This is a genomic window from Mucilaginibacter sp. (genome assembly GCF_964263795.1).
In the GTDB taxonomy this organism is placed as follows: domain Bacteria; phylum Bacteroidota; class Bacteroidia; order Sphingobacteriales; family Sphingobacteriaceae; genus Mucilaginibacter.
The window spans coordinates 1-53761 of the sequence record NZ_CAXVWK010000057.1 but is presented as its reverse complement, the minus strand read 5'-3'; the positions used below and the strand labels follow the sequence as shown (position 1 = coordinate 53761).

General features: G+C 42.8%; 72 protein-coding genes, 1 tRNA gene and 1 pseudogene (1 of these 74 cut by a window edge). 21 read left to right on the top strand and 53 right to left on the bottom strand.

The features are described 5' to 3' along the window. From ACE5CV_RS10055 to ACE5CV_RS10030, 6 genes are all read right to left on the bottom strand, one after another. On the bottom strand, positions 1-159 hold the 5' portion of the coding sequence (locus ACE5CV_RS10055) for an SH3 domain-containing protein (protein ID WP_374950031.1). The gene continues 258 nt to the left of window position 1, outside the view; the window shows 159 of its 417 coding nt (coding positions 1-159); the start codon lies at positions 157-159; the stop codon falls past the left edge of the window. Positions 160-162: 3 nt separating this feature from the next. Further along, on the bottom strand, positions 163-504 hold the full coding sequence (locus ACE5CV_RS10050) for a hypothetical protein (protein WP_374950030.1): 342 nt from the start codon (positions 502-504) through the stop codon (positions 163-165). 62 nt (positions 505-566) lie between these two features. Then, a complete protein-coding gene (locus ACE5CV_RS10045) occupies positions 567-1232 on the bottom strand; it encodes a hypothetical protein (protein WP_374950029.1) in 666 nt (221 codons plus the stop codon). A gap of 79 nt (positions 1233-1311) precedes the next feature. After that, on the bottom strand, positions 1312-1527 hold the full coding sequence (locus ACE5CV_RS10040; RefSeq protein WP_374950028.1) for a hypothetical protein: 216 nt from the start codon (positions 1525-1527) through the stop codon (positions 1312-1314). A 440-nt stretch (positions 1528-1967) separates the two neighbouring features. Next, complete coding sequence (locus ACE5CV_RS10035; RefSeq protein ID WP_374950027.1) at positions 1968-2084, bottom strand: DUF1810 family protein; 117 nt, start codon at positions 2082-2084, stop codon at positions 1968-1970. A 62-nt stretch (positions 2085-2146) separates the two neighbouring features. After that, positions 2147-2242 carry a DUF1810 family protein gene (locus tag ACE5CV_RS10030; protein WP_374950026.1) on the bottom strand — a complete coding sequence of 32 codons (96 nt, stop codon included), beginning with the start codon at positions 2240-2242 and terminating at the stop codon, positions 2147-2149. 94 nt (positions 2243-2336) lie between these two features. Here ACE5CV_RS10030 and ACE5CV_RS10025 point away from each other — a divergent pair, with 94 nt between their 5' ends. Beyond that, on the top strand, positions 2337-2726 hold the full coding sequence (locus ACE5CV_RS10025) for a TraR/DksA family transcriptional regulator (protein WP_374950025.1): 390 nt from the start codon (positions 2337-2339) through the stop codon (positions 2724-2726). Positions 2727-2835: 109 nt separating this feature from the next. Here ACE5CV_RS10025 and ACE5CV_RS10020 read toward each other — a convergent pair whose 3' ends face one another. Further along, complete coding sequence (locus ACE5CV_RS10020) at positions 2836-3522, bottom strand: response regulator transcription factor (RefSeq protein WP_374950024.1); 687 nt, start codon at positions 3520-3522, stop codon at positions 2836-2838. Continuing rightward, on the bottom strand, positions 3519-4988 hold the full coding sequence (locus ACE5CV_RS10015) for a sensor histidine kinase (RefSeq protein WP_374950023.1): 1470 nt from the start codon (positions 4986-4988) through the stop codon (positions 3519-3521). Before ACE5CV_RS10015 ends, ACE5CV_RS10020 begins: the two co-directional genes overlap by 4 nt. A 120-nt stretch (positions 4989-5108) precedes the next feature. On the opposite strand from ACE5CV_RS10015, the gene ACE5CV_RS10010 reads away from it, so the two are divergent. Further along, positions 5109-6302 carry a TlpA family protein disulfide reductase gene (locus ACE5CV_RS10010; protein ID WP_374950022.1) on the top strand — a complete coding sequence of 398 codons (1194 nt, stop codon included), beginning with the start codon at positions 5109-5111 and terminating at the stop codon, positions 6300-6302. A 223-nt stretch (positions 6303-6525) separates the two neighbouring features. After that, a complete protein-coding gene (locus ACE5CV_RS10005; protein ID WP_374950021.1) occupies positions 6526-6765 on the top strand; it encodes a YtxH domain-containing protein in 240 nt (79 codons plus the stop codon). Between the two features lie 667 nt (positions 6766-7432). Here the strand turns inward: ACE5CV_RS10005 and ACE5CV_RS10000 are convergent. The 6 genes from ACE5CV_RS10000 to ACE5CV_RS09975 form a co-directional block, all read right to left on the bottom strand. Further along, on the bottom strand, positions 7433-8095 hold the full coding sequence (locus tag ACE5CV_RS10000; RefSeq protein WP_374950020.1) for a hypothetical protein: 663 nt from the start codon (positions 8093-8095) through the stop codon (positions 7433-7435). A gap of 57 nt (positions 8096-8152) precedes the next feature. Next, on the bottom strand, positions 8153-8800 hold the full coding sequence (locus ACE5CV_RS09995; RefSeq protein ID WP_374950019.1) for a hypothetical protein: 648 nt from the start codon (positions 8798-8800) through the stop codon (positions 8153-8155). An 888-nt stretch (positions 8801-9688) separates the two neighbouring features. Continuing rightward, positions 9689-9874 carry a hypothetical protein gene (locus ACE5CV_RS09990; RefSeq protein ID WP_374950018.1) on the bottom strand — a complete coding sequence of 62 codons (186 nt, stop codon included), beginning with the start codon at positions 9872-9874 and terminating at the stop codon, positions 9689-9691. Then, positions 9875-10300 carry a DUF4304 domain-containing protein gene (locus tag ACE5CV_RS09985; protein WP_374950017.1) on the bottom strand — a complete coding sequence of 142 codons (426 nt, stop codon included), beginning with the start codon at positions 10298-10300 and terminating at the stop codon, positions 9875-9877. It lies immediately after the preceding gene. 356 nt (positions 10301-10656) lie between these two features. Further along, positions 10657-11094: a hypothetical protein gene (locus tag ACE5CV_RS09980; RefSeq protein WP_374950016.1), complete on the bottom strand. Its 438-nt coding sequence runs from the start codon at positions 11092-11094 to the stop codon at positions 10657-10659. Further along, the gene (locus ACE5CV_RS09975; RefSeq protein WP_374950015.1) at positions 11094-11492 is read right to left on the bottom strand and encodes a hypothetical protein; all 399 of its coding nucleotides are present in this window, start codon (positions 11490-11492) and stop codon (positions 11094-11096) included. The genes ACE5CV_RS09980 and ACE5CV_RS09975 overlap by 1 nt, the downstream gene beginning before the upstream one ends. Here ACE5CV_RS09975 and ACE5CV_RS09970 point away from each other — a divergent pair. From ACE5CV_RS09970 to ACE5CV_RS09960, 3 genes and pseudogenes are all read left to right on the top strand, one after another. Next, a pseudogene (locus tag ACE5CV_RS09970) lies at positions 11478-12038 on the top strand (serine hydrolase domain-containing protein). The gene ACE5CV_RS09975 and the pseudogene ACE5CV_RS09970 overlap by 15 nt on opposite strands. Before the next feature lie 87 nt (positions 12039-12125). After that, entirely contained in the window at positions 12126-12419 is a 294-nt protein-coding gene (locus ACE5CV_RS09965; protein WP_374950014.1) for a hypothetical protein, read from the top strand. Positions 12420-12704: 285 nt separating this feature from the next. Further along, the gene (locus ACE5CV_RS09960) at positions 12705-13082 is read left to right on the top strand and encodes a hypothetical protein (RefSeq protein ID WP_374950013.1); all 378 of its coding nucleotides are present in this window, start codon (positions 12705-12707) and stop codon (positions 13080-13082) included. Here ACE5CV_RS09960 and ACE5CV_RS09955 read toward each other — a convergent pair. Then, positions 13058-13435, bottom strand: a complete 378-nt coding sequence (locus ACE5CV_RS09955) for a hypothetical protein (protein WP_374950012.1) — start codon at positions 13433-13435, stop codon at positions 13058-13060. The two genes, ACE5CV_RS09960 and ACE5CV_RS09955, sit on opposite strands and share 25 nt — an antisense overlap. Positions 13436-13456: 21 nt before the next feature. On the opposite strand from ACE5CV_RS09955, the gene ACE5CV_RS09950 reads away from it, so the two are divergent. Then, on the top strand, positions 13457-13654 hold the full coding sequence (locus ACE5CV_RS09950) for a hypothetical protein (protein ID WP_374950011.1): 198 nt from the start codon (positions 13457-13459) through the stop codon (positions 13652-13654). A 40-nt stretch (positions 13655-13694) separates the two neighbouring features. Here ACE5CV_RS09950 and ACE5CV_RS09945 read toward each other — a convergent pair whose 3' ends face one another. Next, on the bottom strand, positions 13695-14468 hold the full coding sequence (locus ACE5CV_RS09945) for a DNA-formamidopyrimidine glycosylase family protein (RefSeq protein WP_374950010.1): 774 nt from the start codon (positions 14466-14468) through the stop codon (positions 13695-13697). Positions 14469-14571: 103 nt separating this feature from the next. Here ACE5CV_RS09945 and ACE5CV_RS09940 point away from each other — a divergent pair, with 103 nt between their 5' ends. Next, positions 14572-14937, top strand: a complete 366-nt coding sequence (locus ACE5CV_RS09940; RefSeq protein WP_374950009.1) for a PleD family two-component system response regulator — start codon at positions 14572-14574, stop codon at positions 14935-14937. 32 nt (positions 14938-14969) lie between these two features. After that, positions 14970-15407 carry a hypothetical protein gene (locus tag ACE5CV_RS09935; protein ID WP_374950008.1) on the top strand — a complete coding sequence of 146 codons (438 nt, stop codon included), beginning with the start codon at positions 14970-14972 and terminating at the stop codon, positions 15405-15407. 18 nt (positions 15408-15425) lie between these two features. Here the strand turns inward: ACE5CV_RS09935 and ACE5CV_RS09930 are convergent, their stop codons facing one another. Beyond that, positions 15426-15779, bottom strand: coding sequence for a response regulator transcription factor (locus tag ACE5CV_RS09930; RefSeq protein WP_374950007.1), 354 nt, complete (start codon positions 15777-15779; stop codon positions 15426-15428). 534 nt (positions 15780-16313) lie between these two features. Continuing rightward, positions 16314-16387: transfer RNA gene (locus tag ACE5CV_RS09925), tRNA-Asn, on the bottom strand. Between the two features lie 86 nt (positions 16388-16473). Here ACE5CV_RS09925 and ACE5CV_RS09920 point away from each other — a divergent pair. Next, entirely contained in the window at positions 16474-17388 is a 915-nt protein-coding gene (locus ACE5CV_RS09920; RefSeq protein ID WP_374950006.1) for a PfkB family carbohydrate kinase, read from the top strand. Positions 17389-17522: 134 nt separating this feature from the next. Here ACE5CV_RS09920 and ACE5CV_RS09915 read toward each other — a convergent pair whose 3' ends face one another. The 4 genes from ACE5CV_RS09915 to ACE5CV_RS09900 all read right to left on the bottom strand — a co-directional run bounded on the left by ACE5CV_RS09915 (position 17523) and on the right by ACE5CV_RS09900 (position 20826). Next, a complete protein-coding gene (locus ACE5CV_RS09915; protein ID WP_374950005.1) occupies positions 17523-18521 on the bottom strand; it encodes an ABC transporter ATP-binding protein in 999 nt (332 codons plus the stop codon). Between the two features lie 133 nt (positions 18522-18654). Next, the gene (locus ACE5CV_RS09910; RefSeq protein WP_374950004.1) at positions 18655-19473 is read right to left on the bottom strand and encodes an outer membrane beta-barrel protein; all 819 of its coding nucleotides are present in this window, start codon (positions 19471-19473) and stop codon (positions 18655-18657) included. Between the two features lie 32 nt (positions 19474-19505). Further along, positions 19506-20273 (bottom strand): hypothetical protein, encoded by a 768-nt coding sequence (locus ACE5CV_RS09905; RefSeq protein WP_374950003.1) that lies wholly within the window; start codon positions 20271-20273, stop codon positions 19506-19508. After that, positions 20257-20826 (bottom strand): RNA polymerase sigma factor, encoded by a 570-nt coding sequence (locus ACE5CV_RS09900; protein ID WP_374950177.1) that lies wholly within the window; start codon positions 20824-20826, stop codon positions 20257-20259. Before ACE5CV_RS09900 ends, ACE5CV_RS09905 begins: the two co-directional genes overlap by 17 nt. A gap of 110 nt (positions 20827-20936) precedes the next feature. Between ACE5CV_RS09900 and ACE5CV_RS09895 the strand changes: the two genes are divergently transcribed. Genes ACE5CV_RS09895 through ACE5CV_RS09885 form a run of 3 tightly spaced genes read left to right on the top strand, consistent with a single transcriptional unit; the run spans position 20937 to position 22828 of the window. Further along, positions 20937-22214 (top strand): amidohydrolase family protein, encoded by a 1278-nt coding sequence (locus tag ACE5CV_RS09895; protein ID WP_374950002.1) that lies wholly within the window; start codon positions 20937-20939, stop codon positions 22212-22214. 33 nt (positions 22215-22247) lie between these two features. Continuing rightward, a complete protein-coding gene (locus ACE5CV_RS09890) occupies positions 22248-22427 on the top strand; it encodes a type II toxin-antitoxin system VapB family antitoxin (RefSeq protein ID WP_374950001.1) in 180 nt (59 codons plus the stop codon). Then, positions 22427-22828 (top strand): PIN domain-containing protein, encoded by a 402-nt coding sequence (locus ACE5CV_RS09885; RefSeq protein ID WP_374950000.1) that lies wholly within the window; start codon positions 22427-22429, stop codon positions 22826-22828. Before ACE5CV_RS09890 ends, ACE5CV_RS09885 begins: the two co-directional genes overlap by 1 nt. Positions 22829-22832: 4 nt before the next feature. On the opposite strand, the gene ACE5CV_RS09880 is transcribed toward ACE5CV_RS09885, so the two are convergent. From ACE5CV_RS09880 to hemC, 8 genes are all read right to left on the bottom strand, one after another. Next, entirely contained in the window at positions 22833-23369 is a 537-nt protein-coding gene (locus tag ACE5CV_RS09880; RefSeq protein WP_374949999.1) for a CopD family protein, read from the bottom strand. Positions 23370-23417: 48 nt separating this feature from the next. Continuing rightward, positions 23418-24443: a uroporphyrinogen decarboxylase gene (gene hemE / locus ACE5CV_RS09875; protein WP_374949998.1), complete on the bottom strand. Its 1026-nt coding sequence runs from the start codon at positions 24441-24443 to the stop codon at positions 23418-23420. A gap of 80 nt (positions 24444-24523) precedes the next feature. Continuing rightward, positions 24524-25045 (bottom strand): tol-pal system YbgF family protein, encoded by a 522-nt coding sequence (locus ACE5CV_RS09870; protein WP_374949997.1) that lies wholly within the window; start codon positions 25043-25045, stop codon positions 24524-24526. Between the two features lie 3 nt (positions 25046-25048). Continuing rightward, positions 25049-25756, bottom strand: coding sequence for a response regulator transcription factor (locus ACE5CV_RS09865; protein ID WP_374949996.1), 708 nt, complete (start codon positions 25754-25756; stop codon positions 25049-25051). Between the two features lie 16 nt (positions 25757-25772). Then, positions 25773-26651 carry a sensor histidine kinase gene (locus ACE5CV_RS09860; protein ID WP_374949995.1) on the bottom strand — a complete coding sequence of 293 codons (879 nt, stop codon included), beginning with the start codon at positions 26649-26651 and terminating at the stop codon, positions 25773-25775. A 10-nt stretch (positions 26652-26661) separates the two neighbouring features. Then, a complete protein-coding gene (hemL, locus tag ACE5CV_RS09855; RefSeq protein WP_374949994.1) occupies positions 26662-27984 on the bottom strand; it encodes a glutamate-1-semialdehyde 2,1-aminomutase in 1323 nt (440 codons plus the stop codon). A gap of 110 nt (positions 27985-28094) precedes the next feature. After that, positions 28095-29066 (bottom strand): porphobilinogen synthase, encoded by a 972-nt coding sequence (gene hemB / locus ACE5CV_RS09850; RefSeq protein ID WP_374949993.1) that lies wholly within the window; start codon positions 29064-29066, stop codon positions 28095-28097. Positions 29067-29149: 83 nt separating this feature from the next. Next, positions 29150-30724, bottom strand: a complete 1575-nt coding sequence (hemC, locus tag ACE5CV_RS09845; protein ID WP_374949992.1) for a hydroxymethylbilane synthase — start codon at positions 30722-30724, stop codon at positions 29150-29152. 306 nt (positions 30725-31030) lie between these two features. Here hemC and ACE5CV_RS09840 point away from each other — a divergent pair, with 306 nt between their 5' ends. Together ACE5CV_RS09840 and ACE5CV_RS09835 are read left to right on the top strand one after the other, a co-directional pair. Continuing rightward, positions 31031-31852 carry a hypothetical protein gene (locus tag ACE5CV_RS09840; RefSeq protein ID WP_374949991.1) on the top strand — a complete coding sequence of 274 codons (822 nt, stop codon included), beginning with the start codon at positions 31031-31033 and terminating at the stop codon, positions 31850-31852. Between the two features lie 260 nt (positions 31853-32112). Continuing rightward, positions 32113-32919: a hypothetical protein gene (locus ACE5CV_RS09835; RefSeq protein WP_374949990.1), complete on the top strand. Its 807-nt coding sequence runs from the start codon at positions 32113-32115 to the stop codon at positions 32917-32919. 139 nt (positions 32920-33058) lie between these two features. On the opposite strand, the gene hemA is transcribed toward ACE5CV_RS09835, so the two are convergent. Continuing rightward, positions 33059-34285: a glutamyl-tRNA reductase gene (gene hemA / locus ACE5CV_RS09830; protein WP_374949989.1), complete on the bottom strand. Its 1227-nt coding sequence runs from the start codon at positions 34283-34285 to the stop codon at positions 33059-33061. A 167-nt stretch (positions 34286-34452) separates the two neighbouring features. Here hemA and ACE5CV_RS09825 point away from each other — a divergent pair, with 167 nt between their 5' ends. From ACE5CV_RS09825 to trxA, 6 genes are all read left to right on the top strand, one after another. Continuing rightward, positions 34453-34830, top strand: a complete 378-nt coding sequence (locus tag ACE5CV_RS09825; RefSeq protein ID WP_374949988.1) for a DoxX family protein — start codon at positions 34453-34455, stop codon at positions 34828-34830. A gap of 124 nt (positions 34831-34954) precedes the next feature. Continuing rightward, entirely contained in the window at positions 34955-36481 is a 1527-nt protein-coding gene (locus tag ACE5CV_RS09820) for a GNAT family N-acetyltransferase (protein ID WP_374949987.1), read from the top strand. Positions 36482-36516: 35 nt separating this feature from the next. After that, positions 36517-37347 carry an alpha/beta hydrolase gene (locus ACE5CV_RS09815; protein ID WP_374949986.1) on the top strand — a complete coding sequence of 277 codons (831 nt, stop codon included), beginning with the start codon at positions 36517-36519 and terminating at the stop codon, positions 37345-37347. 67 nt (positions 37348-37414) lie between these two features. Then, complete coding sequence (locus tag ACE5CV_RS09810; protein WP_374949985.1) at positions 37415-38410, top strand: MBL fold metallo-hydrolase; 996 nt, start codon at positions 37415-37417, stop codon at positions 38408-38410. 22 nt (positions 38411-38432) lie between these two features. Continuing rightward, positions 38433-39311, top strand: a complete 879-nt coding sequence (locus tag ACE5CV_RS09805; RefSeq protein WP_374949984.1) for an alpha/beta hydrolase — start codon at positions 38433-38435, stop codon at positions 39309-39311. A gap of 98 nt (positions 39312-39409) precedes the next feature. Further along, on the top strand, positions 39410-39706 hold the full coding sequence (gene trxA / locus ACE5CV_RS09800; RefSeq protein WP_374949983.1) for a thioredoxin: 297 nt from the start codon (positions 39410-39412) through the stop codon (positions 39704-39706). Positions 39707-39708: 2 nt separating this feature from the next. Here the strand turns inward: trxA and ACE5CV_RS09795 are convergent, their stop codons facing one another. The 22 genes from ACE5CV_RS09795 to rplN all read right to left on the bottom strand — a co-directional run bounded on the left by ACE5CV_RS09795 (position 39709) and on the right by rplN (position 53755). Next, a complete protein-coding gene (locus ACE5CV_RS09795) occupies positions 39709-40899 on the bottom strand; it encodes a DUF1624 domain-containing protein (protein ID WP_374949982.1) in 1191 nt (396 codons plus the stop codon). A 54-nt stretch (positions 40900-40953) separates the two neighbouring features. After that, positions 40954-41619 (bottom strand): phosphatase PAP2 family protein, encoded by a 666-nt coding sequence (locus tag ACE5CV_RS09790; protein ID WP_374949981.1) that lies wholly within the window; start codon positions 41617-41619, stop codon positions 40954-40956. A gap of 4 nt (positions 41620-41623) precedes the next feature. Continuing rightward, positions 41624-43360, bottom strand: coding sequence for a thiamine pyrophosphate-dependent enzyme (locus ACE5CV_RS09785; protein ID WP_374949980.1), 1737 nt, complete (start codon positions 43358-43360; stop codon positions 41624-41626). A gap of 165 nt (positions 43361-43525) precedes the next feature. After that, the gene (rplQ, locus tag ACE5CV_RS09780) at positions 43526-44104 is read right to left on the bottom strand and encodes a 50S ribosomal protein L17 (protein ID WP_374949979.1); all 579 of its coding nucleotides are present in this window, start codon (positions 44102-44104) and stop codon (positions 43526-43528) included. A gap of 163 nt (positions 44105-44267) precedes the next feature. Further along, positions 44268-45260: a DNA-directed RNA polymerase subunit alpha gene (locus ACE5CV_RS09775; protein WP_374949978.1), complete on the bottom strand. Its 993-nt coding sequence runs from the start codon at positions 45258-45260 to the stop codon at positions 44268-44270. 96 nt (positions 45261-45356) lie between these two features. Further along, entirely contained in the window at positions 45357-45965 is a 609-nt protein-coding gene (gene rpsD, locus ACE5CV_RS09770) for a 30S ribosomal protein S4 (protein WP_374949977.1), read from the bottom strand. Between the two features lie 67 nt (positions 45966-46032). Next, positions 46033-46422, bottom strand: coding sequence for a 30S ribosomal protein S11 (gene rpsK / locus ACE5CV_RS09765; protein WP_374949976.1), 390 nt, complete (start codon positions 46420-46422; stop codon positions 46033-46035). Between the two features lie 138 nt (positions 46423-46560). Next, positions 46561-46938 carry a 30S ribosomal protein S13 gene (gene rpsM / locus ACE5CV_RS09760; RefSeq protein WP_121245926.1) on the bottom strand — a complete coding sequence of 126 codons (378 nt, stop codon included), beginning with the start codon at positions 46936-46938 and terminating at the stop codon, positions 46561-46563. Positions 46939-47008: 70 nt separating this feature from the next. Then, positions 47009-47125: a 50S ribosomal protein L36 gene (gene rpmJ, locus ACE5CV_RS09755; protein ID WP_082855993.1), complete on the bottom strand. Its 117-nt coding sequence runs from the start codon at positions 47123-47125 to the stop codon at positions 47009-47011. A gap of 8 nt (positions 47126-47133) precedes the next feature. Further along, positions 47134-47352, bottom strand: coding sequence for a translation initiation factor IF-1 (gene infA / locus ACE5CV_RS09750; RefSeq protein ID WP_022833270.1), 219 nt, complete (start codon positions 47350-47352; stop codon positions 47134-47136). 63 nt (positions 47353-47415) lie between these two features. Further along, positions 47416-48207 carry a type I methionyl aminopeptidase gene (gene map / locus ACE5CV_RS09745; RefSeq protein ID WP_374949975.1) on the bottom strand — a complete coding sequence of 264 codons (792 nt, stop codon included), beginning with the start codon at positions 48205-48207 and terminating at the stop codon, positions 47416-47418. Positions 48208-48215: 8 nt separating this feature from the next. Continuing rightward, positions 48216-49559 carry a preprotein translocase subunit SecY gene (secY, locus tag ACE5CV_RS09740; RefSeq protein WP_374949974.1) on the bottom strand — a complete coding sequence of 448 codons (1344 nt, stop codon included), beginning with the start codon at positions 49557-49559 and terminating at the stop codon, positions 48216-48218. 5 nt (positions 49560-49564) lie between these two features. Further along, entirely contained in the window at positions 49565-50011 is a 447-nt protein-coding gene (gene rplO, locus ACE5CV_RS09735; RefSeq protein WP_374949973.1) for a 50S ribosomal protein L15, read from the bottom strand. A 4-nt stretch (positions 50012-50015) separates the two neighbouring features. Beyond that, positions 50016-50195: a 50S ribosomal protein L30 gene (rpmD, locus tag ACE5CV_RS09730; RefSeq protein WP_067059736.1), complete on the bottom strand. Its 180-nt coding sequence runs from the start codon at positions 50193-50195 to the stop codon at positions 50016-50018. 6 nt (positions 50196-50201) lie between these two features. Next, entirely contained in the window at positions 50202-50720 is a 519-nt protein-coding gene (gene rpsE, locus ACE5CV_RS09725) for a 30S ribosomal protein S5 (RefSeq protein ID WP_134335652.1), read from the bottom strand. Positions 50721-50732: 12 nt separating this feature from the next. Further along, entirely contained in the window at positions 50733-51086 is a 354-nt protein-coding gene (gene rplR, locus ACE5CV_RS09720; RefSeq protein WP_374950176.1) for a 50S ribosomal protein L18, read from the bottom strand. Then, the gene (gene rplF / locus ACE5CV_RS09715) at positions 51086-51643 is read right to left on the bottom strand and encodes a 50S ribosomal protein L6 (RefSeq protein WP_374949972.1); all 558 of its coding nucleotides are present in this window, start codon (positions 51641-51643) and stop codon (positions 51086-51088) included. Before rplF ends, rplR begins: the two co-directional genes overlap by 1 nt. Positions 51644-51660: 17 nt before the next feature. Then, entirely contained in the window at positions 51661-52062 is a 402-nt protein-coding gene (rpsH, locus tag ACE5CV_RS09710) for a 30S ribosomal protein S8 (RefSeq protein WP_374950175.1), read from the bottom strand. Between the two features lie 147 nt (positions 52063-52209). Continuing rightward, positions 52210-52479: a 30S ribosomal protein S14 gene (gene rpsN, locus ACE5CV_RS09705; protein ID WP_374949971.1), complete on the bottom strand. Its 270-nt coding sequence runs from the start codon at positions 52477-52479 to the stop codon at positions 52210-52212. Beyond that, positions 52472-53041 carry a 50S ribosomal protein L5 gene (gene rplE, locus ACE5CV_RS09700; protein WP_374949970.1) on the bottom strand — a complete coding sequence of 190 codons (570 nt, stop codon included), beginning with the start codon at positions 53039-53041 and terminating at the stop codon, positions 52472-52474. Before rplE ends, rpsN begins: the two co-directional genes overlap by 8 nt. Beyond that, positions 53041-53385 carry a 50S ribosomal protein L24 gene (gene rplX, locus ACE5CV_RS09695; protein ID WP_374949969.1) on the bottom strand — a complete coding sequence of 115 codons (345 nt, stop codon included), beginning with the start codon at positions 53383-53385 and terminating at the stop codon, positions 53041-53043. The genes rplE and rplX overlap by 1 nt, the downstream gene beginning before the upstream one ends. A gap of 1 nt (position 53386) precedes the next feature. Next, complete coding sequence (gene rplN, locus ACE5CV_RS09690) at positions 53387-53755, bottom strand: 50S ribosomal protein L14 (protein WP_073405786.1); 369 nt, start codon at positions 53753-53755, stop codon at positions 53387-53389. Positions 53756-53761: the final 6 nt, after the last annotated feature.

Sequence of the window (53761 nt, the reverse complement as noted above, 5' to 3'; positions counted from 1 at the left end):
GATCTTATTATAAATATCCCAAAGACTATCTTTTAACGCTCCGCTGCTGGTGGCTCCGTCTATGTATAGCACGTTATCTTGTTCTCTCACCTGCAGGTTGCTTACACCGCCTGTTTTTGCCGCATTGATCAATTCTGCATATTTTTCCTGTAATGCCATGGCTTATTTATTAATGGTTAACTGATTGTTGATTTTTTTAGGGTGCAAAGCATTTAGTGACATCATCAGCTTTTGTAAGCGTTCGCGTGTGATATTTCCGGTGAGCGTGATCTCGCCGTCTTTAACGGCTGCCGTCACACCTGAAAAATCCTTGGTCGCATCTTTTGTGTTTTTGGTTAATTCATCATCTGATGAGATAACGACCGGGGCGGGTTTGGCTACAGTGTCGGTAATGACTGTGTCTGTGGCTTGTGTGTCTTTCGGTTTGCTTTTGCACGCCGGGAATTGAGCTGATGCCAGCAGTAATCCTGCCAGCAGTAGTGGTTTAAAAAATTGTTTTTTCATAATGAGTTTCAAAAGGTGGTATGTCTAAAAGAAAGCCAGACATTTGCCTGGCCTCTACATAATTACTGTGGTTTATTTTCTTTGTATCGTTTATCCGCCGTGCCGTCTTTGTTCAGGTGACGGGACCGGTTTTCCTTGTAACGCATATCCGGCGTACCGTCTTTTTTCAGATGAACAGCAGATGAAGAGTTAGTTGGCGTAGCCGGCACAGGTTTGGTCGGCAAAGGACTGTTTTGTACAGGTACTGTAAGATCCTGTGAGGGGGCGCTTACCGGTGTGTTTGCGTTATTATCTTTATACCTCAAATCAGGCGTACCATCTTTTTTAGTATGGGTACCTGCCGTAATTGCAGATGTTACTACGGGCGCATTGGAAGACTTGTTTTGCTTAAACCGTTTATCAGGCGTTCCGTCAGCCTTAGTAGGCGTAGAAGCAGGGGCCTGTGTTGCGACTGTCGTCGGCTGTTGGGATTTATTGGCTTTATAACGTTTATCTAAGGTGCCGTCACTTTTAACAGGCCCGGCAGGCTTGGTCGTGATTGTTTTATTAGCTTTATAGCGCTTGTCCGGCGTACCATCTTTTTTTGTTTGAACGGGAGGAGCAACTGTTTGTGTTTGATTTGCTTTATAGCGTTTATCCGGCGTGCCGTCCTTTTTTGTTTGCGCGCTTGCTGGTATTGCTGACAGAAACAGCAGGCAGATGGTTATTAGCCGTAGTATTGCTTTCATATTAATGAGTTTAAAATATTGTTTCTGTCAGTTATTGACCGGATAAAACAAAGACAGCGTCCCTTTAAATACATATAAGCTATGATTTTTTTGGTTTGGCTTTTGCAGCCGCGGCGTGCTTGCTGGATTTGTAGCGCATATCCATTGTGCCATCTTTCTTCAAATGTTTGTTGGCATTATAGCGCTTGTCAAGTTTACCGCTTTTGGTGCGATGAGTGGTATCCTGGGCGAAACTGTGTGTGAGGGTTGCCAAACCGAACATCAAAACGGCTAGCAGGGTAAATATTTTTTTCATTATGTTAATATTTGATGAAGTAACACTAAATCTGACAGTTATGTTTCATGAAGCCAGTATTATTTAATAGAATATATTTCTTTAATTGGCCCGAGGATATATTGATCTTTATCCAGGCAGGTCGTAGTATCGGCTATTTAACATCTTAATTACGTGAACAATTATTGCTTATAAACGAGATGTATTAATGTTGTCGTTTCACATGCAGAAGAGGGGGTTTTAATTTTGGAACGATTAATACACTACATCTATTAAACACCCTCATTAAAATACCATGGAAACATCAGACCAATCAACATCAGTTCTGAATACCTTAATTGAAATTAATAATGACCGGGTAGCTGGTTTTGAGAAAGCTATTGCCGGCATTAAGATGAAAATTTCGGCCTAAAGGAGTTATTCCAGGGTTATGCTGCTTAAAGCCGCAAAATGGCCAGAAATTAGATCCGTGTGGTATGATTATCCTCCAATTCTAATAGTGCCTGAGTAATTTCATGCACGCGGTGCCCCAGAACCGGATGCCCGAGATACGCTTCCGCTTCCTTGCAATAGCGCATCTCATAGAATTTGCGATTTCACTAGAGCCGAGGCCAGTGATCTGCGGAAAAATATACCACATCTAATGGCTGCGTTTGCGGCCACCCCTACTTTCTGTCAGTGCAGTTTCAAAGCTCTTTTCCTGTGCCGATACAAATCTTGTGAGATCTTTGTTCATATTTCAAATTAAATCATCTTCAGGTAAAAGTCAAAGGTGCTTTAAGACAAGCGTATTGATCAAACACAGTTGTCATTTTTATGTTCTACACTGCATGGAAACGGATATACAATGGGTAAATCGCTATTCTGAAAGTGATCTGTCAGAATTCAAAAACCTAATCAACCATAAAATTGTAATTGCTAAAGAAGAATTGGAATCGCTTTCCGCTTCTTTGCAAAGTACCAATCCGAATGGTACGGATGACACCGGTGGCACTTATAAAAATCTGGAGGACGGAGCAGCGACGCTGGAGAAAGAATCCATACACCAACTGGCTGGACGTCAAAAGAAATTCATTGAGCAACTAGAGGCTGCATTGATCCGTATTGCCAATAAAACCTATGGTATTTGCCGTTCGACAGGCCAACTTATCCCCAAGGAACGATTGATGGCTGTACCACATACTACTCAGTCCATAGAGGCCAAGCTGAGACAGAATTAGATTTATTATGCCGCCGCCGGCAGGCGAGGCGATAGCGGATGATCCCCATCATGAATTATACGGAGGTCGTCAAAATGATCAGCATGGTTTTAAGCAGATTTATGGGTCGTTAGCAAATCAGCTTATAGCCAATTCCCCGGACATTAATAATTTCAACAAGCGGATCATCTTGCAAATGCTTGCGGAGCTTGGTAATGAACACATCCATCGTTCGGGTATGGAAAAAGCTGTCATCGCCCCAAAGCGTAATCAGCGCCTGCTTCCTTTCCAATAATGCGTTACGATGGTCATATAGCAGTTTTAGCAGCTGGGTTTCGCGGTGAGATATCTTGATATCCTGATCCCCTAATTTGAGCACCTGCTTATAGGGGTTAAACGCATATCTTCCGATAGTTAATTGTGTTTCAGGCTTTATAGGTTCAGGCTTGTTCCTTTTTAACAGTTCACTGATTCTAAGATACAATTCTTCGAGGCTGAACGGCTTCTTCAGGTAATCATTGCCGCCGCTCACGTAGCCCTCAATGACGTCTTTAGTTGCCGTACGGGAGGTAAGAAACAATATCGGCACCTGAGACCCGGACGACCGGATCTGTTTAACCAGCGTAAAACCGTCGGTATGCGGCAGCATGACATCTACTATGCACACGTCATAAAGCTGGTTTTGAAAAAGGCTGAATCCTTTTCTTCCGTCCGGCGCATATATGACGCTGTAACCGAGCTGCTCCAGGCTCTCCTTAACCACCCTGGCCAGAAACGGCTCGTCCTCTACCAGCAAAATCTCCAATTTTTCCTTCATCTTAAAGGTAACCTAATGGTAAAGACAGCACCTGAGGGATCGTTATCCCTAACGGCTACTTCGCCTTGGTGCTGTCGGATCACCGCTTTTACATAACTTAACCCGAGTCCGAAACCCTTCACATCATGTAAATTCCCCTGCGGGACACGGAAGAACCGTTCAAACACCTGGCCATGAAACCCGATGGGAATGCCGATACCGTTATCTGAGACATTTATGACGGCATATTTTGATGAAACCTTGACTTCAATCGCAATTGCCGGCCGGCCTGTAGCATATTTCAAAGCATTATCGATCAGGTTCACGACTACATTGCGCAGGCTGATGATGTCGCCGTAAATGCTTGGTACGGCATTAGAAGGCTTGTAATTGATTGTGGCCCCGGTGCTTTCTGCTTGCGGTTTCAAGTCATTGATAGCTACCGCTACCAGTTCATTCAGGTTCACCTCCGTCCATCGGTCAATGCTATTCTTGTTAAGTCGGCCTGTATTCAGTATCTGGCCGGTTAAATCCTGGAGCTTATCGGATTGGTAACTGATCATATCAAGGTATTCGCTTTGCGTCTGCAGGCTATGATTAAGAGTTTTCAGCGCTTCAGCCGTAATCTTGATGGAGGCTATCGGCGTGTTAAGCTCATGTGTCATGTTATTAATAAAAGCATCTTTCAACTCCGCCAGCTTGTGCTGCGATAACAAGGTTCTTACCGTATAGGTGAAACAACCTACGGTGATGATCACTAAAAGCAGTGATGTAACAATGGCCCACTTCATTTCTTTGAAAAAGTACGTGCCCGGATTTTCTATACCGGCGTAAACAAAATCATTTTTGTAAGGCTTGCGGAAGTTGGTGTTAACTTTTTTGGTTAGGTACACGCCAGCGGTGTTCTGCGGATCAAGCGAAAAAGCCTCATAGATATTTCTTGCGGCCAGCTCCTGCCTGAATAATTTGTCCAGGGCACACGGGTTCATTTTACTGGCATTAAATACTTTTTCCAGGCTGTCCCCCAGCATTTGCGTGTAATGATAAACGACACCTTCCTTCAGGTCGCGCTTCAATATTCGGTCCCCGAAATGATTGATCATAAAGGACTTTGCCCGGGGAGTGATGTGATCCAACTTTTCTTTAAAGTCAGTTAACCCGAACTGAGACCGCCTCTTTTTGTCCTCTTTAAACTTAGGATGCGCATCCTGCGTGTAAAATACAGTCGCGCTGTCGCGGTTGTTATGATCCGCCGTAATGATGATCAGGGAGGTATCTGCGAGCCAGCCCTTGAAACGGGTAACGATCTGCTCCCGGCGCTGGTCGGTTTCCCTGACTACCGCATTGTTCAAGGCTTCATTGATATCATGATCGAATGTCCTTGTCGTTGTCCGGTAATTCTGATAATTCCAAAATAGCTGTAATCCCACGATCCCCGTTACGCACAACGACATTAAAACCAGGATGAGCAGGATATGCTTTTTCATAAAGTAAAATTAAGATAAGCGCTTGAAGAAAAGCCGGCGTTAACACTAATTAACTTTAGTTAACCTCCGTTAAGGTCAGGTCGTTACGAACGATCCTACTTTTGTTAAAAAAAAGAAACTATGAAAAAAGTCCTGATCATCTTATTGCTATGCACAACCCAAGCTTCTTTCGGCCAACTCAAAAATGGTAACGCTGTTCCTGATATCAGCTTTGCCAACCTGCTTAATTCACCGGTTAAGTCCTACCGCCTGAACCAGCTTAAAGGCAAGATCGTGCTGGTAGAATTTTGGGCCACCTGGTGCGGCTCCTGCCTGGTAGCCATGCCGCATCTGAAAGCGTTGCAAGCCAAGTATCCTAAAACTTTGCAAGTGATCGCAATAACTGATGAAACCGAGAGGCGAGCAAGTTTATATTTAAAGACAAAACCGGCTAATTTCTGGATCGCCGTTGACACAGGACGGACGATCACGCAGGTGTTTCCTCACCAATTGATTCCGCATTCTGTGCTGATCGGCCCGGACGGCAAACTGATAGCTGTTACCAGTCCTGAAGCTATCACTGGAAAGGTGATCGATAGTTTGCTTAACAAACAGCAGGTGCACTTACCGGAAAAGCGGGACAACCTGGTCAGCCACGAAGACCTGATCAAACAAAATTTCTTCGCTGCAGATACCGTGCAATACCGTTTCATGATGCAGGCAGAAATTAAGGGCGGGCCGGGGCTGAGCACGACTTGGCTGGATAACAAAGCATTCAGCGGCCGCAGGCTCACCTGTATCAATCTGCCTTTAACGACCTTGTATATGCTGGCTAACGGCAACTACCCTTACAGCCGCACCATCAATGAAACGAAATCCGGTAAGAACGCGCCTGTATACTGCCTGGATCTGATCGTGAAAAACCATACTGACCTGTTGCCTGCGTTACAAAAGGAGCTGTCTAAGCGCTTTGACCTGCAGGCTAAGATCAAACCTGTCCTTAAAGAAGTTCAGGTTCTGCGGATCACCGATCCGGCAAAATTCGGATCCATCAAAAGAAACGCCTCCGGTAATCGTACCTATTATTCCCGGCATGGCGAGATCGACCAGGAGATGATCACTATGCCTGAATTTGCTCAGTTTCTGGAAGATTACGGCATCAATAAATTAGTTGTTGACGAAACCGCCAACAAGGAAAAATTGGATATCAAATTCTCTTTTCAACCGGAAAACCCGCAAAGCCTGCTCGATATTTTAGCTGGTATGGGTTTAGGTCTTACTAAAGAGCAGCGAGAAATCAGTATGCTGGTTTTGTACAAGCAACAGGCGTTCTAGCAACTTATTGCTGTTAATAATCTTAACCGCTTCATGATGAACAAGGAGTTCTGCACAACTATTGTAAAGGTATAACGAGTTCTTTTGATGCTAAGGACAAACCTGATCTTGTTGAGATTGGCAGAAATGGATATAAAGATAATCAGATAAACAATCGGGCTGCTAAATAGTTGTCACTAAACAAGGGGCTTAACATAACAAAGCTTGCAGTTAATTACACAATATGAAAAATCCATTTGAAAAAGAAGATCACATCGGCCTGATCGTCGGTATCGCAGTAGGTATAGCAGCGGGAATTGGCATAGGTTACCTGTTTCTTACTGATAAAGGTGCAGAATACCGGGAACGAATTACCACGCGATTTAAAGAAGGGATCAGTGACAAGGTAGCAGAATTCATTGATCAAAAAACTTTTGTCCCCAAAGAAGCGGCTAAAGTCGCTACAGATGCCGTGATCAAATAATATAAAATTAAAAACAAACAAATGCCGGCACCAACCTTGCCGGTATTGTTTTATCCTGCTAATATTAACGAAGCTTCTATTATAGAATTTCCAGTGCAAGGCTACCGGCGTAGCCAGTGTATTTACCCTATTACTGAATCTTAAGATCAGCTGTTAAAATTTGTCTTTATGACCCTTTCTGTACCATTAGTGAAGTCCTCAACTTCCTGTGCAAGAGGCACCTGTTTTTTGTTTTGCAAAACAGATAATGGATTCCTCCAAGGTACTGAACCAACCGAAAATCCGAAAAACCATAGATTTCACTTTTCTTAAACAGTTCATTGTAATCTTAATTGTTGGGATTCTTTTAACTAACTTCAAATCATATTTTCGCCGGAGTTGTTCGAATGCCTTTCCAGCACAACTCCACCAATTGCACCGGCAGATTTTAAAAAATGACCTCTGGCAAGTTCACGGGTTGTTATATGGTTTTCGTTACCCCATAAGTAACGAATCATCTACAAAATAAAAGTTACTTACATTTCATATCCTTTCTGTTACTCGCTAACTGACGAAAACAAGATCTCGAATACCTAAATTTCAATGAATACCTAAGTACTGGGTGACGAAATATTTCGTAAGAATGCGATTCATAATGCGCAAGTTATGATAACAGCCCTGGGGCACATTATCTAGGATAAATGTCATTAGCGGTTTGATAAGCTTCAAAAAGAATACTCCCCTGACGATTACTTTCATAAATATCTTCGTATAAATATGAAAAGAATTCAATTGGCTTTTTCGGAGTGTATAAATATGGATGCCAGGTTTGCTTATCATCGCTAAGGATCATTCGCCATTTTATGTTATGCTCTTTGCAAATAACCTCTCCAACTACTGCAACGAGGTTAATAAAAAACTTCTTTTTAAAAATCGACGGATTAGGCAAATCGCTTATTTTTGAGTCAATGTCTTTTAATAGCTGTGCGTTCACGGGCTCTCCTTCAGGCATCTGAAGAGAATCGGTAAGCTGTCGAATCAATTGAAACGTATGGTTAGGAAATAGTTCACCAAAAGGATTTTTGTTATGAAGTATCGAGGTGACAATTTGGTCTTCGTTGGTATCATCAAGTACCGATTTAAGATCGTCAAGCGAATTAAATTGTACGTAAATGCCATCTTTGCTTGCAATTACCGAACCGTCAGGAAATTGGTAAACTTCCGCTTGATACTTTATTTTAAACGACTCAATTGCACCTTGGACAACATTGGATTTCAGTTTTACAAATTGCGTTTCCGTAAGATATGTACATTCTACAAGTGTCCCATCATTTAGTTCAATAGAGTCCATAGGTTCTTTTATTTCAAGCCGCAGCTAGGAGCTTGGTTAAAATTCTAATAAAGCAGATTACCTTAATTTGTCTTTTAATTTCTTTAATGTGTTCTTAGCGGTAGAACCCACTTCCTGATCATTAAGCAAGTTATTTAAAACATCAATGGCTTCTTGTGATTTCACCGTCCCTAACGCCTTGACCAGTTGCTCGCGACTACCCCCATTTGTTTTATCTGTTACTGTTGAAATTAACCAATCAATATCTTGAGATGTCATAACCGTAGCTATTGCATTGCCAATTATCCAGCGTAACATATCTTTGTTTTTAGACGTACTATCGTACTCTTTAATTAAGACTGAAGATGCTTTACCTTTTGCTTCTTTGACAGTCAGCGCTCTAACAATTCCTTCTTTATTTTTTTCATGTGTCGCCAAAGGCAGATACTTTAATAAAACATCAATAGCCTCCGGATATTTTTTTCTTTCATTTACCAAGTCCCAAACAGATGTAATAAATATTCCAACTGTTTCAAGTTCGTTAATAAGGCCAGTAATCTCTTTTTCAGTTTCTATTGTAAGCTGTTCAGCCAAGAATGACATTTGCTCTTGCTCTTTTTTTGATCGTGGTTTAGCAAGTAATTCTCGCCATTGGCTTTCCAGTTGTTGCAGCCTATCCATCATTGATAACTTATAAACCAAATAATTTGTGGGTATAGATCCCATTATCCATTAATGCCTGTATGCACCTTAAAATTACAAAATCATAGAACTTGACGCAATTGTCGTATTAGTTAATGTAGTTTTTTAAGTTGTTTTCAGAGTTTCGGTTCACGCTTTTAGGAATTATAAAGGACATTCGCTAGGTAAAGATAAACGTTAGTTTTGTTTTTGCAAGCCCGTGGGAAGGTTGGTTTTTTGGCAGGTTGGTAGTTATTAACCTCGTTAAGTTGACCATCTGTTAACCGCAACGGTAGACACCAAGGCGGGTGCTGTGAAGGGACTTTCGTGGCATAATTCACCAGCCTTCCACGCCTATTGCCATTTACTCCACATCCCTTGACAACCCAGTATTCTTCCCCTTTTGATTGCTAACAAACGATCATTTGACTGCAAAAGCAACTTGCCTCCGAGGTGAACATACCCATTCCAGTTATAACAAGGTTGAGTACAACACCCGTGATATTGCTATTAATATATTAGAACGCCTTGCCGGATATTCGGAATAGCTATTGTTTTTTAAGATCACTAATGCCATAGTTATCAAAAGAAAGTTCAAAGACTTCTTTCAGAATAACATAGCTGCATTATAAAACGATAAAAGCTTTAGTTAAGTAGCTTTGTTATATATTGATTTAACATTGTCAAAATAAAGTTCCAGTTTACCATTCGGAAGTAATTTAAATTCGGCCTTTCCTCCCTAGGTGATGATGATTGGTTTGTTAATATTAGATTTGTTCGACTTTATAACTCATAAAGTTTTTTGGATCTTTATCATTTAGATGTATTGTGTAAATCAAATCATCAGATTCCGTAAATTCAATTGAGATATCACTTTAAATTTGGCGGGATTTAATATCTGTTGGATCTAATGTCCATTTACCTACAATTTCCTTACACATAAGTAATTCCTAACTTTAAAAGATTTTCTTTAACATTATTATAAAACGGTTTTCCCTTTGATTTTTCCTTAAGTTCAGTAATTTTCAGCTGTAAAGCAGAACTGTTATGTCTTTTTAAAAGAGCTATTAAATAGATATACATCTGCGGCTCTGTTAGCCCTTCAGAATCACCGCTCATTCAACTTTTTTCTAAGCTTTCATTAGAAATAAATTTTTCAACTTCCGGAATAGCACGTTCTTTCAATACATCTAAGATTTCAGCAGCGAGTTTTGTTGAAGAAATTGTATCATCTATTTCCCACCAAAAGTCTTGCCTATCTGGCATTAAACAACCTATACGTTTTCGCCAATGACAATCTGATAAGGTCGGTTTAGATTTTACTTCGAAAGAGTCAAACATCTTTAGAGCAGATGAATAAACCCCTAAATTTATTGTAAAAAGGATAGAACTAGAATTGCTGTTTTTGCTCCTTTGAAAGTTTACAAGTCCTATATTACCTTCTTTATCAAGAAAAAAGCTCTCTCCGCTTTTTCGATACCCAACCATCTTTAAAAAGGGTACTAACTCTGCAATTAATAATTTATAGTTGTCTATAAAACTCATTTCTATAATGGTGGCTTTCGTACTAAGTGTTTAAATCTAACCAAATATCTTTAAGAAGCTGAAGGTGTATAGCGAGAAGTGCCAACTTTAGTTTCAATGCCACCAAGGCCTTTCCTTTCTTGGCTTACCTCTATATCTAGTCCCAAAAGGTGTTCTTTATAGTTAGTAACGTCCGATTGTCTATTCTCTCTCCACATCCAACCCGTAAAATAGTGTAAGCCTGGATGCAGTGGCAAAAACGATTTGGCAAACCGCCCAGGTAATGAATTCAAAATATAAGGAAACTTCAGTTGGGGGACTGGCTATAAATATCCCGATCAGTTTGCCGGAGTGTTAGTTGCTTGTCTTTCTTGACACTATTTTCTTACCATCGTCTCCAGCACTACATACCTTAAGCCGGAAATGTCGGATGTTTCAAACCGAAGGTTAAACGAATTTTTACTATTCATCTTTATTTCTGCTTTGCCTTCATCCAACGCTCCGAAGCGGCCCTGCGTACCTACAGTATAATAGTATTTACCCGATTGGTAAGTGATGCTATAGTGCCCTGTAGACGTTATATCTTTTTCGTAGTAGTTTAAAGTGCCGTCGGGTTTAAACTCGAAATCGTAGGCGTAAGCCTCAAGCCTTGATTCTCTATCCACTTTGCCGTCCCGGTAGCTTTGATATACGATGCTGGAAACGGTCCATCTGCCGGTTATGGTTTTAGCAGTGATGTCCGTACCGGGCTGGGCCGCTTTTTTGCAGCCGGTTATCATAATAACAGCCAGCAAAGCCACTAATATTTGTTTCATCAGAATATAATTGGTAAACTAAGATAATAAATTTTTGCTTTTGAACTGTGGTATTTATTAATTTTTTTTATATCATCATCGGCAAATCCCACGGGCCGAAATTTATTCAGTTCTTGTACCCAGGTATTGTAGTCGGTGTAAAAATTGATTAACGCTTGTTGAGCTTGGCTGTAATTCTTTACCTTTCTATCTTTCAACACATCAAGGTCGCTAAGCATTTTTGCTTTTTCGTTATCAAATTCTTTCTTAGCAGTTTCCACCAAACGTGTGAGTTCTCGAATATCTTCTTTGTCGGCTTGATTTTGACCTTTTTTGCTAAAATAGCCCAACCGATATGCCAAATAAATTTGACCTATTGCAAATATTGAGGGGAGGGCTGGTCCATGACCAAGGCCCATGAATCAGGACTCTTTAACGGCAATATTCTGGTCATTGAAGGCGGTAAAGTAATTTATAAAGCCGCCATCGGGTACCGGGACGCTTCGAAGCGGGTTGCGCTGACTACCGCAGATCGTTTTCATATCGGCTCTATTGCGAAAGAGTTTGACGCCGTTGGCTTGATGATGCTTAAAGAGCAGGGCAAACTGTCTTTGGACGATAAGCTAAATAAATATTCCCCCGAATTACCGGCCTGGGCAGCCACGATATCCGTTAAAAACCTGTTACAATATACCAGCGGCCTGCCAGAGATTAAATATAAAACGGTAAGAGGCGATGCGGACAATTAGAAAGACCTGCTGAAAATACAAAAACTCGATTTTGAACCGGGAAGCGATTATGCCTACAATAACAACAATACCTTTCTTCGCCGCAAGATCATAGAAAAGGTCAGTGGCCTGAACATAAAAGAATTCATTGAGCAAAAAATGCTTAAGCCTTGTGGTATCAAAAACGGCAATAGTCGACTCGGCGGGAAACGAGCCCCTACTAGCGCAGTCGTTTAACGATAACCTAAAACAGGATACGTTTGATTACCCCATTACCGGCTGGACCTGTTTGAACCTTGAAGATTTAAACTATGGGCTTCAAGCTTGGACAAGTTCAGATTGAGCAGCTCCAGCTCCACTTTAGAAATTATCACACAATTCGGCGCTGAAAATCAAACCGGGCTGGGATCAGGTACGATGAAAAATAACCGATTACTTACGCATGTTCACGATGGGATCGCTATGCGTTATCAGGCTTTAGAGCTGACCGGCGCTTCTAAAAGCAGGATGATCATCATCCTAACCAACCAACGCCATGATAATGTTTACAAGATTCGTGATGCAATTGAGGCGATATTGGATGGAAGAACATACCAGCCGCTTGCTAAGAATGAGTAATAAGACGTGAGATGTTAGATTTTGTATTTAAGGGAGAGAATAAACTCAACTTGCATTTCAGCTTAGCGTCTCTAACAGCCATTACCGGGAAGCGCACATCCTCTCTCTTGTTTATCGAAACCAAATAATGTGGTGGTTTGGTTGTTAAAGAGAAGAGCCTAAATCCATTAAATTATACTGGCAGCGTACATTCAAATTGCTTTATTCCCTAACGAATAAATCCTGCTCAACAAATTTCTTGTCTTTTGTAAACATACTTCGGCAGCGGTACAAAAGGGACTTATCTTGTCTGACTATTTCGCAGTATGGACTGCGCAGGTCCGTATTATCTGCGGGCATAACCAGAATGCCTTTTTCTATAAAAGCTTTGTAAGCGTCAATGCTGCCATTCGGATGCTCCCGGTTGCCTACCCAATCATTAACAGTCGCAAAGTCCTCTGTATCGAAGGAGATAATCAAATGGCGTTTGCTTTTTTTATTAACCCAATTACCCCGAATATTTTCTTCGCAGCTTTTAGTTCTGCTTTCGTTTGCGCCTTTGCAGCCAGGCTGGGCAAAATAGCGCAGATAGCAATCAAACAAATTATGGCGAGTGATCTTGTTTTTTTCATCATTGCAGGGGTTCGCTTTTTTTATCTTTATACCAATCTAATGATAGGGTAGAAACCAGTCTTGCCAAATTGTGTAGACCTTTTTATAACAATAAGGCGGGCAACTATCTTTTTTTCCTCACCATCCTCCGATAGGAAGTATGACAATCCCGTATGCTTATTCTCCCAGACACGGAAAGTTTTAAGTTCTCTGTTTTGGGTTTTAACCTCATTGCCGTTTTCATCAATTTCGATAGCGCCGTCTACCGATTTAGTACGTTTAAATACCATTGTGCCAGTTTTGCCAAGAAGGCTGATCAGCGTGTCCGTTTGAACCTGATCATAAAGCAGTAATTCATAACCGGCCAAAGTCTTGTTTTCTTCGCCGCAATGAAATAAAACGTGGTTTATGAAAAAACTTTTCACACTGCTAACCGCATGCCTATTATGCGCAGCAACACTCGGACAGGCCAGCGGCGCAATTGTATTGCAGGAACTACTCACAAAACGGAAAGCGGCAAACTGGATAAACGCTATAATGCCAACAAACACTTAAAGAAGGATGGCACTATGGATATGCGTTACAAATCAAGTAAAAGCGCTGCCGGAAAAATGAAAAAAGACAGAACTAAGAAGCGTCCTTAAACCCCAATGCCAGGCAAAAAGCCTGGCATTGAATATAAAGCTAGTTAAACAACTCCTGGGAATCTGTATAGTAAGTCGTGCGGCCGCCGATTTTTTCCGTTTTGATGGTTTCGCCCTTAGCGGTGGTTTTAAGTTTGGGACTATGGATTTTCATAAAATCCTTTAATTCGCCTTTGAGTTCGTAGCCGTTCGCTTCGGCAATGTCTTTTATTGCTTTTTCAAGTACCGTGCGGATGCTTTTAAAGAGCTTGCTGACCTGTTTATCGGGGATCGTATTTGCGATGGAAAAAGGTGAAATGCCAGCATGATAAAGGATTTCATCCGCATAGGAATTACCAATGCCCCGCAATAAATGCTGATCCATCAGCAAGGTCTTAACCACCATGCGTTTTTTCGCCAGCAATGCGGTGAAATATTCTTCGTTCAGGCCAAGCGCATCCGGTGTCTCGAGAGGTTTGGGCTGCAATGTGGGCGTCGCCTGTTTTTGCAGATCGATGACCGCGAAGCCGGTTCCGTTCTTAAAACGGAAAGCCATAATCTGAAAACGTGGCGTGTCATCATTTTCGAGTTCAAGGAGTTCTCCCCTTAACATTAAATGCAGCCCCAGGATCTGGCCGCTGGAAAAGTGGAAATGCAGCGTCTTTCCTTCCCGCTTCACATCGGTCAATTCGTGACCCTCCAAAGCCGCGCTTAGCTGCGCTGCGCTTACGTTTAATTTTTTTGCTACGGTCACATCGACCTTGTCCAGTACTTTGCCTTTAAAGTTCCTATATAGGATTTGAGCGAAAACGGTAAGATCGGGAAGTTCAGCCATGATGCAGATGTTTATCATAATACATCAAAATGGTGTTTTGTGTTATAATGAAATAAGAATAAGTTATTGGCTGGCTTTTTGCCTTACAGACGCAAGAAGGAATATGAAGCAGAAAATATTGATACTGGACGATGACGAAGGCATATTGGATGTCATTTCGTATATTTTAATAGATAAAGGTTACGAGGTCGAGACACTTTCTGGGGGTGAGGAGATTTTTCAGGCCATCGGTAATTTCCATCCGGACCTGGTGCTGATGGACGTGATGCTGGGCAATATGGATGGCCGGATAATTTGTAAGGAGCTTAAACATCAAAGCGAAACCCGTACGCTGCCGGTCATCTTGATATCCGCGTCACACGATCTGGCGCAATCGCTGCGTCAGGAGGGCGCGCCTAATGATTTTATTGCCAAACCCTTCGATATCGATAACCTGGTCAGAAAGGTCGAACAACAACTGGCCGCTTAAAAATAATGCAATGAGATTGATCAAAAATATCATTGGCGGATGCCATTGCGCTTAACATCCTCCACGAAACGGTTAAACATTTCGATAAGGACGCGCCGAGGGTGGATCTGGTTGGCGAGGAAGCGATCACTAAAGGCTTGCAGGCCGTCGGGGCAGTTCCGCCTACAGGTCAAAACCTGTATTTAAGCACGCTCGCCGCAGATCTGCTCAGCAATGCCTTTTATTACAGCCTGATCGGTGGCGGCAAGCGAAAGAACCTGCTTATTCGCGGGATCGGTTACGGTGCAGTTGCCGGTTACGGCGCATTGAAGTTGACCAAACCATTGGGCCTTAATGATAGCACGGTTACACGTACCGATAAGACTAAAGCTTTAACTGTGGCTTATTATACCTTGGGCGGCCTTGTTGCAGCGATTACGATAAAAGCGTTGCGACAGAAGTCTAAATTTGTAACGGACAGCCTTACCTAATTTATTAGTGCTCACTGATCAGGCGAATTTACGGACAAGCAGTACCAGTTCATCGACATCGAAAGGTTTATTTAGATAAGCATCCGCGTTGCTGTCTTCGGCTACCTGGGCCAGCTGATTAACGGCTGAGACCAGCACCACAGGAAAATGGCGGGTAGCCGGATCATTTTTTAGTTTAAGGCATAGGTCGCGGCCAAAGCCATCGGCCAGCCGGATATCCAGCAGGATCAGTGCCGGGTTGATCTCCTGCACATAAGCAACCGAAACCGTTCCCATCGACGTTATTACATGGAAGCCTTCGCCCTGAACGATATAGGTCATCATATCCAGGATGTCAGGGTCGTCTTCAATAATTAATATTTTTTTGGCCATCCAATAGAGGTATAGATATTCGCAGCATAAAGACAGGATTAGTAAGTATGAGGGTAAACTGCGCCCCTAAGATACTTAATATTTGGCCCGCTGATAAAATTTCCCGTAAGCCTCCAAGATTTTATTTATGGACTACGCGCTGCATGTTACGTGCCTTCTTCTGTATAAAAATTACAGAGTCATACTTCCTTATATCGCTTCAACCAAAAAGCCTGCCGCTATAGAAAAAGTGATATTGATGTAAACGCATGGTAAGAACGAAAGGTAAAACCTGCATTCAGGCCGGAACGGCAATATGTTGGTCAAATTTGCCGACGGCATCAGTAATGAATATAAAAGAATGGAAATAGTTAAATGCCAACGATAAAATAGGGAAGGTTTTGTAGCGTAGGTAACGCAAATTGTGCTTTTAAGAGTGATTTAGCAAAATCATCAATTTCTATCAAACTATACAGTAATTGAAAAAGTATGCAAATTTTATGCAAATAAAAAAACCCCACTCGCCAGAGTGGGGTTAAATCATTGATTTTGAGGCTCCTGAGCCTGGACTCGAACCAGGGACCCTCTGATTAACAGTCAGATGCTCTAACCAGCTGAGCTACTCAGGAGTGTTTTCCGGTTTGGAGTGGTGCAAAAGTATGATTTCTGAGGTAATTTCACAATATTTGTAAAAAAAAATTTAAAAAAAATTCACATGAGTTTGTTAGTGATTGGTACTGTGGCGTTTGACGCAATTGAAACGCCTTTTGGTAAAACAGATAAAATTGTTGGCGGCGCTGCCACCTATGCAAGTTTGGCTGCATCTTATTTTTATGATAAAGTTAAGATTGTTGCCGTTGTTGGCGACGACTTTCCGAAAGAGGAAATTGCTGCCTTAAACAACCGCCATATCGATACCGAAGGACTACAGGTTAAGGAAGGCGAAAAATCGTTTTTCTGGAGCGGCAAATACCACAACGACATGAATAGCCGTGATACCCTGATCACAGACCTTAATGTCCTGGCAGATTTTGACCCCATCATTCCTGAGGCTTACCAGGATTGTGAATACCTGATGCTGGGCAACCTTACCCCGCAAGTACAGCAAACGGTGATTGGCCGCCTTAAGAACCGCCCCAAGCTAATAGTGATGGACACCATGAATTTTTGGATGGACATAGCCATGGACGATTTGCTGCAAACCATAAAAATGATAGATGTATTGACCATTAACGATGCCGAGGCACGCCAGTTATCGGGCGAGTATTCGTTAGTTAAGGCTGCCCGCAAAATTCTTACTATGGGCCCAAAATACCTGATCATTAAAAAAGGTGAGCACGGTGCATTACTTTTCCATGAAAACCATGTGTTCTCGGCCCCTGCCCTGCCGTTAGCCGAAGTGTTTGACCCAACCGGTGCCGGTGACACCTTTGCCGGAGGCTTTATTGGCTATATGGCTAAAGTAGCAACCATTAATTTTAACAACATGAAAAATGCCATCATTTTCGGCTCGGCGCTGGCATCTTTTTGTGTAGAGAGATTCGGAACAGAAAAAATTAAAGATCTTTCGCAGGATGAGATCGCTGCACGTGTACAAGAGTTTGTACAATTATCGGCTTTCGAGATCTAATAAACTTACCAGCCCTTTGTTACAGAAAATTTAATAACGAACATCAAATATCCAATGTCAATTGATAATGAGGTCTTGATGTTCGTTATTACATTCTCTTTAGCTGATAGGAAGTGTAAAACACATATTACAAGTTAATATTCCAGCCACTTCTTTATTTTCAGGCCAACTACATCACCTTCGGCATATTTATCGTGTTCGTTATTCACCACCCTTATCAGAACGCCCTGGTTTTCGAGGATCAGGTCTTCGTAAAAGCCTTTAAAAAGCACTTGTCTAACCGTCCAGCTATTAGTTTTAAGCACGTTGCTAATCCTTATCCATTCCGGGTACACCACCACGTATTGTTTATCCGTTTGCATACCGCAAATTGATGCTTCGCCGGCGTCTAACACATTACAGTTGGTCAGCAATTCTGCTGTATAAAGGCTCTGTGGATTTTTATACATGGATTTTGGATGTCCGGTTTCAACAATTTCCCCATCACGTAATACCAATAATTCATCAGCCATAGAAAGCACTTCAGCCGGGTCATGCGATACCATTACCACTGTCAAACCTGTTTCTTGTACTATCTGCCTGATATCGTGCTGCAGGCCTTCTCTAAACGATGTATCAACCTGGTTAAAGGGCTCATCAAGTAACAATACGTCGGGTTGGGTAATTATAGCCCGGGCAATGGCCACACGTTGTTTCTCACCTCCGCTCAGGTCGGCCACACGTTGTTTGGCCAGGTTCATCATGTTCAATTGGGTAAGCACCAATTCGGTTTGCTCTTCTTTAAATTTTACATTGGTACTCGGTAGCATGGCGGCTACGTTGTCCCAAACGCGCGCAAACAGGTTCAGGTCGTCGGTGTGCTGGGTTACCATTTTCATCGAATCGTGCCCGGGGATCAGCTTTTCTTCCGGCCCCCAAATGCGCTCGCCTTCAAAGTTAACCACACCCTCGTCGGGTGACATTAGCCCGTACAACAGCTTCAGTAAAGTGCTTTTACCGCTTCCACTGGAGCCGATAATGGCCGTTATCTTGCCCTGCTCAATATCTAAACTAATATTTTTCACCCCCGAGGCCGTTGCGCCGGGGTATGTTTTTGTAACTGAAATTGCCTGTAAAAAAGAAGCATCTGCCATAGCGGCCAAAGATACACACGATTTCGGGATTTAAGGATTGACCGGATTTAAACCAGTTAAAGCTTTGCCAATTACACATTTGCGTTGCAAAAGGAGTGCTTAACCTTAATTTATTTAATTTATGAATCGGGTTTTACCAACCCACGCTCAACCCAAAGGCAAACTGGCGCAGGCCATCCTGTGCGGGGCTGTTATCAAACATGTTATTGGCGTAGTATTTGGCAAACAGGCCAATGGCACCGTAACCAACCCGGGCGACAGCACCGTAACGGAACTTAGTGAAATGGTAATCGCCGCCTAATTTAAGATCGCCATTCTGTCCACTTTTTTGTTTGATCCTGCTACCGATAAGTACGCCTAACTCCGGCCCAACCACAATGTGGAACCTGCGGCCATCGGCATCATCATGTGTGCGAAAATCAAATGATAAAGGCACCCTGATATACGTAGCGGATAGGCGGTTTACATCATAATTGACGTTATCAGGCACAAAGGTTAGCACCGGTGCGTCGCGCAGGAAAGTGCCGCTTTTGCGAAGCCGAATGTTAGTCCAGTCGAACCCTCCGGCTGCATAGATGCGGAACGAACTGCTAAAACGGTAACCTATTTGCAACACATCAAACCCGATATAGCTGGTGCGCCATGACCGGTAGTTAAGCACCTGGTTTACCGGCGAAAGCGTGAAGCTGCCGTTATCATTAAGGGCGGTAAGGCCAATATCAAACCTGGTAAATGTTAACCCAAATGAAAATCCCGGCGCCTTTGAGGCATGGTACACCGTATCAGGCTCGCTTTTGTTTGTCTTGGCTACATCGTTCCCAAAGGTTACCCTTATCCGCTTACGTTTTACCTTTACGGAATCGGTTGTTGTTTTTACAGAATCGGTACTGCTTTGGGCAAATGCACCGGCAGCTATAAAAATTATCAGGAAGGTATATATAACGCGTTTCATATAATAATTGTGAATATGGTCAAAGAATTTAATTAGTCCTGTTTTTTTAGTTTAACAAAGCCCAGGTTTACTCCTGAAATGGTCGACTCATCATCATCGGTACCACTGAACTCTATCAGTTTATCTTTACGTTTATCTACTTTACTTACTACCACATTTATCAGGTCGCCAAGGCTGTTAATGCGGTGCCTTCTGGTAATATTTGCGGCCAAAACCTTTATTTCGCCAGGCGGGTTTTTAATATCTAGCGGCTGTTGCAACATAGCCGGATCTGCCTCGCTGATATCTGCCTGTGCGGTTAACCGTGTCTCGGCACCAGGTACAACCGGTTTAATGATTTCTGCACTGCGTGGCATATTTTGTGCCACTTGCTCATTTTTCTCTTCTGTTACAATAGCAGGTAAAACATTCGACTGTACCCGGGCAGCCGTTTTATTTAAATTATGACCTTTTACAGATGCCTTGGCAACCACTGGCTGATCAGCTAGCGCCGATGCGGCACTTGCGTTTTTGATAACCCCCGGTGCAACAATAGCATGAACCGGTTTATTGTTTTTGTATGCAGTTATTTGCATTGGTTTTTGCTGGACGGATTTTACCTGCGGAATAAAGTACAGCCCTATTGCCACCAAAAACAATATACTTGCTGCAACGCTTAAATAAGGTAGCCAGCTTTTCCGTCTCTTGCCGCTATCGATTTTTTGGGCGATATTTTTCCAGACAATTGGCGACGGCTGTATCTCCAGCTCCGCCAGTTCCGACCGGAACAAATGATCAATTTCCTTATCCTGCATACTCATATCTTTTTTTTTCGATGCTTAATATCTGTTCCTTCAGTATCGCCCTCGCCCTTGATAACTGCGATTTTGACGCTCCCTCGCTAATGCCGGTCATTTCGGCGATCTCCTTATGCGAGTAACCGTCTATAGCGTACATGTTAAATACCATACGGTAACCCGGCGATAGGCCTTTGATCAACATCAGCAGATCCTTAGCTTCTAAACTGCTTGATGCTATTGCATTTACCGTTGGTTCTTCACCGGCCTCGTCCATATCAACCACCTGCATCATTTTATGATGGCGGCGGTAGTACTCAATTGAGCTGTGTACCATAATACGCCTTACCCAACCTTCAAATGATCCCTCGCCGCGATAATCTCCCATCTTCTGAAACACCTTGATAAAGCCGTTTTGCAGCATATCTTCGGCCTCCATCCTATCGATAGAATAACGCATGCACACGCCCAGCATCTTACCTGCCAGTCGCTTATAAAGCATCTCCTGGGCTTTGCGCTGGCCGGCTTTACACCGCTTAACAAGTTCGTCGATATTAGGTTTAGGTTCCAAAAACATCATTTAACAGTAAGATGGCAGGGACCTATAAATGGTTGCATGGTTGGCAAAATAATTTTAGCTAAATTTCATCCGCTTTAATGCTATAAAGTAAGTTATCTTTCACTGTAATGAAAATTGTAAAGCTTGTAATTATTTTTCTAATCAGCAGGTGTATTACCGTGCTGGCTCAAACAACTCCAGCTAACGGTTACGTTCTGCTTAAACCAGACCGTGTTTTCGACGGGAAGGAGATGCACGCTAACTGGCAGGTACTTGTAAAGGGCAAACGTATAGAAACTGCGGGCGAACCATCGGCAATAACAATACCCAACGGCACCAGTGTCATCGAACTGAAAGGTACAACCCTGATGCCGGGTATGATAGAGGGCCACTCGCATCTCTTTCTACATCCTTACAATGAAACCCGTTGGAACGACCAGGTGCTGACCGAAAGCCGGGCAGAGCGGACTGCCCGTGCCGTACTGCACGCTAAAGCAACGCTGATGGCCGGGTTTACTACAGTGCGTGATTTGGGTACCGAGGGTGCAGGCTATGACGATGCCGGGCTAAAAGCCGCCATAAACAAAGGCGTTATCCCCGGCCCGCGAATGCTGATAGCCACCAGGGCGATTGTTGCTACCGGCAGTTACGGGCCCAAAAGTAACGTTACCGAAGCTGTGCTACCAACCGGTGCCGAAGCGGCAGATGGCTATGAGGGCTTAACGCGTGTGATCCGCTCTCAAATTGGCTATGGGGCCGATGTAATAAAACTCTACGCCGATTACCGCTGGGGTGCCAACGGCACTGCTGCACCAACCTTTACTGTCGATGAATTAAAAACAGCCGTAGCAGTTGCCGGCAGCAGCGGCAGACAAGTGGTAGTACATTCCGGTACGGAAGAGGGAATGCGCCGCGCTATTACGGCAGGTGTTAGCACTATTGAGCATGGCGATGGCGGCACACCTGAATTGTTTAAACTGATGAAGGCGAAAGGTATTGCTTTATGCCCAACCCTTGCAGCAACCGAATCTATCAGTACTTACAAAGGCTGGAAAAAAGGCATCGATGCCGAGCCGGAAGTGATGAAGCATAAACACCAGATTTTTACCGACGCGCTTAAAGCCGGCGTCACCATACTAATGGGTGGCGATGTGGGTGTGTTTACACATGGCGATAACGCTAAAGAAATGCTGTTAATGGCCGAGTACGGAATGAAGAATATCGACGTACTGCGATCTGCTACATCAATTAACGCAGCAGTTTTTGAATTAAAAGATCTGGGTAATATCAAAGCAGGTTACCTGGCAGACCTTGTGGCGGTTGAGGGCAATCCGGTTGAAGCTCTTAAAGCGGTAAAGGATGTTAGATTGGTAATGAAAGATGGGGTGGTTTATTTGCAGAAATAAAATTTAGGTGTATATTTATATAAAAAAATACACATGAGAACTAACATAGAAATTAACGATGCGTTAATGGCTAAAGTTTTAAAAAACTCCAATATCAAAACAAAGAAAGAGGCTGTTGAGAAAGGATTGGAGTTATTACTTAGACTTCAAAACCAAACCAAAATAATTGCTTTACGCGGTAAGATCCAATTTGACGAAGAAGTTTCTAAATAATGGATATCGTTTTAATCGACACATCCGTTTGGATAAACTACCTCAAAAAGTTCGATACATTGGCAACCGGATACCTTGAAAATCAGTTGGAGCAAATGATCATAGCTACATGCCCAACTATCTTACAAGAGGTATTACAGGGCGTTTTAGTTGACAGTGATTATAAATCACTTAAAAGTTATTTTGATGGATTGCTAATGCTAAATAATAACTCTTATGAATTGGCGATAGAAGCTGCACAGTTATATAGGTCGTTTAAAAAAAACGGGATAACGGTACGAAAACCAAACGATTGCTTAATAGCTGCATATGCTATTAAAAACAATGTACTTCTACTACATGAAGACAGGGACTTTGCACATATGTCCATGCACAGCGATCTAATTGTCATCAAACCTTAACTTATTACTTCTTCTCCCTTATCAACTTATAGATTTTCACTGCCGACATGATTACCAGGCTGAAAACAATAATGCCTATCACCCCGAAGATCCAGTTAACGGCGCTTTTTAATACCACCAAAAAAACGATAGCAAACAGCAGGATCGTAGCCAGTTCGTTCCACAAACGTAACTGGGTAGATGTCCATTTGTAAATACCTTTAGCCATCTGGTTCATTTTGCGCTGGCAAACGGCATGGTACACGATAAGGCCCACAACAAATAACAATTTGATAATTAACCAACCTGGCCATATCATATACCATTTATGCAGGTGTATCATCAACGCACCTGCGATGATAACAAGGTACATGCTTGGTGTAGCAATCACCCACCACAGCTTACGCTCCATAATCTCGAACTGATCAGACAGGATAGTACGGGCAGGTTCGGGCTTGTCTTGCGCCTCGGTATGGTAAATAAACAGGCGCACCATGTAAAACAGCCCCGCCATCCAGCAGACTACAAAGATAATATGTATGGCTAATACGTATTGGTACATGGCTTACTCAATTGTGTCACTGCGCTCCTCGCAAAGACACTTTTGTTATTAGTAACGGTATTCTTTGATCACCTCAACGGCGTACTTAACATTATCAAAAGGGATATCCGGCATAATACCGTGACCCAGGTTGAAGATAAAGCCCGGTTCGCCACGCATACGTTCAAAAAGGCGGTGGATGCGATCTTTGATCACCGATTTATCGGCATACAAAATATGCGGATCCAAATTGCCCTGTACTGCCATCCCTTGCGGTAAACGTTTTTTGATATCCAACAGGTCAACATTCCAGTCTATTGATACGATATCCGGTTTAGCTTCGGCCATTAAAGGTGCAAAAACCGAGCTGCCTTTACAGAACGATATCACGGGAATATCCGTCCTGTTCAGCTTGCTGATGATCTCTACGATATAACGGTGCGAAAATTCGGTATAATCATCCCATGATAATGCCTGTGCCCAGCTATCAAAAATTTGTACGGCGTTTACCCCGGCTGCAATCTGCAGGTTAAGATAATCTGCCGTAACCGTGGCAATTTTTGACAGCAACTGATGCGCCATTTCCGGATGGTTATGCAGCATCAGCTTGGTCAGCTTAAAATCTTTGGATGATCCGCCTTCAACCAGGTAGCTCATCACCGTAAAAGGTGCACCTGCAAAACCTATCAGCGGGATGCGGCCGTTGAGGCGCTGCTGTATCACTTTTATGGCATCGGCAACATATTGCAGATTGTCGCCTACGTCAGTTTGCAAATTATCGATATCGGCCTGTGTGCGTACAGGGTTAGCAAATTTAGGGCCTATGCCCTGCGTAAAACTCAGGTCGCCGCCCATTGCTTCGCCGGTTACCAATATATCCGAGAAAAGGATTGCAGCATCAATATCCAGCAGATCTACCGGCAGCATAGTGACATCTGCGGCAATTTCCGGCGTTTTGCACATCTCCAAAAACGAATACTTGTTTTTGATCTCCCAATACTGTGGCATAAAGCGGCCAGCCTGGCGCATCATCCATACCGGTGGTCGTTCTGTTTCCTTTGAAAATGCGGCTTTTAAAAATAACGAGTCTTTCATATTGTTGGAAAGGAAGGACTTTAATACAAAAGACAAAAGGATTTTTGTCCTTCCTCTTTCATCCATCCACCTTATAAATCTTAGTGTTTTTTTAATTCCTGCTCTACCTTGTCTATAACATCCTTCATTTTAGCGGTAATATTCGCCTTATGTTTTTCTGTTAACGAGAGGTAGGCCCGAGCTTTATCATAGTTACCGTTACGAACATTAATGTTGGCCACATGCACCAACGCAGCTACGTGATCGTTTGCATTACGCAGCGGGTATTGTGCCGCTAATTCGTAATGCTGTTCGGCTTGTTCATATTCGCGCTTTTGCAAACAAATACCGCCGTATATAAATTCATAAAAACCACGGCGCTTTTTGCTCAGCCAGTCGGGCCGTGCAATTTGCTTTAACAGGCCTTCGGCTTTAGCATAATCCTTTTGGTGGAAGGCCTTGGCTGCCAGCACTATGGTTCCCTGTTTAAAATAACCCCATATCAGCAACGCGATAAATAATACAGCAACAGCTGCCAGCTCGTAAACCTGTAGTTTAACGATAACAGCCAGCAATATAACAAACAGCCCGATAACTAAAACGCGTGCCCTGTTAGTGAACATTTATTAGTGCTGGTTGTCTGTAAATTTATAACCCACACCGCGAATAGAATGGAAATAAACCGGGTTTTTAGGATCAGGTTCAAAGTACTTGCGGAAAGTAAGGATAAAGTTATCAATGGTACGGGTAGACGGATAAACGTCATAGTTCCATACCGTTTCCAGGATCTGCTCGCGGGATACGGCCTCATTGCGGCGCTCTATAAGTAATTTTAACAGCATGGTTTCCTTTTTGGTGAGCGGGGTAATGCTTTCATCCTCGTTAACCAGTTCAAAGGAATTAAAGTGGATAGTTTTGTCGCCTATTTTGTAGCTGTTAAACTCTTTAAGATCATCACCTTTCAGGCTGCGTTTTACCAGGTTGTTCACGCGTAAAATCAGCTCTTCCAGGTTAAAGGGTTTAGTAAGGTAATCATCAGCACCTTTTTTAAGACCAGAGATCTTATCCTCGTTAGTATTTTTTGCGGTTAAGAACATGATAGGCACCTCTGAATTTTCCAGGCGGATGGTCTCCGCAACCACAAAGCCATCAATCTCCGGCATCATCACATCCAGTATAACCAGGTTAAAACGCTCTTCTTTAAAGATTTGAAGGGCCTTTTTACCATTATTTGCTGTAGAAACTTTATAACCTTCCAGCTCCAGGTTTAATTTGATGGCCTCTAACAAATGGTCTTCGTCTTCGGCTAATAAAATTCTTTTTTTAGTGAGCATGATATTTAATTTAGGTTTATGCAAAAACAACTTCAAACACGCTGCCGGCAGGGCGGTTATCTTTTACTTTGATGCTTGCCTGGTGTTTGTCTAATACTTCTTTAACTATATACAACCCCAAACCGGTACCTTTTGTGTTACGGGTATCTTCACTGCCTACCCGGTAAAACTTATCAAAAATACGGCTTTTCTCTTCATCGGCTATGCCTATTCCATGATCTGCCACCTGGAAGTAGATCTTGCCTTCTTTTTCAAATAGTTTTACGTTCACTGTTTCGCATGGGCTTGAATACTTAACGGCATTTTCTACCAAATTGGTTACTACCGATGTCAGCGCAAATTTATCACCGGTTATCTCAATCTTCGGTTCGATCTCGGCATTGATGATTTGCTGGTTACAATCGCATTTGCTTATCTGCAGGCGGTTTACAATACTATCTACCAGTACAGAAAGATTGAACTGCGCTTTTGGGAATGTGTACGACTGGTTATCTATTTTTGATGCCAGCAGCATGTTCTCTACCATATCATCTAAACGTTCTACATCCAGCAATGACTTATCAATAAAATTAAGCACCTGCGCCTTGGTTAGGTCGCGTTTCTGGATGGTTTGTAATAAAATTTTAATAGATGCCAGGGGTGATTTTAATTCGTGTGTTACCGACAGCAGGAAATTCTTTTTCTGCTCGTGCAACTTTTGCTCTTTTGCAAGGGACTTATGCAGAAAGTAAGCACCGACTAAAAACACCACCACAAACATGGATCCTTCGCCCATTATCATGCCTTTACGCAACGGGTTAAGCTTAACCAGCATGTAGCCCCACCACATCAACTCGGCCAGGGCGTAGATAATGATAGCATAAAAAATCACCAGCGACTTCTTGAAAAATTTCATTGCATTAATTTTAAATAGTGCTGTTTAGTTCAAATACAATATCCAGACTATCAAAGATAGCTGTTTTTGTTCTATCCAAATCGTCTGTTGTATGGGCGGAAGATATAAAGCCTACCTCGTAACCAGACGGGCCCAGGTAAATACCCCTGTTGATGAGCTCGCGGTGCATTGCTTTAAATTTAAGCATGCTGTTCGGGTCAATCTCATCTGCTGTCCTGATGGTATCCTGATCTGTAAAAGCAAACCAGAAAATGGAACCAATTGTGAATACCTTAACTGCATAACCGCGCTGCGCAACAAATTCGCGGACGCTATTAACAAACCCGGTTGTTTTTGCTTCCAGTTCCTGATAAAAGCCGGGTTGCAGCAGTTCAGTTAACTGGGCTATACCGGCGGCCATAGCTACCGGGTTACCTGATAAGGTACCTGCCTGGTAAACAGAACCAACCGGCGAAATATGATCCATGATCTCTGCAGATGCGCCGTATGCCCCTACCGGTAAACCACCACCGATGATCTTACCATAAGTGATAATATCAGGGCGGATGCCGTAATAACCTGCAGCACCTTCAAAACCTATGCGAAAACCCGAGATCACTTCATCAAACAATAGCATGGTGCCGTTTCGGGTACAGATCTCCAGCAGAAAGGTTAAATAATCCTGTGTTTGCAGCAGCAGTCCGTTATTGGCCGGAACCGGCTCAATGATAACCGCTGCAATTTGTCCGCTAAACTCTTCAAAGGCCTTTTGCAGCGCTTCTTTATCGTTCAGGGCAACCACTATTGTTTCATCGGCAAAAGCCTTGGGTACCCCTGCAGATGAAGTTTCACCAAAGGTTACCAGTCCCGATCCTGCCTTTACCAGCAAAGCATCGGTATGGCCATGATAGCAACCTTCAAACTTCAGGATCTTATCGCGCTTGGTATAGCCACGAGCCAGCCTGATGGCCGACATTACCGCCTCGGTACCTGAGCTTACAAAACGGATCTTCTCTATAAATTTATTGTTGGTCAGGATCAGTTCGGCAAGTTCGTTTTCCAGCGCTGTAGGCGCACCGAACGACATGCCATTTTGCATTACCTCCATTACCTTGTTACGCACCGAAGCATGGTTATGGCCAAGGATAAGCGGGCCCCATGAACAGCAAAAATCTATAAATTCATTGCCGTCGGCATCCCAAATGTGGCTACCATCTCCCTTTTCAATAAAAAGCGGGGTGCCATAAACAGACTTGAACGCCCTTACCGGCGAGTTTACCCCACCCGGGAAATAAGTTTTGGCTTTTTCGTATAATGCTGCAGATTTAGCTCTGCTGATATCTGGTTTGCTCATTTCGCCCCCTCTAAATATCCCCCGGAAGGGGAAACTTATATTTTATATTCTTTAACGTAATGTCTAAATTCTTTCTAATGCCCTCCCTTCCGGGGAGGGTTGGGTGGGGCCTACAACCACTTATTCTTCAATACCTCTTTTGCGTGATAGGTTAATATAGCGGTTGCGCCGGCCCGGCGAATACTGGTAAGCACTTCGGTAATGGCGCGCTGCTCGTTAAGCCAGCCGTTTTGTATGGCCGCCTTTATCATCGCGTATTCTCCGCTTACGTTGTAGGCGGCTACAGGTAATTCCGTATTATCCTTTATCAGCTTTATTACATCCAGATAAGGCAACGCAGGTTTTACCATTAAAAAATCAGCGCCTTCCACCTCGTCTAAACGGGCTTCAATTAAAGCTTCACGCTGATTAGCGGGGTTCATCTGGTAAGATTTTTTATCACCAAACTTTGGCGCCGAGTTAAGTGCATCCCTAAACGGCCCATAAAATGCGCTGGCATATTTAGCCGAATACGACATAATGGATACATTGGTAAACTTATTATCATCAAGCACCTTGCGGATGTAGCCAACACGGCCATCCATCATATCACTTGGAGCGATGATATCGGCACCGCTGCGGGCATGGGCAAGGGCCATTTTACCTAAAACTTCTAAAGTCTCGTCGTTCAAAATTTCCCCGTTCTCAACTATCCCATCGTGCCCGTCGCTGCTATATGGGTCCATCGCCACATCAGTAATTATACACGATTCCGGAAAGTTCTTCTTCACCTCGCGGATAGCGCGCAGATATAGGCTTTCTTCACGATGGCTCTCGGTAGCATACTTATCCTTAAAATCATCGTGAATGTTAGGGAACAGATCGAATGAGTGTAAGCCCAGGTTCATGCACTCTTCAACCTCACGCAGTAAATTATCTACCGAGTATCGAAATATACCTGGCATAGAAGCCACTTCGGTTTTTTGATTTACGCCATCTACAATAAACAGCGGAAAAATCAAATTAGCAGCACTAACATGCGTTTCCTGCACCATCTTGCGTATCACTTCACTTTTCCGGTTTCTTCTTGGTCGTTGTAGCATCCTATTTTATTAAGGCCATTAAGTCATTGAATTGCCGGCCTTAATTATTATAATGACCTAATGACTCAATGACATAAAGACTATTAAATCCCAAACACCGCTTCTGCCAAACCAACTTCGTCGGGCGAGAAAGGCAGGGTATATTTTACACCCATTTCATCAAACTTTTTACCGGTAGATTTACCTATCGCAATTACCTTTTGACCGGGCTCAAGCAGGTTATCAACGAAGTAAGCTTCTACATTGCTCGGGCTGGTAAAAACCAGCACATCTGCTCCGCTTGGCTCAACCTGTTCTTCCAGCACCGTTTCATAAACAGGCAGATCAATTATTTTCGTATCGGCAGATAAACCCTGTTGAATGCTCCTCATCGGATTATCAGCACCGGGAAACAAAATATGGCTGCCATTAGCCATCTTTGCAAAATCTGCAGCAACATCGGCTGTATCATTACTTTCGCCAACAAAATCGGCAAAGTGGCCGTTTCGTCGCAACATATCTTCGCTCCCTGCGCCCATTACCCCAAACTTTACTTTTTTAGGAAACTGCGGGTTTAGCTTAAAGAAATATTCTACGGCGTTTTTGCTGGTAAAAAACACCCAATCCATATTGCGTAGTATGTACGAATCAAATTTGGTGATCACCGGCACTGTACGGATCAGCGAACGGGCTTCAATCTCTATTTTATGTTTTTCTAACGCGCGGCGGAAATAACTTGCGGCTGATATATCGCGCGAGATGAATACTTTATTAGGATATTTACGGTCTTTGGCAAATCGGGCGATGATTTTATCGGCCACGCCCTCTAACGTGTCCGATTCAACAAACAGCCTGTCCGGGAACCCTTCGCCATCATCGGCCTTTGAGGTAAATACCTGAAATTTACCATCGTCGCGGCGGCAGTAAACGCCCAAAGGCAAATGGCAACCACCGCCAAACATTTTGAGCACGCCACGTTCCAGCGCCAGTTCTTCAGCAACATCCGGATGGTTAAGTGCCTGCAGGGTTTCAAACAATGCATGGTCGCTTTCGCGGATCTGGATAGCCAGCGCACCTTGCGCCGGTGCAGGTATAAATTCAGTTGCAGTAAGTTCTTCCACATGAAACTCACTCAGGTCAATACCCAAACGGGTAACGCCGGCCTTGGCCAGCATAATGGCATCGTATTTTTCATCGCGCAGCTTACCAATACGGGTTGGTACGTTGCCGCGCAGTTCATCTATCTCCAGGTCCGGGCGAATGGCCAGCAACTGTGCCTTGCGCCGATTAGATGATGTACCCACCAAACCGCCAAACTTAACCGACAATTTTTGGCGCACATCAACCACATCTTTCAAGATCAACAACAGTTCAGCCGGGTCTTCCCGTTCTGAAACTGCTGCGATAATGAGTCCCGGAGGGTTTTCAGTAGGCAGATCTTTATGCGAGTGTACCGCAACATCAATGCTGCCTGCAATTAATTCTTCTTCCAGCTCTTTGGTAAAAAAACCCTTACCCTCCAGCTTATCAAAGCTAAGGTTCAGGATACGGTCGCCCTGGGTTTTGATGATCTTCAGTTCGGCGGTAATATTTATGGCGGCCAGGCTGTCTTTTACAAAGTTTGCCTGCCATAAAGCTAATTCGCTTCCACGCGTTCCTATTATTATCTTTCTATCCAAAGGGGTATAATTTTACTGTGCAAATTTAATTTTTTATGAACAGTAATATAGTATTAATTAAGGATATGAAAGTAGACTGACTAAGTTTCATGAATATAACAGATCTCACCTACGTTAAAACAATTTATTGACAACTTAAATTTTTATAGCTACCAAAAAGGCAGTAATTAGTTGCCTATTCTTTAATATATATTTTATAATTAACCCATAATTAATCTTATAAATTATTTGTAACGTATTGACATTCTTTTTGATAACTATTTAAAGCAAATAAATATATTAGCGCAAAATATAATAGGCTTATTAATGAAACACTTTTACAAAATCATTTTCACAGCGTTAATTGCTGTAACATTATTGCACGTGTCATGTAAAAAATCTGACAATGTTGCGCCAACTAAAGAATTAAACACAGCCGATATCAGCAAAAGAATTGCGCTGAACCTTTACCGCTCATTATCCACCGGTGTAACTGCAACCGGCAGTAACGGCGTAAAAACAAGCGGTGCGCGCACTGTGGTTACCATGGACGCTAACACCTGCGGGCAGGTAGCAACAACCCTTACCAATACGAGTGCTGTTAACGGCGATACCACTACCTCATATGCAGGCAGACGGGTATTTACCTATAAATGCGATGGTTTCTTTCATGACGGCGTTACTTTAGACGCATACAACCTGATAGATACCTTAACAAAAACACAAAAAGGTGCCGGCTTTAACAACTCTTACAGCATAGCTTTAAATTACAACGTTAAATCATTAGAGGCTGATTATAGCAAGGTAAGCGTTAACGGCTTTACCAGCACAACCGAATACAACTCTAAAGTAAGCGGAACTGCTGTTACCTCTTTTAACAAAATTGCTACCGGCTATACCTGGGATAACATTACTGCTAACCGCACCCCGAACGATGCCGAGAAAGCTACATTCGTATCAGGACGTGTGCAGTTTGTTACCAACATTACTGCTAAAGAAGCTGATGCAACTACCGAGAGCACTGTTATTGTTTACAACGGTACAATGGATTTTATGCCGGGCAACCTGGTTAAAATGATTGTTAACGTTGGCACTGCTACTAAAACATACATGATCAACCTGGTAACAGGTGAGCTAACCGCTATTTAATAGCCGGTTATTATAATATTAAGGGAGCAAGATCTGCAGGTATAAGCCGTTAGATCTTGCTCCTTCTTGTTTACTGACGGATCAAAGCGCGAATCCACGTTTGTAATTTGGATCGATGTTATGAATATAATTCCCCAGCTGTGTGAAAGAGATTCCACGTTATAAAGGATAATTGCACTGCATTATCTATAAAAGGCCGATGGATTGATTTTTGTAAAATCGATTGGAAATCAAATTCGCAAAACTGGCTACCATCATCAATGCAAAACATTTATAAAATTACGCTTACAGCCTTAGTTGCTGTTATGTTGTTTCAAACTTCCTGCAAAAAATCAGATAATGTTACGCCTGCTAAAGCCGATGCAAGTACAGGTATAAGCAAGGAACTGGCTTTGAAAATTGCACGAGGGCTTTCAAGTAATCTGGGTATTATTCCAAGCGCTAAAGTTGCATCCGCAAAAACGCCCGTAATTATGGACAACCTTGGTTGCGGCACCGTATTAGAACAAACCAACACTAATCAAACCGTAGTAAATGGCGATACCACGGTTAGTTATTTAGGCAATAAACTGGTCACTTCTTTGTGCAATGTTGCAGGCTACAAAGTGCTTGACACCTTAACAACAACCCGGAAAGGTAAAGGGTTTTTAAATACCTACAAGGTTACTGTAGATTACGATGTAGTAAGGCAAGACCCCACATACAGCTTTGTTGGTTTAACCGGATTTAGCAGCACTACAGAGTACAATTCAAAATTAAGCGCCAACAATGATGTTATAGAAAATAATCAATTATACACTGCGTATACCTGGAGCAGAGTGTTGGTTCAGCGCCTTGTTAATGGCGTAGAGAAGCCAACATTTTTACAGGGAAAAGTTGATTTTGCCTGCAGACTTACTGGAAGGGCAGCAGGAGATAAATCAACTGATGGCACCTTAGTTACCTACAGTGGCTATATGGAAATTTTAGGAAGTAATTCTATCATGGTTTCATTTTATCAGGGCCCGGGAAAACCAAACAAAGAATACCTGATAGATGCAACTACAGGCGCGGTAAAAGAACAGTAAGCATATTTTTAGTGAATACCATATTAAAAGCATGATAGCTAAAGATATGGGCCTTGTTTTAGAATTATAAATGCGGGTTTCTTCCGGCAGAGATTGGTTATCTGCTGCTTTAAAGGTATCGGAAGAATGCATTGAGGAATTAGTTACTATTGATCAGGATATCTTTGGCCATGATCATGGGTACACTGATGTACTTTTTCTCCATGTAGTTCATTACCTTTTCCAATATTTCGCGCGACTCTTTATCCATACCCTGCACTTCTTCGGCAAACACAGTATTAACGGCATTGTTGCGGATTTCTTTAATCTTTTCGGGAACCTGGCGCATGGCCAGTTCAATTTTGCGCTGTTTAAGCATTACCAAAAACTCGGCTATATTCTGCTCAATAATGGCTTCAGCATGTACCAGTTCCTGGTAGCGTTCCTGCAGGTTTTTCTTGGCTATTTCATTCAGCGAATGTACTTCTATGAAATTCACATCGAAATGCTCCAGAACTTCAGGGGCAGTATCATTAGGTATGGCCAGGTCAACAATAGTTTTCTTATCCGTATCGCCGTTTAGCAAAGATGCGTAGATCTCCGGTGTAATTATTGGCTCAATGGCAGATGTACAGGTAATAATCGCATCAAACCCTTTGCTGTAAGTTTTTAGGTCGGCCAGTTCAAAAGCTTCGCCGCCTAACTCATTAGCCAGCTTTTGTGCATTGGCAAGCGTACGGTTAAAAACAGAGAAATTTGAAAAGCGGTGCTTTTGCAGATATTTAGAGATATTCCTGTTGGTTTCGCCAGCCCCGATGATCAGTATACGGGCGTTGGTACAAAGCTTAAGATCGCGCAGTTTGCGATAAGCCAGTGATACAACAGAAATAGGGTTCTTAGAAATGTTAGTGTTGGTGTAAACTTCTTTAGCGGTCTTAACAATGCAGTTCATCACTACACGCAGCGAGTCGCCGGTTAGACCAGCCTCTTTGCAGTTTTCATAAGCTTTGCGCAGCTGGGCTAAAATTTCTTTCTCGCCAACAATCAAGCTTTCTAACGAGCATGAAGTGCGCAGCAAATGGTTCATCGCTTCCTGGCCTTCAAAAATAGAAGCTGCATCTAAAAAGGTATTGGTAGAATGCGAGCAAAGGCCCATTTCTAAAGCCTGCATAAACGAGTGTGCAAACTCTTTATCTACCACTTGTGGGGTCGACATTACAAACTCTACACGGTTACATGTCGATAAGTAAAAGATCTCCGAAATACCAAACCGGGCCTTAACGTCATGAAGCTTATCGGTTAAATGCTCCTGGCACATCACCAACCTCCCCAATTCCTTCAGCTCAATCTGTTTATGTGTAAAAGCAATTACCTTTAAATACTTCAAAGCAGTTTTTATTTTCGACCCAACAAAAGTAATATACCCTAATGCATGCAATGTCAAGGATATGTCAAACAGAAGTATTTAGAATGTTTATAAATTAGGCGAAAGTGTTAAATTAATCCACCTATTTTGCTAAAATATCGTTTTTCGAAATATATGAGCCGTGTAAAATGCAAAATTTAAAAAAATTCAGCCTTACAGTCCTTATTGTGGGTTACCTGTTAGCCGGCGCAAATCATTTTTATAATCCGGCATCATATTATCACATTATTCCTAAATATTTACCTTGGCCGGTGCTGCTCAATACCCTGTCTGGCATATTTGAGATCTTGTTGGCTTCACTCATGATCAGCCCGAAAACCCGTAACATAGCAGCCATCGGGATCGTCCTGATGCTTATCGCTTTTTTACCTGTCCATATACAAATGGTTATTGATGCCCCTTTTATGTTGGGAGGTAAGTGGGTGGTTACCCCGTTTATCGCCTGGCTACGACTGGTTGTTTTTCAACCGCTGTTAATATTATGGGCATGGTGGCATAGAAAATAGTTTTGAGTTAGGAGTTGTGAGTTAGGAGTACTTATTTTACGCAATATTTAAATCTTATCACTCATAACTCAACACTCAATACGCCCAAAATCAAACAATTCTACGCTGCGCCCGTTTCAGCAAAATGGATCTGCAAAGTATTGAAATGCGTAACCTGGACGTACAAGACTACCAGGAACTAAAAAAATCAATGAAGTCGGCTTATCTGGATATGGATGAGGATTACTGGGATGCCGCTTCTATCAAAAAACTAATCAAACTTTTTCCCGAAGGGCAAATATGCGTTACCGTTAATAATGTTGTGGTTGGCTGCGCCCTGTCAATTATTGTTGATTACGACAAATTTGGCGATACTCATACTTACAAGCAGATAACCGGCGACAGTAGCTTTAAAACCCACACCGATAAAGGCGACGTACTATACGGAATAGACATATTCGTGCACCCAAAATATCGCGGTTTGCGCCTTGCCCGCCGCCTTTATGAAGCCCGTAAGGCACTCTGTGAAAAACTTAACCTTAAAAGCATTATTGCCGGCGGCCGTATCCCTAATTATCAGAAATTTCAAAACGATCTTACGCCAAAACAATACATAGACAAGGTAAAGTATAAAGAGATCTATGACCCTACCTTGTCATTTCAGTTAGCCAATGATTTCCACGTACGGAAGATATTGCGTAACTACCTGCCGGAGGATAGCCGCTCTAAAGGTTTTGCTACGCTGATAGAGTGGAACAACGTTTACTATGAAGAGGTTAGCTCAGTTATCAATAATAAAACGCAGGTACGTATTGGCTTGGTGCAATGGCAAATGCGCCCCTACAGTAACATCAGCGAACTCCTCAAACATGCCGAATATTTTGTGGATGCGGTGAGCGACTACCAGTCGGACTTTTTGCTTTTCCCGGAGTTGTTCAATACGCCGTTAATGGCCGACTATAACCATATGGATGCTGCCAAAGCCATGCGCGAGCTGGCGCAGTTTACGCAACCTATTGTAGAGGCTTTCACAAAGCTGGCGGTATCCTACAACGTAAATATAATTGCCGGGAGTATGCCTAAAATAGAGGATGATTCGATGTACAACGTATCGTACCTTTTCAGGCGTAACGGCAGTATTGAAATGACCACCAAAATTCACCCTACGCCTTCCGAGATCAGTTCATGGGGTATGCGCGGCGGAGATGAGGTAATTGCCTTTGATACCGATGCCGGCAAGATCGGTATCCTGATCTGTTACGATGTGGAGTTTCCGGAGCTATCGCGCATTCTGGCCAGTCAGGATATGCAGATCCTGTTTGTACCATTCCTTACAGATACGCAAAACGGCTACAACCGGGTTAAATTTTGCGCCCAGGCCCGCGCTGTAGAAAATGAGTGCTACGTAGCAATTGCCGGCTGCGTAGGTAACTTGCCTAATGTAAACAACATGGGTATTTCTTACGCGCAATCGGCCGTGTTCACACCGTCAGACTTTGGTTTCCCAACAAACGGGATCCAGTCGGAGGCCACGCCAAACAGCGAGATGATCGTTATTGCCGATGTCGACCTATCTGCACTGGACGCCCTGCATGAGTATGGCAGCGTACAAAATTTAAAAGACAGGCGTACGGATCTGTATGGAATAACTTTTAACGGGAAGAAAATATAAATCAATTCATACATTGCGCTGGTAATTTTACCCCCATGATCCGCAAGAAATTTTATACTATACCGGGTGCCAGAGGCCGCGCTATGCTGGCCGATATCACTTTTCACGACACCAATCCTAAAGCGCCGCTGGTAATCTTTGCTCATGGCATCCGAGGGTTTAAGGATTGGGGCGCGCATAACCTGATGGCCGAATATTTTGCTAACAATGGTTCCCGGTTCCTTAAATTCAACTTCTCTCATAACGGCACCACCGTTGATAACCCTACCGACTTTGAGGATCTGATCGCCTTTGGTGATAACACCTTCAGTATGGAGCTGGAAGATCTGAACGCTATTATTGATTTTGCCTGCGGCGGCGCCTATATGCCTGCCGTTCGCGAGGTATACCTAATTGGCCACAGCATGGGCGGCGGAATAAGCATTGTTAAAACCGCCGAAGATAAACGCGTTGGTAAACTGGTTACTATGGCCGCTATATCCAGCTTTTATAATCTTTGGCCAAAACAGGCCGAGGCACAGTGGAAACTGCAGGGGGTTATGTATATGCCTAACGCCCGCACCAAGCAAAATATGCCTTACAAGGTTAGTTTGTTGTACGATCTAGAACGCAATGCCGACCGGCTGGATATTCAGCAGAAAGCTATGCAGATAAGCCAACCCTGGCTCATTGTTCACGGTGCCGAAGATACCAGCGTGCCGTTAAGCCATGCAGAACAATTACATCAGGCTCAGCCCAATGCTGTTTTAAAGGTGATTGCTGGTGCCGATCATGTTTTTAACGCTACACATCCTTACGGTAAAACCATCCTGCCTGACACGCTATTGCAATTTTGCGACGCTGCCATTGACTTTTTAAAAAAATAACGGTCAATCGCGCCAACTGTAACGCATCTTTTGTCGTTATTGTAAAGTGTTAACATCAGCAAGTACTATGAATTTAGCCGGCGCAGTAAAAAAAGGAAAGAAATTCCAAAACCCTATTCCTACCGATGAGGCAGGCTTTGATAAGTTTTTTCCTATCCTTAAAGAATATATTAACAACAAGGCCGAAAGCACACCCAAAAAACAGCTTGGCCCGTTCAATACCGATAAAAGCATTTACCAAACCCCGCCGGATGGTGGCCTGCGCGTTACCTGGCTAGGCCATTCCAGCTTATTGATAGAGGTAGATGGCATCCGTATCCTGACAGATCCAGTGTGGAGCGAGCGGGTTTCATTCACCTCGCTATTCGGCCCGAAGCGTTTTTTTGCGCCCCCGTTGCCGCTAAAAGATCTGCCGCCTATCGATGTGATCATCGTATCACATGATCATTACGATCATATGGATAGCCAAACCATTAAATTCTTTGCAGATCAGGATATCCGGTTTATTACACCGCTGGGCGTTTGCGAATACATTAAAAGTTACGGTATTGCCGAGAACTTTATTCATGAGGTAGATTGGGGCGATAGTGTAATGATTGGCGATTGCAATATTACCGCTACCCCGTCAAGGCATTTTTCTGGCAGGGGCATCTTTAACCGCAACGAAACGCTTTGGGCATCATTTGTGATTAAAGGCCCACAGCATAATATTTTCTACGGAGCAGATTCGGGCTGGTTTCCTGGTTTTGCAGATATTGGCGAGGCCTTTGGTCCGTTTGACCTTACCATGCTGGAGATAGGCGCTTATGGCAGTAACTGGCCCGACATTCACATGGGGCCAGATAATGCATCCAATGCTCACCTGGCCTTAAAAGGCAAGATCATGATGCCTATCCACTGGGGCACTTTTAACCTGGCCTTACACGCCTGGTACGAGCCGGCAGAAAGATTGGTTGAATTTGGGAAACAGAAAAATATTGAGTTATTTTTACCTGAGCCCGGCCAACCAACCAATGTTATAACCGCCTACAATTCTAACTGGTGGAAAAGGTTTATGAGTTAGGGCTGTATAAAGCCCTTAAATCATGAAAAATGCTTTCGTCAAGATCTTTTTGTTGCTGGCGCTGCTTACCGTCAGCTTTGCAGTTAATGCACAAACGGTTATACCGCTTTGGCCAAAAGGCGCGCCTGGTTTTGAGAACCGCCGCAACGAGCCGGAGCAAGCGAAAGATTACTGGGTAAAAAATATCCATAACCCATCTGTTACCGTGTTTATACCGCCAGCCGGCAAAGCTAACGGTGCTGCAGTGGTGATTTGCCCGGGCGGCGGTCACCGGTTGTTGGTTTACAATTCTGAAGGCGTGGCTCCGGCCAAGTTCTTTAACGATCTGGGCATTACCGTTTTCGTTTTAAAATACCGTTTAGGTAGGGATACCTTGTCGCCTTACAGAATTGACGTTCATGCCAAGGCGGATGGTTACCGGGCAATGCGTTTGGTGCATAGCCGGGCGGCAGAGTTTGGTATAGACACCAACCGCATCGGCCTGATGGGCTTTTCGGCAGGTGGCGAGGTGGTTGATATGATCGCCTTTAAAAATCTTCAAGGTAACCCTAAAGCCGCCGACCCGATAGACCGTGCAAGTGCAAAGGCGAATTTTATTATCCAGGTTTATCCCGGCCCGGGTTTTATGCCTGGTGTTATCCCCGCTGATGCACCGCCGGCTTTTTTAGTAGCTGCCAATGATGATGTATGCTGTTCGCCGCCATTGATCCAACTGCTCCAAAAATATCGTGAGGCAAAAGTACCGGTAGAAATGCATTTGTATGCCAAAGGCGACCATGCCTTCAATATGGGTACCAACCGTAAACTAAAATCTATTAACAACTGGCCACAGCGCCTGGCCGATTGGCTGGAAGACAGCCACATCCCGCAACCCGAGCGGAAGAAGGTGTTGCATAATTAGTCAATTACGGGTTGTACTTAGCTATTGTTGCTCCTTTAATTGTCGTCCGTTAAAACGTATTGCTTCTTTATTCGTTGTTATAAAAAGGAGAAGAAATTATGGCAAACTTTCAGGATATCATCGCATCAGACAAACCCGTATTAGTAGATTTTGCTGCGGAGTGGTGCGGGCCGTGTAAAATGATGCCGCCTATTTTAAAGCAGGTAAAGGATGCACTTGGCGATAAAGTGACAATCATCAAGATCGACATCGATAAAAACCCGGCTGCTGCAAGCGCCTACCGTGTGCAAAGCGTACCTACATTAATGGTTTTCCAAAAAGGCGAAAGCAAGTGGCGCCAAAGCGGTGTTGTACAGGCGCGCCAACTGCAAAGTATTTTGGAGCAATATATTTAATTCTACAAATAACTTAGCCACCATTGCTTGTGGTGCTGTTTGTATTTAGAGAACCACCTGCATGGGTAGTACAACAGCAGGATAATACCCAGCCATACCAAGTAAGTATACCCCAGATTTAAGCCCATCCCCGGCGGTGAAAACAAGAAGGGCATGTTAGGCGTAATAATTTGCGATGACTTAAACCCTTGCGCAAAAAATAACACAACGGATAGTATGCGGATTAGGTAAAAGTGTAGCACGTAATAAAAGAACGGCACACTGCCGTAAACTTTAAAGAATGCAGCGAGTTTGCCCCTGGCATTCTCTGTTACCGCCAGCACAAATAATCCTACCGATAGGGTTAAGCAGCTGTACAATAACGATGGCGGATACTTGCTTACATTTATAAATGACATTAAGGTAAACAAGCCGTCCTTTTGCACCGCCCACGGGGCCGGGTCGCCGTACGCGTTTGAATACCTTAAGCCAATAAACAATAGCATAAGGCCGCCTGCACTGTATAATAAAAACTTTTGCCGGCCTGCTGGGTTGCTTCCGGTTTTATACAACGTACCGAAAGTATAACCCAGTAACATAATACCCGTCCACGGTAAAATGGCATAGAGCACAAACACAAAATGGCTTTTATCAAGTGGTGCCACAAATCCCTGTGCCGTAAAAAACACTTTTAGCAGTGTATCTTCTAAACTGTTTGGCGGTAGTTTGATTTGCATCAGCAGATCGTGCCCTACAATCAGTATTACCCCGATGGTTCCAATAGCCCATAACGGCAGCCAAACCAAAATCCCTAAGATAATCATGCTTACGCCGATTGCCCATATTACCTGCAAGGCAAAGGCGTTATATAACGGGTTTAGTGATAAGGCAAAGGTTATCAGCACCAGTTCCACAAATACCAGCCATAACCCACGCTTAATTAAAAAACCGCTTAGCTGCCCCTTAGTACGGCGGCTGCCGGCAAGGTAAGCTGATATGCCGCTTAGGAAAACAAATATCGGCGCGCAAAAGTGGGTGATCCATCTGGTGAAGAACAAGGCCGGATATGTGGTTGCAAGGTCGGTTGGGTTATAGGTTATTGCACCTTTGTGAAAATACTCGCGGGTGTGGTCAATAGCCATGATCAACATTATTGCTCCGCGCAATATATCGATAGACTGGATACGCTGTTTGGTTGGCTGTTCAGCAGTCATGTTTGTGCAGGTTAAGGATTTACCGCTCAAGTTAGCAAATCCGCCGCACAAAAACTATTGTTTTTCGGCAACAGGCGCTTCTTCCCTATCCGCCCGTTTACGCAGGTAAAGCCACGTGAGCAGGTACAGGCATAGCAAGCCAAGTAAAAAACCGCCTAATACATCGGTAAACCAATGGGCACCGAGATAGATCCGCGAAAGTGGTATGGAAAAGATCATCAGCAAGCTAATGCCGCCCACTATCCAGCGGATAACTTTGTTCACATCTTCCAGCTGAAACATCAGCACCACCATAAAACCAAAAAACACCACATAGAAAAGCACATGCCCGCTGGGAAAGCTTTGCTGGGTAGTTTTATAAACTATGCGCACCAGGGTATCTGATGGGCGGGGCCGGTTAATGAGTGCTTTAATCACTGTACTTACCAGCCCGGCAAGCATAGTAGCAATTGTGTACAGCGCGGCTTTTTTATATTTAAACAACAGCAGAATAAATGCGGTGCTAACAACCATTACAGGCGCCTCTGGCTCATAACCGGGGGTGCTGATAAAGTACATGACCTTATCAATAACCGGGTTTTGATGTGCCTGGATCTCGCGCGAGAAACGTACATCTAACCCCGACTGCGGGAACACATGCACCAGGATAGACAGGGCGATAAACCCCAAAGTAATAATGGACAGTACCAACACCATGATGTGCTGCCTGCGGATATTCATTTAATTAAATAAGGTCTTTTAAGTGTTTATAATTTGCCTTGAACGTATCAATCACCTCGTCCATCCGTCCGTTCAGCATTAATTTGGTCATGGATAGCGCCATCCCCTTAACCTGCCCCATCTCTATCTTTGGCGGCATTGCCAGGGCGTTAGGGTCTGTAAAGATATTTACCAAAGCAGGGCCGTTGTACATAAATGCTTCCTGCAGGGCTTGTTTCGCGTCATCCGGGTCGGTTACGGTAAAGCCTTTAATACCCATTGCCTTGGCAACCATAGCAAAATCCGGGTTATGCATTTCGGTTTGCCAATCGGGCAGGCCGGCAACTTCCATCTCCAGCTTAACCATCCCTAAAGAGCGGTTGTTAAACACAATGATCTTGATGGGCAGTTTGTATTGCGTAATGGTGGCCAGATCGCCCAGCAGCATGCTTAGCCCTCCGTCGCCACAAAGTGCTATGACCTGCCTGCCCGGTAGGGCCAGCGCCGCGCCGATAGCCTGCGGCATCGCGTTAGCCATTGAGCCGTGATTGAAAGACCCGATCATTTTGCGTTTGCCGGTTGCATTTATATAGCGGGAACCCCAAACGCATGACATACCTGTATCTACCGTAAATATCGCATCATCCGTAGCTAACTGGTCTATCAGGTTGGCAACATACTCTGGGTGGATATTCTCCTTTTTACCGGCATCATCTACATAGATCTTCATATTTTCCTTTACGTTGCCGTAAAATTCAAGCTGCGCCTTTAAAAAGCTGTCGTCCTGGTGCTGCTCAATTAACGGAAGCAGATCGGTAAGGGTATCTTTGATGCTTCCGCAAAGGCCAACCTCAACCTTTGCGCGGCGGCCAATACGTTCCGGTTTGATATCAACCTGCACTATCTTGCATTCGGTAGGCATAAACTGCTCATACGGGAAATCGGTGCCGAGCAAAACCAGCAGGTCGCTCTCGTGCATGCTGTGATAAGCTGATGGAAGCCCTAACAGCCCCGTCATACCTACTTCGTTAGGGTTATCATACTGGATATCCATCTTAGCGCGGAACGAGTATCCAACAGGCGCATTTAATAATTTGGATAAAGCCACAACCTCGTCATGCGCATCGGCAGCACCGATACCGCAAAACAGGGTGATCTTTTTATGATGATTGAGCAAATCTGCTAATTTCGACAGGTCTTCGGCAGTAGGTTTTATAACCGGGATAGGGTTATAGTTAATGGTCGAGGTCATGATCTCCTCGGTATCCATACTGGTAAGGTCGCCGGGTACACCAAGTACAGCCACTCCTTTACGATGCAAAGCGGCCTGTATCCCTGCCTGCATCATCCGCGGGAACTGTTTTGGCGTTGTAGCTACCTGGTTATAGTAGCTGCAATCATCAAATAATTTAATGGTGTTGGTTTCCTGGAAGTATTCTGTACCATACTCAAAGCTGGCAACTGTAGATGCTATTGCAATAACCGGGGCGGCCGAGCGGTGGGCATCGTACAATCCATTGATCAGGTGCACGTGGCCGGGGCCGCTGCTGCCTGCACAACAAGCCAGCTGGCCGGTTACCTGGGCTTCGGCGCCTGCTGCGTAGGCGCCCGCCTCCTCATGCCGAACATGAATCCATTGAATGGTACCTTCGCGCCTAACGGCATCATTAACTTCATTCAAGCTGTCGCCGGTTACGGCGTATATACGTTTGATGCCCGCGTTCACCAGCATTTCCACCATCTGGTCTGCAATGTTTGCCATAATACTATTGTAATTGTATTACTTAAACCTGATATGCCGCATGGGGTTTTAAAATTAATGAATTAGATAAACCAATGACGGGGGCACTGAAGAGCGGAAAGCACTAAAAACAAAAAAGCTCCCGATAGATCGGGAGCTTTTTAATTCTTAAAATTGAATAATTAATTATTCGCCTTTTTCTGCATTCTCTTCTTTTTCAGGAGTTGCAGGAGTTTCAGTCGCAGGAGTTTCTGCTTCCGGCGTTGCTTCAGCAACCGGCGCATCAGCTACAGTTTCTTCAGCTACAGGAGCAGCAGTTTCTGTTGCAGTTTTTGCTTTACCAGCACCACCACGACGACGGGTTGATTTTTTCTCAGATTTAGCTGCTACATCTTTACCGTAAACAGTATTGTAGTCAACCAATTCAATGATTGCCATTTCGGCGTTATCGCCTAAACGGTTCTCTAACTTAACAATACGTGTGTAACCACCCGGGCGGTTAGCAATTTTTGCAGCAATTTCACGGAACAAGATGTTCGTAGTGTCCTTGTCTTGCAGGTAGCTAAATACGGTACGGCGTGAGTGCGTAGTATCGTTTTTTGATTTTGTTAATAATGGCTCAACGTAACCGCGTAAAGCTTTTGCTTTAGCTAAAGTTGTTGTAATACGCTTGTGTAAAATAAGCGAAGATGCCATATTAGACATCATCGCTTTACGATGGCTGTCTGTGCGGCCTAAATGGTTTACTTTTCTTCCGTGTCTCATTTGTTTGTTAATTTGTGCACGTGCATACCGTTGGGCGGCTATTTAGTCAAGCCCGCGGAATTATGCCCTCGCTTATTATTAGTGTTGTGTTATGAGTAGTGAGTTATGAGTTATGAGTTAAAGAAAAACTTATCTCTCAAAACTCAATACTTATAACTTAAAATTATTCTTCGTCTAACTTGAATTTAGAAAGGTTCATACCAAAAGATAATCCTTTTGATTTAACCAGGTCCTGAATTTCAGTTAATGATTTTTTACCAAAGTTTCTGAATTTTAACATGTCAGCAACATCGTAAGATACCAAGTCTGCAAGGCTACGGATATCAGCAGCTTTTAAGCAATTTAATGCACGTACAGAAAGGTCAAGATCAACCAATTCAGTTTTAAGGATCTTACGCATGTGTAAAATCTCTTCGTCAACTTCTTTTGTTTCTTCTTTAGCCTGCGCCTCAAGCATCATATTCTCATCAGAGAACAGCATAAAGTGTTGGATAAGGATCTTAGCAGCTTGTTTCAAAGCATCTTCCGGATGGATAGAACCATCGGTAGAGATATCAAGAATCAATTTTTCATAATCCGTTTTTTGCTCAACACGGTAGTTTTCTAACGTGTATTTAACATTTTTAATAGGTGTAAAAATCGAATCGATCGGAATAACACCTACGTTAGCATCAGGATTTTTATTTTCTTCGTTACTGATGTAACCACGGCCTTTAGCAACGGTAAGCTCAACTTCAAGCGTTACCGATGAATCCATGTTACAAATAACCAGATCAGGGTTCAACACTGTAAAGTTGTTTGAAAACTTAGTGATGTCGCCTGCACTAAAAGTGTCCTGGCCGTTAATGATCACAAATATTTTCTCATTATCGCCCGATTCACCTGATTTTTTAAAACGAACTTGTTTTAAGTTCAAAATGATCTCGGTTACATCTTCAACCACCCCTTTGATAGTTGAAAACTCATGCATTACGCCTGATATACGTACAGATGTAATAGCATAACCTTCTAATGAAGAAAGTAAGATACGACGCAGAGCATTACCAATGGTTATACCGAAGCCTGGTTCTAACGGACGAAACTCAAACGTGCCATCAAAATCGTTTGATTTCTGCATGATAACCTTGTCTGGTTTTTGAAATGCTAAAATTGCCATTTATATCTTTTGTTTATTGTTTAATGATTTGAGTTGGTATTAACCACGAAAATGATTGACATAAAATGCCAATCATTCGGTGGATAAGAATCGTTATTATTTTGAGTATAACTCCACAATAAGGTTTTCCTTAATGTTTTCCGGAATCTCGTCACGGTTTGGATAGTTAAGGAATTTGCCTGTTAATTCGGCAGCATCCCATTCTAACCAGCTATACTTGTTGATCTTGCGTCCGGCAACTGAATTGCTGATAGCCTCAAGTGATTTTGATTTTTCGCGAACTGCAATAACGTCGCCAGCTTTTAACTGGTATGAAGCGATGTTTACAACGCCACCGTTTACAGTAATGTGTTTGTGGCCAACTAACTGGCGTGCACCAGAACGTGTAGGCGCAATACCTAAACGGTAAACTGCGTTATCTAAACGAGCTTCTAAGAATTTCAACAGGTTTTCACCGGTAATGCCTTCTTTAGCTGATGCTGTATGGAACAAGTTTTCGAACTGACGCTCTAATACACCGTAAGTGTATTTAACTTTTTGTTTTTCCATTAACTGTACGGCGTACTCAGATTGCTTTCCTCTTCTTTTAGAAGCACCATGCATACCTGGTCCGTAGTTTTTTCTTTCCAACGCTTTATCCGGACCGAAGATCGGCTCGCGGAACCTACGCGCAATTTTTGATTTAGGGCCTGTATATCTTGCCATTATTTGTGTGTTTTAAAGTATCAAACAGCCCGCAGCTGCCGAATCTTAGCTTTAAAAATTTAGTGAATTAAACTCTACGACGTTTTGACGGACGGCAACCATTGTGTGGAAGCGGTGTAATGTCCTTAATAGTAGTTACCTCGATACCTGTTGTTTGCAGGGTACGGATAGCAGACTCGCGGCCTGAACCCGGGCCTTTAACAAACACCTCTACTTTGCGTAAGCCTAAATCATAGGCAACTTTACCGCAATCGCCAGCAGCCTGACCGGCAGCGTAAGGGGTGTTCTTTTTAGAACCTTTAAAACCCATTTTACCGGCTGAAGACCATGAAATAGCCTGGCCGCTTTTGTTGGTAAGGGTGATAATGATGTTGTTAAAAGTTGCATTGATGTGTGCCTCGCCAACTTGCTCAACAACAACAATACGCTTTTTGGTAACTTTTTTGCTTTTAGCCATTTTGTTTTTAATTATTGATTTAGTGAATTACTGAGTTAGTGATTTTATAACTCGGACCCACTAATCGCTTTAATTTTATTATTCCTAACGATTTTAAAGACAGAAACTAATCTCTATCCTTAAATCATTAATCACTTACTATTTAGTAGCTTTCTTTTTGTTAGCAACTGTTTTACGTTTTCCTTTACGGGTACGTGAGTTGTTTTTGGTACGTTGGCCACGTAGAGGTAAACCTTTACGATGACGGGTACCACGGTAGCAACCAATATCCATTAAACGTTTGATGTTAAGCTGAACTTCTGAACGCAGAGCACCTTCAACCTTAATTTGATCGTTAATGATAGTACGAATAGCAGTTAACTGATCATCTGACCAATCCTGAACTTTAGTATTGAAATCAATACCAGCTTCAGTTAAAATGTTTTGGGCGGTAGTACGGCCAATACCGTAAATGTAGGTTAAGCCTATCTCGCCTCTTTTGTTTTTTGGTAAATCAATACCTGAGATCCTTGCCATATTGTTTTTTCTGTTTTAAATGATACCGAACGGCGGGCCACCGTTGTACGGCTATCACAATTCTTTTTAATTATCCCTGACGCTGCTTAAACTTAGGGTTCTTTTTGTTTATCACATAAAGTTTCCCGTTACGGCGGATGATCTTGCAATCAACACTGCGTTTTTTGATGGATGCTCTAACTTTCATCTCGTTTGTTATTTATATCTGTAGGTTATTCTTCCTTTTGTTAAATCATACGGACTCATCTCCAATTTTACTCTGTCTCCAGGTAAAATTTTGATGTAATGCATCCGCATTTTTCCGGATATGTGTGCAATAATCTCGTGGCCATTTTCAAGTTCAACTCTAAACATCGCGTTAGATAACGCTTCGCGAATTGTACCATCTTGCTCAATCGAGGATTGTTTTGCCATATTTTATTGATTATTACTTAATTATCCACCCCAAAACCGGGATGCAAAATTAATAAAAATTATTTACTTTTTATTTTTTTCTTCTAAAACTTTATCGATATAATCAAACGTCGATAAAACATCGGCTTTGCCCCTCTTTACAGCTACCGTATGCTCGTAATGTGCCGAAGGTTTTTTGTCAACGGTTGATACTGTCCATCCATCGTCCCAAAACTTAACACCGGCACGACCCGCATTAATCATCGGCTCAATGGCAATCACCATCCCTTCCTCTAATTTAATGCCTGCGCCACGTTTACCATAGTTAGGAACTTCAGGTTTTTCGTGCAGGCGTGTACCTACACCATGGCCAACCAATTCCTTCACTACACCAAAGCCGTTCTTTTCCGCGTGTTCTTGTACAGCATAGCCTATATCGCCAACACGCATACCTACAACTGCTTTCTCAATACCAAGAGCTAAACACTCCTTAGTAATGCGCATTAGTTTTTGGGTGGTCTGGTCAACTTCGCCAATAGCAAAAGTATAAGCAGAGTCGCCGTAGTACTTGTTGAGCACAACACCACAATCAACAGATACCAGGTCACCCTCAATCAAAGGTTTGTTTGTTGGAAAACCGTGCACCACCTCGTCGTTAAGCGAAATGCATAACGAGAATGGGAAACCGTTATAGTTCAAAAATGCCGGGACCCCTCCGTTGTCACGGATAAAGGTCTCGGCAAGTTTATTTAATTCTAAAGTAGTAATACCAGGGCCTATAACTTTAGCTATCTCCCCGTGTGTTTTGGATACAAGTAAAGAACTTTCTCTTATCAGCTCTATCTCCTCGACAGACTTATAAATGATCTTTGACATGTTTTAAATTAGATAACCGGCGGAGTAGCACCTGATGCTGTAGGGATACTTGCACGGCCTTTGATACGCCCTGTTTTCATTAATCCGTCATAATGGCGCATTAACAAGTGGCTCTCAATCTGCTGTAACGTATCTAATACCACACCCACAAGGATGATCAATGAAGTGCCGCCGAAGAATCTTGCGAAAATGCTGCTAACCCCTACTAAACTGGCCAGGGCCGGTATAATAGCAATGATAGCTAAGAAAATAGAACCTGGCAATGTTATCTTAGAGATAACCCCGTCGATATAATCGGCTGTAGATTTACCCGGTTTAACACCCGGTATAAAACCACCGTTCTTTTTCATATCATCAGCCATCTGGTTAGGGTTAACTGTGATAGCAGTATAGAAGTATGTAAACAAAATGATCAATATACCAAACGTAACGTTATGCTGCCACGAGTTGTAGTTTGATAATGCTATCAACATACCGTTAGCACTTGCATTAGGGAAAAATTGCGAGATAGTTGCCGGGATAAACATTAATGCCTGTGCAAAAATGATAGGCATTACACCTGCAGCATTTACCTTTAAAGGTATATACTGGCGCACACCACCATATTGTTTGTTACCCACAATACGTTTTGCATATTGCACGGCTATTTTACGTGTACCTTGTACTATAAGTATAGTAAACATTACCACACCCAACAGTGCAACAATCTCAACTATAAAGGTAATTAAACCACCTGCACCGTTTGTACGAGAATCAAACTCTACCACAACCGCACTTGGCAACTGAGCAATGATACCCGTCATAATGATCAAGGAAATACCATTACCGATACCTTTATCTGTGATCTTCTCACCCAGCCACATCACAAACAAAGTACCTGCAGTTAATACGCAAGTATTCAGGATGGTAAATAGCGGGTTTGAGATGGTCATGGCATCCGGCTGGATCTGCGACTTCAAATAGCCAATAGCTTGCGCCGCGGTTATAGCTATCGTTAAATAGCGTGTCCATTGGTTGATTTTGTTACGGCCGCTTTCGCCTTCTTTTTGTAATTTAATAAAGTATGGTACCGCAATACCCAATAATTGCACCACAATTGAAGCAGAGATATAAGGCATAACACCCAATGCCAAAATAGAAGAACGTGAGAACGATCCTCCGGCAAACATGTTTAACAAACCTACAAGCCCCTCTTTATTTTGTGTGGCATTAAGCGATGCCGCCTTTACGCCCGGCAAAACGATATACGAACCAACACGATATATCAAAAGAAATAAGAGTGTGTTTATGATACGCACTCTTAGATCTTCAATTTTCCAGATATTGGATAATGTGGTGAAAAATTTCTTCATCGAAATTATAACTTTACAATAGTTCCGCCAGCTGCTTCAATAGCTTTTTGTGCAGTAGCAGTAAATGCATGTGCTTTAACCTCTAATTTAGCTTTTAATTCGCCACGACCAAGTATTTTTACTAAATCATTACGTGAAGCCAAACCGTGCTCTTTCAGGATTTCAAAATCAACTGTTTCCAGTGAAAATTTCTCAACCAGTTGTTGTAACACATCAAGGTTAACACCAGTATACTCAACACGGTTAGGGTTTTTAAAGCCCACCTTAGGCACACGGCGTTGCAATGGCATCTGGCCACCTTCAAAACCTACCTTGGTAGATGTACCTGAACGTGAGCCGGCACCTTTGTGGCCACGGGTTGATGTACCGCCACGGCCAGAACCTGTACCACGGCCAATTCTTTTCCTATTTTTAGTAGAACCTTCTGCAGGTTTAAGATTACTTAAATTCATGATATTAAATATTTTCTACTGCTACCAGGTGGTTAACTTTCCTAACCATACCTATAATAGCCGCAGTGGCTTCAACTTCCACGCTGTGGTTAATTTTCTTAAGGCCTAAGGCCTCAACGGTTTTCTTTTGGCGCTCGCTTCTGTCGATAACGCTTTTAATTTGTGTTATTTTAATTTTCGACATGACTGATTATCCGTTAAATACTTTACCTAAACTAATACCGCGTTGTTGAGCTACAGTAACTGCATCACGCAATTGTGCTAAGGCAGATACGGTTGCTTTAACCACGTTGTGCGGGTTTGATGAGCCTTTTGATTTTGCAAGTACGTTGTGTACACCTGCAGATTCTAATACAGCGCGCATTGCACCACCGGCAATTACACCGGTACCGTTTGCAGCTGGTTTTAAGAATACGAAACCACCGCTGAATTTACCTATTTGCTCATGAGGGATAGTGTTGTTGATAATTGGAACTTTTACCAAGTTCTTTTTAGCATCATCAATACCTTTGGCAATAGCCTCGGTAACCTCTTTCGCTTTACCCAAACCATAACCTACAACACCGTTTTCGTCGCCTACTACCACAATGGCACTAAAGCTAAATGTACGGCCACCTTTGGTTACTTTGGCTACACGTTGTATACTCACCAGGCGATCTTTTAATTCGATCTCGCTGGTTTTTACTCTTTTTATGTTGATTGTTGACATTTCCTGTTTCGATTAAAAGTTTAAACCACCTTCACGTGCACCTTCGGCCAATGATTTGATACGGCCGTGATACAGGTAGCCATTCCTGTCAAACACTACATCTACAATACCTGCGGCAATAGCTTTAGATGCTACTAATTTACCTACAGCGGTAGATTGGTCTGATTTGGTTGTACCACTTGCAACAAAATCTTTTGATAATGATGAAGCTGATACAATAGTTTTACCAGTAACATCGTCAATAATTTGTGCATAGATGCCTTTGTTGCTTCTGAAAACAGATAAACGTGGGCGTGCTGTTGATCCTGAAAGGCGTTTTCTGATGCCTTTTTTAATCCTGTCTCTTCTTGATAATTTCATGACGATTATTTTTTAGATGCTGATTTACCTGCTTTTCTTCTCAATATTTCGCCAACAAACTTGATACCTTTACCTTTATAAGGCTCAGGAGTACGTAACGAACGGATTTTCGCCGCAACTTGTCCTATCAATTGTTTATCGTTTGATTCCAGGATGATGGTAGGGTTCTTACCCTTCTCAGCAGTGGTTGAAACTTTAATTTCTTGTGGTAGTTGGAACACGTAGTGGTGAGAGTAACCCAACACAAGATCTAACGTGTTGCCGGTATTAGTTGCGCGGTAACCCACACCTACTAATTCCTGCTCAATTTTGTAACCTGTAGTTACACCAACAACCATGTTATTTATAAGCGAACGGTATAAACCGTGTAACGCTTTGTGACGCTTTTGGTCTGAAGGGCGTTTTACTAATAACTCGCCACCTTCTTGCTCAATGATGATATCTCTATCAACTTCCTGTTGCAATTCACCTTTTGGGCCTTTAACAGTAACAACATTATCTGCTGATACCGTAACGGTAACACCGCTGGTTAACGCAATAGGTGCTTTTCCTATTCTTGACATTGCTTAATTTCCTCCTATTAATAAACGTAGCATAAAACTTCGCCACCCACATTTTGTGAACGAGCTTCTTTATCGGTCATTACACCGTGAGAAGTCGATAAGATGGCGATACCTAAACCATTTAATACGCGTGGCAAGTTATCGATGCCTGCGTATTTCCTCAAACCTGGTTTACTAATACGTGAAATGCTGCGGATAGCAGAGATTTTAGTTATAGGGTGGTACTTCAAAGCAACTTTAATAGTGCCTTGAGGGCCGTTATCCTCAAACTTGTAATTAGCAATGTAACCTTTTTCGAAAAGCACTTTAGTGATTTCCTTTTTCAGATTTGATGCAGGAATTTCAACAACCCTGTGGTTGGCTTTAATAGCATTCCTTACTCTTGTAAGATAATCTGCGATTGGATCTGTATTCATTATTGTTGTTTATGATAGTGGTTTCCTGCAGGTAACATCCCTGCCGACCTTCTACCGGTTAATTCGTTTGTAAATTCGAACCGCGAAATTACAAAAAATTCAAAACATTATACTATGTTTTGAATTTCATGTACGGGTCTGATATTTTGATTACCAGCTTGCTTTTTTAACACCCGGTATTTTACCAGCTAATGCCATATCGCGGAATGTAACACGCGATATACCAAACTGGCGCATGTAACCACGTGGGCGGCCGGTTAATTTACAACGGTTGTGTAATTTTACCGGTGATGCCGCTTTAGGTAATTTATCTAAAGCCTGGTAATCGCCGGCTGCTTTAAGTGCTGCTCTTTTTTCAGCAAATTTTGCTACTAATTTGGCACGTTTTACTTCACGAGCCTTTACGCCTTCTTTAGCCATTGTTAGTTGGTGTTTGATTTTTAAATGGTAAACCAAATTGTTTTAGTAACTCCAATGCTTCAACATCGTTGGTTGCCGAGGTTACAAAAGTAATATCCATACCCTGGATCTTGTTAATCTTATCGATATTGATCTCAGGGAAGATGATCTGCTCTGATATACCTAAAGTATAGTTTCCTTTACCGTCAAAACCTTTGTCGTTGATGCCTTTAAAATCACGGATACGTGGAAGGGCAACAGCAATTAAGCGGTCTAAAAACTCATACATGGTGTTATCACGTAAAGTAACACGTACACCAATCGGCATACCTTTACGTAATTTGAAGTTAGAGATATCCTTTTTAGATTTAGATGCAACCGCTTGCTGACCGGTAATGGTGGTTAACTCGGTGATAGTGTTCTCGATAAGTTTTTTATCGGTAGTAGCACCGCCAACACCCTGGTTAATGGCAATTTTTTGCAACTTAGGAACCTGCATTACGCTTTTGTACTGAAACTTGTCTTTCAGTGCGATGCGGATATCCTCTTTATATTTTGATTTTAATCTTGGTACGTAAGCCATTACTTAATTTCCTCCCCTGATTTTTTTGATACCCTTACTAATTTGCCGGCATCGTTTAATTTACGGCCAACGCGGGTAGTTTTACCTGTCTTAGGCTCAACCAGCGCCAGGTTGGAAATATGTATCGCAGCTTCCTGCTTTACAATCCCGCCGTTAGGGTTGGCTGCATTTGGTTTAGTGTGTTTTGATACCATGTTGGCACCTTCAACCACCACCCTGTTCTTTTCAATGATAACCTCGGTTACCTTGCCTTGCGTTCCTTTAGAATCGCCGGCTATTACCTTCACTAAATCGCCCTTACGGATCTTTAATTTAGCTGGTTTTGTGTTCTTTTTGCTTTCCATATTACAATACCTCCGGTGCTAATGATACAATTTTCATAAATTGTTTTTCACGTAGTTCTCTGGCAACAGGGCCAAAAATACGTGTGCCCCTTGGCTCATCCTGGTTGTTTAACAAAACGGCTGCGTTATCGTCAAAGCGGATATATGAACCATCTTTCCTGCGGATTTCTTTTTTGGTTCTTACCACTACTGCTTTAGATACGGTACCTTTTTTTACGTTACCTGATGGTAAAGCGCTTTTTACGGTAACAACTATCTTATCGCCAATAGAAGCATATCTTTTACCGGTACCACCTAATACACGGATCACTAAAACTTCTTTAGCGCCACTGTTGTCGGCTACATTCAATCTTGATTCCTGTTGTACCATGTTATT

Excerpts from the sequence above, each read along its gene's own strand:
- ACE5CV_RS10030 (WP_374950026.1), bottom strand. The coding sequence starts at position 2,242 with ATGAACAAAGATCTCACAAGATTTGTATCGGCACAGGAAAAGAGCTTT.
- ACE5CV_RS09930 (WP_374950007.1), bottom strand. The coding sequence starts at position 15,779 with ATGGCCAAAAAAATATTAATTATTGAAGACGACCCTGACATCCTGGAT.
- ACE5CV_RS09775 (WP_374949978.1), bottom strand. The coding sequence starts at position 45,260 with ATGGCAATTTTAGCATTTCAAAAACCAGACAAGGTTATCATGCAGAAA.
- ACE5CV_RS09900 (WP_374950177.1), bottom strand. The coding sequence starts at position 20,826 with ATGTTTTTGGAACCTAAACCTAATATCGACGAACTTGTTAAGCGGTGT.
- rpmD (WP_067059736.1), bottom strand. The coding sequence starts at position 50,195 with ATGTCGAAAATTAAAATAACACAAATTAAAAGCGTTATCGACAGAAGC.
- ACE5CV_RS09885 (WP_374950000.1), top strand. The coding sequence starts at position 22,427 with ATGGATATCGTTTTAATCGACACATCCGTTTGGATAAACTACCTCAAA.
- ACE5CV_RS09805 (WP_374949984.1), top strand. The coding sequence starts at position 38,433 with ATGAAAAATGCTTTCGTCAAGATCTTTTTGTTGCTGGCGCTGCTTACC.
- ACE5CV_RS09975 (WP_374950015.1), bottom strand. The coding sequence starts at position 11,492 with ATGGGCCTTGGTCATGGACCAGCCCTCCCCTCAATATTTGCAATAGGT.
- ACE5CV_RS10045 (WP_374950029.1), bottom strand. The coding sequence starts at position 1,232 with ATGAAAGCAATACTACGGCTAATAACCATCTGCCTGCTGTTTCTGTCA.
- ACE5CV_RS09825 (WP_374949988.1), top strand. The coding sequence starts at position 34,453 with ATGCAAAATTTAAAAAAATTCAGCCTTACAGTCCTTATTGTGGGTTAC.
- rpsM (WP_121245926.1), bottom strand. The coding sequence starts at position 46,938 with ATGGCAAGGATCTCAGGTATTGATTTACCAAAAAACAAAAGAGGCGAG.
- secY (WP_374949974.1), bottom strand. The coding sequence starts at position 49,559 with ATGAAGAAATTTTTCACCACATTATCCAATATCTGGAAAATTGAAGAT.
- ACE5CV_RS10040 (WP_374950028.1), bottom strand. The coding sequence starts at position 1,527 with ATGAAAAAAATATTTACCCTGCTAGCCGTTTTGATGTTCGGTTTGGCA.
- rpsN (WP_374949971.1), bottom strand. The coding sequence starts at position 52,479 with ATGGCTAAAGAAGGCGTAAAGGCTCGTGAAGTAAAACGTGCCAAATTA.
- ACE5CV_RS10005 (WP_374950021.1), top strand. The coding sequence starts at position 6,526 with ATGAAAAATCCATTTGAAAAAGAAGATCACATCGGCCTGATCGTCGGT.
- ACE5CV_RS09835 (WP_374949990.1), top strand. The coding sequence starts at position 32,113 with ATGCAAAACATTTATAAAATTACGCTTACAGCCTTAGTTGCTGTTATG.
- ACE5CV_RS09790 (WP_374949981.1), bottom strand. The coding sequence starts at position 41,619 with ATGAATATCCGCAGGCAGCACATCATGGTGTTGGTACTGTCCATTATT.
- ACE5CV_RS09785 (WP_374949980.1), bottom strand. The coding sequence starts at position 43,360 with ATGGCAAACATTGCAGACCAGATGGTGGAAATGCTGGTGAACGCGGGC.
- ACE5CV_RS10010 (WP_374950022.1), top strand. The coding sequence starts at position 5,109 with ATGAAAAAAGTCCTGATCATCTTATTGCTATGCACAACCCAAGCTTCT.
- ACE5CV_RS09985 (WP_374950017.1), bottom strand. The coding sequence starts at position 10,300 with ATGAGTTTTATAGACAACTATAAATTATTAATTGCAGAGTTAGTACCC.
- infA (WP_022833270.1), bottom strand. The coding sequence starts at position 47,352 with ATGGCAAAACAATCCTCGATTGAGCAAGATGGTACAATTCGCGAAGCG.
- rpsK (WP_374949976.1), bottom strand. The coding sequence starts at position 46,422 with ATGGCTAAAAGCAAAAAAGTTACCAAAAAGCGTATTGTTGTTGTTGAG.
- rplF (WP_374949972.1), bottom strand. The coding sequence starts at position 51,643 with ATGTCAAGAATAGGAAAAGCACCTATTGCGTTAACCAGCGGTGTTACC.
- ACE5CV_RS09895 (WP_374950002.1), top strand. The coding sequence starts at position 20,937 with ATGAAAATTGTAAAGCTTGTAATTATTTTTCTAATCAGCAGGTGTATT.
- rpsE (WP_134335652.1), bottom strand. The coding sequence starts at position 50,720 with ATGTCAACAATCAACATAAAAAGAGTAAAAACCAGCGAGATCGAATTA.
- ACE5CV_RS09820 (WP_374949987.1), top strand. The coding sequence starts at position 34,955 with ATGGATCTGCAAAGTATTGAAATGCGTAACCTGGACGTACAAGACTAC.
- ACE5CV_RS09950 (WP_374950011.1), top strand. The coding sequence starts at position 13,457 with ATGCGCAGCAACACTCGGACAGGCCAGCGGCGCAATTGTATTGCAGGA.
- ACE5CV_RS10035 (WP_374950027.1), bottom strand. The coding sequence starts at position 2,084 with ATGCGCTATTGCAAGGAAGCGGAAGCGTATCTCGGGCATCCGGTTCTG.
- ACE5CV_RS09870 (WP_374949997.1), bottom strand. The coding sequence starts at position 25,045 with ATGTTCACTAACAGGGCACGCGTTTTAGTTATCGGGCTGTTTGTTATA.
- ACE5CV_RS09810 (WP_374949985.1), top strand. The coding sequence starts at position 37,415 with ATGAATTTAGCCGGCGCAGTAAAAAAAGGAAAGAAATTCCAAAACCCT.
- ACE5CV_RS10020 (WP_374950024.1), bottom strand. The coding sequence starts at position 3,522 with ATGAAGGAAAAATTGGAGATTTTGCTGGTAGAGGACGAGCCGTTTCTG.
- hemL (WP_374949994.1), bottom strand. The coding sequence starts at position 27,984 with ATGAGCAAACCAGATATCAGCAGAGCTAAATCTGCAGCATTATACGAA.
- ACE5CV_RS09880 (WP_374949999.1), bottom strand. The coding sequence starts at position 23,369 with ATGTACCAATACGTATTAGCCATACATATTATCTTTGTAGTCTGCTGG.
- ACE5CV_RS09865 (WP_374949996.1), bottom strand. The coding sequence starts at position 25,756 with ATGCTCACTAAAAAAAGAATTTTATTAGCCGAAGACGAAGACCATTTG.
- ACE5CV_RS09910 (WP_374950004.1), bottom strand. The coding sequence starts at position 19,473 with ATGAAACGCGTTATATATACCTTCCTGATAATTTTTATAGCTGCCGGT.
- rpmJ (WP_082855993.1), bottom strand. The coding sequence starts at position 47,125 with ATGAAAGTTAGAGCATCCATCAAAAAACGCAGTGTTGATTGCAAGATC.
- ACE5CV_RS10000 (WP_374950020.1), bottom strand. The coding sequence starts at position 8,095 with ATGGACTCTATTGAACTAAATGATGGGACACTTGTAGAATGTACATAT.
- hemE (WP_374949998.1), bottom strand. The coding sequence starts at position 24,443 with ATGAAAGACTCGTTATTTTTAAAAGCCGCATTTTCAAAGGAAACAGAA.
- ACE5CV_RS09945 (WP_374950010.1), bottom strand. The coding sequence starts at position 14,468 with ATGGCTGAACTTCCCGATCTTACCGTTTTCGCTCAAATCCTATATAGG.
- map (WP_374949975.1), bottom strand. The coding sequence starts at position 48,207 with ATGTCAAAGATCATTTATAAGTCTGTCGAGGAGATAGAGCTGATAAGA.
- ACE5CV_RS09815 (WP_374949986.1), top strand. The coding sequence starts at position 36,517 with ATGATCCGCAAGAAATTTTATACTATACCGGGTGCCAGAGGCCGCGCT.
- ACE5CV_RS09915 (WP_374950005.1), bottom strand. The coding sequence starts at position 18,521 with ATGGCAGATGCTTCTTTTTTACAGGCAATTTCAGTTACAAAAACATAC.
- ACE5CV_RS09795 (WP_374949982.1), bottom strand. The coding sequence starts at position 40,899 with ATGACTGCTGAACAGCCAACCAAACAGCGTATCCAGTCTATCGATATA.
- rplO (WP_374949973.1), bottom strand. The coding sequence starts at position 50,011 with ATGAATTTAAGTAATCTTAAACCTGCAGAAGGTTCTACTAAAAATAGG.
- ACE5CV_RS10050 (WP_374950030.1), bottom strand. The coding sequence starts at position 504 with ATGAAAAAACAATTTTTTAAACCACTACTGCTGGCAGGATTACTGCTG.
- rplX (WP_374949969.1), bottom strand. The coding sequence starts at position 53,385 with ATGGAAAGCAAAAAGAACACAAAACCAGCTAAATTAAAGATCCGTAAG.
- ACE5CV_RS09920 (WP_374950006.1), top strand. The coding sequence starts at position 16,474 with ATGAGTTTGTTAGTGATTGGTACTGTGGCGTTTGACGCAATTGAAACG.
- hemB (WP_374949993.1), bottom strand. The coding sequence starts at position 29,066 with ATGCTACAACGACCAAGAAGAAACCGGAAAAGTGAAGTGATACGCAAG.
- ACE5CV_RS09990 (WP_374950018.1), bottom strand. The coding sequence starts at position 9,874 with ATGAGCGGTGATTCTGAAGGGCTAACAGAGCCGCAGATGTATATCTAT.
- trxA (WP_374949983.1), top strand. The coding sequence starts at position 39,410 with ATGGCAAACTTTCAGGATATCATCGCATCAGACAAACCCGTATTAGTA.
- ACE5CV_RS10025 (WP_374950025.1), top strand. The coding sequence starts at position 2,337 with ATGGAAACGGATATACAATGGGTAAATCGCTATTCTGAAAGTGATCTG.
- ACE5CV_RS09840 (WP_374949991.1), top strand. The coding sequence starts at position 31,031 with ATGAAACACTTTTACAAAATCATTTTCACAGCGTTAATTGCTGTAACA.
- rplE (WP_374949970.1), bottom strand. The coding sequence starts at position 53,041 with ATGGCTTACGTACCAAGATTAAAATCAAAATATAAAGAGGATATCCGC.
- ACE5CV_RS09980 (WP_374950016.1), bottom strand. The coding sequence starts at position 11,094 with ATGAAACAAATATTAGTGGCTTTGCTGGCTGTTATTATGATAACCGGC.
- ACE5CV_RS09890 (WP_374950001.1), top strand. The coding sequence starts at position 22,248 with ATGAGAACTAACATAGAAATTAACGATGCGTTAATGGCTAAAGTTTTA.
- rpsD (WP_374949977.1), bottom strand. The coding sequence starts at position 45,965 with ATGGCAAGATATACAGGCCCTAAATCAAAAATTGCGCGTAGGTTCCGC.
- ACE5CV_RS10015 (WP_374950023.1), bottom strand. The coding sequence starts at position 4,988 with ATGAAAAAGCATATCCTGCTCATCCTGGTTTTAATGTCGTTGTGCGTA.
- ACE5CV_RS09995 (WP_374950019.1), bottom strand. The coding sequence starts at position 8,800 with ATGGGATCTATACCCACAAATTATTTGGTTTATAAGTTATCAATGATG.
- rplN (WP_073405786.1), bottom strand. The coding sequence starts at position 53,755 with ATGGTACAACAGGAATCAAGATTGAATGTAGCCGACAACAGTGGCGCT.
- ACE5CV_RS09860 (WP_374949995.1), bottom strand. The coding sequence starts at position 26,651 with ATGAAATTTTTCAAGAAGTCGCTGGTGATTTTTTATGCTATCATTATC.
- rplQ (WP_374949979.1), bottom strand. The coding sequence starts at position 44,104 with ATGAGACACGGAAGAAAAGTAAACCATTTAGGCCGCACAGACAGCCAT.
- ACE5CV_RS09905 (WP_374950003.1), bottom strand. The coding sequence starts at position 20,273 with ATGAGTATGCAGGATAAGGAAATTGATCATTTGTTCCGGTCGGAACTG.
- ACE5CV_RS09940 (WP_374950009.1), top strand. The coding sequence starts at position 14,572 with ATGAAGCAGAAAATATTGATACTGGACGATGACGAAGGCATATTGGAT.